Here is a 57,671-nt window from a genome sequence, read left to right on the forward strand (position 1 = left end):
TAAACTGATCAAATCCCTTGGGACTATTCCCAAAATGCAGTTTCCCAAACATGGCCGTTTGATAGCCATTCGCCTTTAAAATCTGCGGAAAGGTGATGTTGGTCGTATCAAATGGAAAATGATTATCCACCTTCCCATTTAGATGTGAATGTTTGCCTGTTAGGATTGTCGCCCGGCTCGGTGCACAGATGGAATTTGTTACTGAAGCATTGGTAAACAAAATCCCATTTTTGGCAATCCGATCGATATTCGGGGTGGAAATAAGCCTTTTGTCATATGCCGAAATCGCCTGGTAGGCATGGTCGTCCGACATGATGAAAATGATGTTCGGGCGCTTATTCGTTTGTGAAAACACAGGTGAAAGGCTTGCGCAAACAAGCAGAATAGGCAAAAGGAATTTCATGGCAATAGGTTTAATTAAATCCAAATTACATAAAATATTTTATTCTGAAGCGTGCTTACAATTAGCAAAAACAAATTAGGAATTTTGCTAATTGAAAAATTTTTCTGACATTTGCGTCAAACGCTATCGTCAGCATGGAAAGCCCAGAAGAAGAAATCTTAGTATCAGCCTTTCAGGTCTTTGTTGAAAAAGGCTTTGAAAACGCAACGATGCAAGAAATTGCTGAGCGAGCTGGCATTAAGCGTACGGTCTTAAACTACTATTTCAGATCTAAAAAACTGCTTTACCATCAAATAGCTAAAACATTAATGCGGCAGGCACTACCGCAGATGTTAAAAATTTTAAATAGCGACCTCCCTTTTGAGGAAAAAATAGCCTTTTTCGTTAATAACTACATTGAATTAGGATTGAAAAACCCATTTATGCCTCTATTCATAATCAACGAATTGAATAGCCTGGGGATAAAATTTGTTGAAAATTTATTGGATGGTGATAAACCTACCATTGAACCATTTCTCTTACAAGTGGAAACGGAAATTAAAGCGGGAAGAATAACTCCTATTGAACCCATTCAATTATTTATGCATATCATTTCTCTTTGTGCATTCCCTGTATTAGCCAAACCAATGATCATGCTTGTGGCACAGAAAAATGAAAAAGAATTTAAACAATTATTAGAAATGCGGAAAACAGAAGTTACCCGCCTAATCATACGAAGCTTAAAACCCTAAAAAAATTTACCTTAATTCTGACATAAGTGTCAGACGCAAAAGTCAAAAAAAATGAAAATAATAATTTGCACACTTTGGGCTATTCTACTATTTGGAAAACCCCTATTAGGTCAAAATATGACGCTTGCTATTTGTTTAGAAGCAGCCCAAAAATCAGCCACAAGCACTAAACAGAAAGAAATTGAACAAGAGCTTGCTCGTCTAAACGCACAGATCATTCAAACGGGATGGTTGCCTCAAATAGCATTCAACGGACAAACAACTTACCAATCAGATGTTACTGGATTAGGAATTGAGATTCCAAATCTTCGAATGACGCCTATTAATAAAGATCAATACAAAACTTTTGTGGATGTAAATCAACTAATCTATGATGGAGGTGCAAGTAAAATCCGAAACATGCTCCAAGAAATTAGCTCCAATAATGCGCAAAACCGAATACAAATAGCGAATCGAAACCTCTTACTTGAAACGCAAAAAATGTTTTTCAGCGCATTATTAGCACAAGAAAATCACCTCATTTGGGAAACTGCAAAAGAAGAAATCATCGCTAGAAAAACAACCTTGGAGTCGGGGCTTCGATTTGGTGCACGTACAAAAAATCAACTCGATATTCTAGATGTAGAATTACTAAAAATCGAACAACAAATCACAGATATAAGTGCTGCTAAAAATATTGCTGTTGACATGCTAAACTTATTGACTGGGCTGAATCTGAACAAGCAAACGACATTTCAAATCCCCCAGGATATCCAATCAATTTCACCACTTTCGTTTGACACATTTGAAATGAAAGTTCTTCAAAATCAACAAAACATAGTCTCCGCCAACCAAGAACTAAATCAATCAAAACTTCGTCCTAAAGCCATTGTTTTTGGGCAAGGAGGATATGGTAACCCGGCATTAAATATGTTGAGAAACGAATTCCAATCGTATTATTTACTAGGTATACGCTTGAATTGGGATATTTCATCCTTTTACACGAAAAACATAAACCAAAAAAGTGAACAACTACAAAAGGAATTAATTAATCAACAGAAGATTGATTTGGAGCGCCAAATATCCATGCAACACACTAAAATGTCAGAGGAAGTCAAACGCTTTGAAACACTAATTCAACAGGATCGCGGGATGATTACGCTTCGAGAACGAATTAGTAAAACCGCAGCATCCGAATTAGACATGGGGACAATAACTGCGACTCAATTCGTATCAGAAAAAAATGCTGAAAAATTAGTTAAACAAGCTTACCTATTACACACCATTCAAAAACTAGCCTTCCTTCAAGATGCTATTTTATTATTTGGCCCAAATTCAAATTTATAATACATAACCATGAAATCGACTACCTACTTATCCTTTTTACTATGTGCAATTGTTTTTGCCTGTACCCAACAAAAAGAAGCAGATGCTTATGGCAATTTTGAAGCGACAGAAACGATCGTTTCCGCAGAAGCGAATGGAAAAATTAAATCATTCCTAATTTCTGAAGGAGATATCATTCAAGCGGGCACACGCGTAGCAGAGATTGACCCAGCCATATTAGCCCAACAAAAAACCATTATTGAAGCGAATATTCGCACCGTCAAAAGTAAAGCCCCGGCTATAAGGGCTCAATTAACCGTTTTAGAAAATCAAATAGCTAGTACCGAGAGTCAGCGAAAAACCTATTTATACGAATTAAATCGAATAACAAATTTACAAGCAAATGGTGCAGCAACGGTCAAGCAAGTGGATGACATTCAAGCCCAAATCACGCAAATTGATAAGCAAATCTTGACACAAAACAGCCAGCTCAAAGCGCAAGAAATTGCGTTAAAAAGTCAAACTCAAACAATCAATAATGAAGCAAATGGGTTGAAAGAACAAGTCAACCAAATTCAAATTCAATTGAATCAAGCCAAAGTCTTAAATCCTATCCAAGGAACAGTAACAGCCAAATTTGTGGAAGTAAATGAAATAGTCTCCTATGGAAAACCGCTTTATAAAATCGCAGATTTATCAAATTTGATTTTACGTGCTTATTTTTCTGGCGACCAACTAAGTAAAATTAAATTGAATCAACTTGTCAAGGTTCGGATAGATGCAGCGGATGGTCAATATAAAAATTATTCAGGAAAGATTATTTGGATTAGCCCAAAGTCAGAATTCACCCCAAAAATTATTCAAACGAAACAAGATCGAGTGAATTTTGTCTACGCCGTTAAAATTAAGGTTTTAAACGATGGAGGAATAAAAATGGGGATGCCTGCAGAAGTCGTTTTAAACTAAAACCTATTGGAAAAGTACGCTATACATATTGAATCGCTCACGAAGCGATATGATGAGGTTCTTGCTTTGGATCAAGTCAGTCTTCATGTGGAAGAGGGTGAATTATTTGGTTTAATTGGACCTGACGGAGCCGGGAAAACGACCTTAATTAAGATTTTAGTCACACTTATCGGCGCAGACGATGGTAAGGCTAGCATCTTGGGAATGGATACCCGCCAAGCAAAAAAATCAATTCGGGAAATTGTCGGATATATGCCTGGGCGATTTTCATTATATCCAGATCTAAGCGTGGAAGAGAATCTATCATTTTTTGCCCGAGCATTTGATACGACAATCACAGAAAATTATAGCTTAATCGAATCTATATATGACCAACTTAAGCCGTTTAAAGATCGAAAAGCAGGAGCACTTTCAGGGGGGATGAAACAAAAACTAGCCTTATGCTGTGCACTTATTCATCGGCCTAAAATTCTTTTGCTTGATGAGCCCACAACGGGTGTAGATGCTGTTTCCAGAAAAGAATTTTGGCAAATGCTGCGCGAAATTAAATCACAGGGAATCACCATTTTAGTATCAACACCCTATATGGACGAGGCAAATCTTTGTGACCGCATCGCGTTTCTACAAGGAGGAAAAATCCTGTCTATTGATTCGCCCAAAAACATAACTGATCAATTTCCTTGGCAACTCTTTGCGATTAAAAGTCAGCAGAAATATGCATTAATAGAATGGCTAAGAGCATGGGAAAAGGTAAGCTATTGCTATGCTTTTGGCGAATACTTACATGTGGCCTTTGAAGACAACACAATTCAAGCAAAAGCTTTGAATAACTATTTGGGAACTGGGTCAATTTCAGCCAGCGAAATTACGGTTATTTCTCCTACGATCGAAGACACCTTTATATACTTGATGGAACATGGAACCCGTTGTTAAAGTAGAAAATTTATCGAAAAAATTTGGGGAGTTTATTGCTACGAATGCCATCAGCTTCGAAGTAAATAAAGGCGAAATATTTGGGTTCCTTGGAGCCAATGGCGCTGGAAAAACCACAGCCATGCGTATGCTAAGTGGCCTTTTAACTCCTTCATCTGGACAGGCATTTGTCGCTGGCTTTGATGTAGCCACACAAGCAGAACTTGTCAAAAAAAATATTGGGTACATGAGTCAAAAATTCTCCCTTTACGAGGATTTGACCATCCAAGAAAATATTGAATTCTATGGTGGGATATATGGATTAAGCCGACAAGAAATTAAGGATCGATCTAAGGGCATCGTTGACAAGTTTCAGTTAGCATCTGTCAAGAACAAATTAGTCAAAACCATTCCATTGGGATGGAAACAGAAATTAGCTTTCGCTTTAGCACTTATCCACAAGCCCAAAGTGGTTTTCTTGGATGAACCCACAGGAGGTGTCGACCCCATCACGCGTCGCCAATTTTGGGACTTAATTTATGAAGCGGCAAATGATGGTGTGACTATTTTTATAACAACACACTACATGGATGAAGCCGAATATTGTGACCGCGTTTCCATTATGGTCGATGGACTTATTAAAGCATTAGGAACACCAAGCGAACTGAAAAAATCATTTGATGTGGATAGTATGGATGCCGTTTTTCAACTTCTTGCCCGCGGAACGGCAAACAAATAATACAATCGATGAAGAAATTTTATGCCTTCGTACAAAAAGAGTTTTATCATATCTTTCGCGATACGCGTACGATGATGATCCTGTTTGCTTTACCTGTCGCTTTAGTCATCATTTTCGGCTATGCGCTGAATAACGATTATAAAAACATTCCCATTGGCGTTCTCAATCAATCAAAAGATCAAACTTCTGAAAAACTTATAAATCGTATCATTGGTTCGGGGTATTTTGTCGTAGAAAAATCCTTGGAAAAACCACAAGACATCCCCAGCGCATTTAAATTAGGCAAAATCAAACTCGTTCTTTACTTCCCCGCTCATTTTCAAAAAGAATTATACCATTCAAAAAAAGCGCAGGTCCAATTAATCGCTGATGCAAGTGACATCAATACAGCCATTAACACAACAAGTTATTTGTCGGGGATAATAAATGAATTTAATGCCGAGAACGCCCGCGAAATAAATGGTGGAATCCAAATAAGCACGCGAATGATTTTTAACCAACGACTTCTATCAGTCTATTTATTCATTCCCGGAGTTATCGCTTTAATTCTGCTAATTATTTCAGCTCTCCTTACCTCAGTTACCCTTGCGCGAGAAAAAGAAATGGGGACGTTAGAATTATTATCTATTTCGCCTATTAGTCCCTACATGATTATTATAGGAAAGGTAATCCCCTATTTGATTCTCTCCTTATTGAATAGTTTTGTCATCATTCTACTGGGAATTTTCATTTTCGGTTTACCCATGACGGGGTCTATTTCATTACTTATAATGGCTTGCTTCGTTTATACTGTCGCTTCATTATCGCTAGGCATATTAATTTCTACACGTGTAGAAACCCAGCAAGCTGCAATGTTTGCAAGTTTAGTTACCCTAATGATGCCTACGATGCTACTATCGGGATTTATTTTTCCCATTGAAAGCCTACCCTTGCCATTGCAAGTTATTTCCAACATCATACCCGCTACACACTTTATTGTACTCATAAAAAGTATCATGATCAAAGGGGCTGGCATTACAGTTATTTGGAAACCTTTTATTATTTTAATTGGGATGACTAGTCTCTTCCTTTTTGTTAGTATTCAGAGTTTGAAACGTAATAACTAATATGCGCAATATCTTCATTTTAGTCAGAAAGGAATTTTTACAAATCTTTAGGAATCGGCAACTATTGCCCTTCATGACTGTATTGCCTGTAATCCAAGTCATTTTGCTCACCTTTGCTGCGAACTATGAAATTAAAAATTTGCGACTTGGTATTTGGGATTTAGACCAAAGCACAAGTGCCCAACAGTTAATTCATAAATTTACAGGAGCAAAATTCTTCCAAGAAAAAGCATTGATTTCGAATCAAAAAAAAGCGGATGAATTATTGATGAAGGATGAGGTAGATCTTGTACTTGTCATCCCGAAAGACTTTGAAAAAGCGATTCATTCCTCCAATAATCCGGCTATTCAATTTCAAATAAATGCCTTAAATAATGCCAAAGCTGGTATCGTTCAAAATTACGCAAGCGCAATAACGCAGGACTTTTTGAATGAAAAGAGGGGTAACTCAACTTTACTGGCAAGCCCCAAAATTATCCCTATCACTAATTACTGGTATAACCCTACGTTGAACTATAAAACGATCATGCTTCCAGGCATCGTCGCAGAAGTAATGACCTTAATTATCATTCTCATCTGTGCACTAAATGTTGTCCGGGAAAGAGAGATTGGCACAATAGAACAACTTAACGTAACACCTTTAAAGAAACATGAATTTATTCTTGGGAAGTTAATCCCATTTTGGGTCATTGGTCATTTTATCTTCTGGGCCGGCATAGCTTTGGGAAAAATCTTCTTTAACATTCCCATGGTAGGAAGCTTAGGATTACTCGAGTTATTCTTAGCTATATTCCTTTTTGTCCCTTTAGGAATTGGCTTGTTTATCTCAACGGCAGTTGAAACTCAGCAACAGGCCTTATTTACCTCTTTCTTTTTTATCATACTCTTTATCCTCATGTGTGGATTATTTACACCCGTAGAAACCATGCCGGATTGGGCTCAATATATCAATCAACTAAATCCATTAAAGTATTTCGTAGAGGTAAATCGCCTGATTTTGCTCAAGGGGAGTGGTCTAAAAGAAATTTATCCCTTTATCGCAAAAATGATAATTTATGGAATAGGAATAAATCTATTGGCGATTTGGCGATTTAAAAAAACGAACTAAGTTTTATTGCTTCGCCTTCAACTTATCATATTCCCGCTGCTCCAGCGACCCCACTTCGATCACATAGGCATTTACATACTGTATGCCTAATCCCAGGCCCCAGCCTAACATCGGCCAAATAGGCCATGGAATGTGATCAAAACGGATATCTTCCGGCATTGTCAAATACCATACCATCCACAAAAATGGGATGACAAGAGAATATGCGCCGAGGCTTCGTTGGAATTTGGCGCGTTTTTTAGCAATCGCCCACAATTGTTGGTCTGTACTTTCCATGATATTTCGTTTTTCAGTTTCATCATCCGGAGCATACAACAAAGTCAAATTTACCCCCAGTACTTCCCCGATCGCATTCATCGAATACAAGCTGGGCTTCCCTTCATTGCGTTCCATGCGTTGCACGGTTCGCAGGGCAATCCCGCTTTTTTCAGATAGCTCGTTTTGCGTTAAGCCCTTCGAGGTACGAATTTCCTTTAATTGTTCTCCAAAATTCATGGGCCAAAATTGGGGTTTAAAATGATCGAATCAAACGCCTTTTCTATGACTTCTTTGCGTCATCGCTTGAAATTTTCAATGGCACGATGCGAACCATCGCAGCCCGGTTTTTTCTTCGTCAAACCGCAAACACAATCTGTCAAGCCCTTTCCTCTGAGGATGTATTTCTCGTTTTTCTCGATGCGCGCGATGCGGGTCGCCGACTGCTTTCCATCGGAAAAGTGCATGACATAGGCACGCTGGCGGCCAGGGCTAAGTTTTTCAAAAGCTGATTTAAGTGCCGGTTTTTCAGCGAAGATTGCTATTAATTCTTCTGGTAGCGGTAGCTCTTCCGCCTTCTCTACTTTTAATCCCAATTTCTCCACTTCGATTGCCTCCAACACATAGGCACGGATGCTGGCTTCTTTAGCCTGAATTTCTTCCACCGAACTGAACTTCATCCAGCGGCCGGATTGCGTGTTTTCACCCGGTTTAATGAGTAAGCCCTCGGCGTCTTGCAAGAGCCCGCCTTTGAAAAAATTCAAGGCACAATGATCCTTGAGCGAGGCGATGCCGATGATGTTTTTGGAACCCCACATATAGACAGGAGTGGCCCATTTATAGGTTTCGATTAGCAAACAGTCCAATAAAATGCGCCGCAAATAAGCCATTTCTTGTGGCCATTTTTTCGTTTGCAAAATAAGTTCGTCTACCTGTGGATCTTTCATATTCATTAGAAATAGCAAGAAATTTGCTTTAGTCTACAAAGAAAGAAAAAAGCCATGAAATCTCGTATCCTTTTTACCGCGCTTCTCATTTCGGGAAGTATGTATGCGCAAAACCAACCGATCGTAAAATCACAGAGTGCCGCTTTGTTGAAAGTGGGAAAGTTAACATTCAAGGATTTGAATAAAAACCAAAAACTAGACAAATACGAAGATTGGCGATTGCCGGTTGCGGAGCGTGTCAAAGATTTGGTTTCCCAAATGACCCTCGAGGAAAAATTGGGATTCATGTTAATCAGCACGACACGGATGGGCGGAGATCAAGTATTCTCAAACGGTGTGCAAGGCGGTGGTCCGCGAACAACAATTACCGAAGGATTTAATGAAGAAGATCTAGTCCAAAATACGAATATGTTTACCCGCAAACCATTAGGAGCACCTAATATGTCGGCAGCGGGAACTACCAAAGGCGTTACCCAATTCCACCTACGTCACTTCATTTTACGTGCGAGTGCCTCACCCGAAATTATGGCGAAATGGTCGAACAACTTGCAGGCTTTATGTGAGTCGACACGCTTGGGTATTCCAGCCATCGTCGCATCCAATCCGCGTAACCACGTAACGACGGATGCATCCGTAGGTTTGAGTGTGGGACTTACCGCATTTTCAAAATGGCCCGGCGAATTGGGATTAGCGGCTATGCGTGATTTTCCATTAACGCGAAAATTTGCGGAAACCGCTGCTGCCGAATGGCGCGCAGTAGGTTTGCGCAAAGGCTATATGTACATGGCGGATTTGGCAACCGAACCTCGTTGGGGTCGTGTAGAAGGAACCTTCGGAGAAGATGCGGATTTGACCTCGAACATGATTACCCAAATTGTATTAGGTTTTCAAGGCAATAAATTGTCGAACTCGTCGGTGGCGATGACCACCAAACATTTCCCGGGAGGTGGTCCTCAATTAGATGGACAAGACTCACACTTTGATTGGGGAAAATTTGCGCACTATCCGGGTGGGATGTTTGACTACCATGTAAAACCATTCAAGGCTGCCATCGCGGCGGGGACTTCGGCAATCATGCCTTATTATTCTGCGCCTAAAGGCAAGGAATTTGAAGAGGTCGGATTCTCCTTCAACAAGGCGATGATTGGCGATTTATTGCAAGACAAATTAGGCTTCCACGGAATCATCAATTCCGATACGGGCCCGATAGAGATGATGCCTTGGGGCGTGGAAAACTTGAGTATTCCTGAGCGCTACCAAAAGGCATTGAATGCAGGCGTGGATATTTTCTCGGGTTCGGCGGATCCAACAACCTTAATTGACGTAGTCAAAAAAGGTCTGGTTAAAGAGGAGCGCATCAACCAATCTGTAGCGAAATTATTGACCGAAAAATTCGAATTAGGGCTATTTGAAAACCCCTATGTAGATGTGGAAGCGGCGACGAAAATCGTAGGGAATAAAGAGGCAGTGGCCGCAGCGGAATTAGCTTTGCGGAAATCGATCGTGCTATTGCGCAACGATGACAAACGATTGCCATTGGCGAAAAAAACCAAGGTGTATTTCGAGACCTATTTCCAGCAGGGACGCAATGCGGGAGAAGCGATTAAAGTTTCCAAACCTTCCTATCCCGGCTTAGAGTTCGTTTCTACCAAAGAAGAAGCTGATGTGGTATTGTTATGGTTGGTTCCTACAGCGGGAGGATTATTCAGCTCTCAAGGCGCTAAAATCGATTTGAATTTGTCGGCCAATCGCATTGATGTGAATCACGTGAATGAGATTTTAAACGCCAAACCGACGATCGTAGCGATCAATTATACCAACCCGTGGGTGATCGAAGAAATCGATAAAGGAGCAGCGAAATCGATTATCGCAACCTTTGGTACGACACAAGATGCCTTGTTGGATATTGTGACGGGGGCCTATAAACCGACGGGCAAAATGCCGTTTACGACGCCAGTGAGTCAAGCAGCTGTGGAAGCGAACAAATCCGATGTGCCAGGGTATATGGAGGGGCCGAATTATGGGTTATTTGCCTTTGGGCATGGATTGACGTATTAATGAAAAGGGGCTTAGGCCCCTTTTTTATTGGACAAAATAATCGATCGCGCTGACGCCTATGGTGATGTCGGCGCCAACTTTGATATGCGCCAAATGTTCTTTCGATTGGCCATAAATGGGCAAGTCGGATTCACGATCAAATGTAAAAATGTACACGTGTTGTTTCTTCGAGGGATCTTTCGGGTCGATCACTTTTCCCCATTCGTAACCTTTCACAACAGCCAATTTTGTCAAAGACTGAAATGAATTATCTACTTCTTGGATTTGGGCATCCGTGGCATGGGACGCGAATGTAATGGTAACAGCGTGTTTAAAAGGTTTCGCTGTTTGGCCATAAGAGGTAAGGCTCAATAAAATCAGGCTCGCAAATAAAATGGCTTTCATAATAAAGATAAGATTTAATTATAAGTTATACTTCAAACCCACCGTTGCAATCACTTGCCCATCTGTGAGCGTATAATTGCCAAAGGCTTTGGCCTGAAAATGTTTATTGATATCATACGAAATTGTCTCGGCAACACCTGTCAAATCTCCCACAGTCAAGTAGTATCCTTGCGTGAGCAAGTTCCATTTCTTGTAATGGTAATTGGTATTTCCTGACACAAGCGTCACTTTAAAATCCGTATTACGTGCATTCCCGTTCAAAATAAAAGAGCCTACATTCCATTTCTCACTAAGCGGATAGGACAAGGTTAATTCCCGCCCAAAAAAGCTCGTCACTTTGTAATCTTCCGTCATTTGGAAAGCAGGAATGTGAATGCCTGCTGTAGCTTTAAACTTTTTATCAATAAAACGGTAACGCGTAAACAAAGCCACCGTCGTAGGGGTCATACTTTTCATACGCATCATGTACATCAAAGCACCCGTCAATCTTTTCTTCGGATTCGTGCTTGCATTGATGATCATATTCGGTTCTTTCGAAGTAAATGCAGGGATAAAAGAGAATCCTCCGGTACTCATTTCAATACTACCCGTTTGGGCATTGAGCGAAAAAGCGGCGAGGATAAGGCAGATTGCCAACAATTGTTTCATTTTGATACATTAGGGGATTTGAAGGTGCAAAAATAGGTATTTCCCTTTCCGAAAACAACCAAGGGCTTTTTCAGTTACTTATACATGTCCAAATCTCCCATCCATATCGTCTGGTTTAAACGTGATCTCCGCTTTACGGATCATGAACCTTTGTACCGGGCATTGGAGTCGGAGATTCCTGTTTTACTGGTCTATTTTTTTGAACCTTCGATGCTGGCATTCCCCGACAGCGATCTACGTCACTGGCGATTTGTGCATGAATCTTTGATGGAAATGCAAGGGCGTTTGGAAGATCGGAACGGGATCCTGCATATTTTCCACAACGAAGTGCTGCCTGTGTTTCAGGCTTTGGCGGAACAATTTGATATACGCCAAATTTCCTCTCATGAAGAAATTGGGAATGATTTGAGTTTTCAACGGGACAAGTCAGTGGCGGCATTTTGTAAGCAGGCCAACATAACCTGGAAAGAAACGCCAACGGGCGGGGTCATTCGCCGACTGAAATCCCGCAAAACTTGGCAAGAGCGCTGGGAAAAAACGATGCAACAAGATCCCTTTTTAGTAAGAGAGGACAATTGGAATTTAGCACGTTTAGACTCGGCTTTTTATGAGACCTTAAAAGGTCCCGAACTTCCCATATCTTTTAAAACGCGCAATCCCATTTTCCAAGAAGGTGGAGAATACTGGGGTTGGAAATACATGAAAAGTTTCATCGAAACAAGGCATAAAGATTATAGCTTTTCCATCAGCAAACCGGAAGCCAGTCGGCGAGGATGCAGCCGCATCTCCCCCTATTTAGCCTACGGAAATATCAGTATGCGAATGGCCTATACCTACACGATGCAGCAGTACAAAACCGCTGCGAATAAACGCGCGCTGCAAAATTTCATTTCCCGCTTGCACTGGCAGGGGCATTTCATGCAGAAGTTTGAGGATGAATCGCGAATGGAATTTGAACCGGTCAACAAGGCTTATCAAGCACTGGAAAAAGACCGCGATGAGCGTTTAATTCAGGCTTGGCAGGAAGGCCAAACGGGCGTTCCACTGATCGATGCTTGCATGCGCTGCGTGGTCGCAACGGGTTATTTGAATTTTCGGATGCGAGCGATGGTTGTATCCTTTTTCGTCTTTAATCTCTGGCAGGATTGGCGGGATTTGGCACATTTTTTGGCACGCCAATTTCTCGACTACGAACCCGGGATTCACTACCCACAAATCCAAATGCAAGCCGGCGTCACCGGCATCAATACGATCCGCATTTACAACCCAATAAAGAATTCCTACGCGCATGATCCCGATGGCGTTTTCATCAAAAAATGGGTGCCGGAATTAGCTGCGGTTCCTGCAACGCTGATTCATGAACCCTGGAAATTAAGCGACATGGAGCAGACTTTGTATGGGGTGAAAATCGGGGTAGATTATCCCGCTCCCGTCGTGGATTTAAGTGCGACGAGAAAGACGGCATCGGATCAAGTTTGGGCGATGCGGAAAACGAAAAAGGCCCGACAAGAGGGGGCGCGAATCCTCGAAAAACACGTGAACAAATGAGCGCATTCCTGATTTTTCCGCACCAATTATTTGAAGAAACACTCGCTCAAGAAGCGGCTGTTTTCTATGTCGTGGAATCGGATTTATTCTTCAAACAATACGCCTTCCACAAGCAAAAACTAATCTTCCATCGGGCCAGCATGCGGGCCTTTGCAGATCGCCTCCGCGCTGCGGGGAAAACGGTGGAATATATTGATGCGCAGGATTCTCGTTCTGCGGAAGTAGCACTAGCCGCGTCGATAACAGGCCCCATTACGCTTTTCGATCCCAATGATTATCTGCTCGAACGCCGACTGTGTCGCGCCGGAGACATTCACTTGTTGGCGAGTCCGAATTTCCTAAATACGGACATTTCACTGCTCGGCACACGCAAGCCTTATTTCCAAACAGCCTTCTATACACAGCAGCGCAAAGATCGCCGGATTCTGCTCGAGGCCGACGGAAAACCGATGGGCGGTCAATGGACTTTCGATGCAGATAACCGGAAGAAAATTCCGAAGAATACGTTCATTCCATCGCCATTTCCGGAGGCTGTTCCGAATGATTATATCCTTGAGGCCATCGACTATGTCGCTGCCCTCTTCCCAAACAATCCCGGTTCTTCAGAACGCCCCTTTTCAGGTGCTTATTATCCCGTGACACATGTAGAAGCGCAGGCTGCTTTGGACCAATTCATCAAGGAACGCATGCCACTTTTCGGTGATTACGAGGATGCCATCAAGGCGAATGAAAAGACCTTGTTTCACAGCATTTTGAGCCCGCTGATTAATGTGGGTTTATTAAATCCAGCGCAAGTCGTCGAACGTGTCGCTGCCTCCGCCGCTCCCCTGAATAGTGTGGAGGGATTCATTCGACAGGTAGTTGGTTGGCGTGAATTTGTCCAATTATTGTATCGGAAAATCGGGGTCCAACAGCGTACCACAAATTATTGGGGATTTACGAATGAGATGCCCGCGGCATTTTACACCGGGACCACAGATGTGGAACCCATCGACCAAACGATTCGCAAGCTCTTAAAAACGGGCTATAACCACCACATTGAGCGCCTCATGGTGCTGGGTAATTTTATGTTATTGTGCGAAATTAAACCAGATGCGGTCTATCGATGGTTCATGGAAATGTACATCGATGCGTACGATTGGGTGATGGTGCCCAACATCTACGGCATGTCGCAATTCAGCGATGGCGGATTAATGACCACCAAACCCTACATCTGCGGTTCGAATTACATCCTGAAAATGAGTGATTATCCCAAGGGCGAATGGCAAGAAATTTGGGATGGATTGTTTTGGCGATTCTTGGATAAACAACGCGAAACCTTCCGCAAAAATCCTCGTTGGGCCATGCTCATCAGCACCTGGGACAAAATGCCTGTGGAAAAAAGAGACGCCCACCTCAAGCGAGCGGAAACCTTTTTAGCGCAATTGTTTGCTTAGTTTATTCCAAAACGAAAAGAAGCTATTGAACTCCCCTTGTAGGCCAGGAGCTAAATTCGGATGCACCTCACGGATACCTTGAAAATGGGCATTGATCGGGTGATCTCGGAAAATGCCTTTCAAATTAAGGTCTGCATATTCTCCATAAAAGACTTGAATTCCTGCTATGTTCTCAGCCAATGATAGGATGAAATCGATCGTCTTGGGAGACATCGGATATTTCGCAAAATGACTCGGTTCTAAGACCAAAATCCGGTTTCCTGCTTCCCCCTCATGGAAAGTCGGATCTAAGGTATAATGGGTATAAATGAAGCTGGGAATTCCATCGATTAATTCCAGTGGCTTCGTCGTAGGCGGAGTAAATGGAAGCGCCGCTTCAACTGAGCTCCGTAAATGTTCGGGAGGAGATTGCAAAGGCAATTCCTCGTATTCGAAATCCAGAAATGTTCCTTGCTGCTTGCTACCCGTATAGCGATTGATATTTTCCTGATTCGCGTAATACAGTTTATTGCTGAAGGTACCGGCGCACCATTGCCAACTCAGCGCATTACTCGCCAAATCACCGTCCAATAAATGGTAATACATCCACTGGGCAGGTTCTAGCCAATGGTATTTGGCCACATTGCAAATCGTGGCTGCCAAATACATGCGGAGATGATTGTGTAGGTAGCCTGTTTCCGGAAATGTGGCTAGCTGTGTATCTAAGGCCTGGATTCCCGTCTCAGATGCTAAAACCGCTCGAGGTATTCCAAATCTTTCAATGCCCTCCTGCGGATGGCGGATATCTTCAAAAATTGTATCGCCTTTTTGGAACCAAGTCCGTGTATAAAACTCCCGCCACGCTAATTCTTGAATGAATTTTTCCGATTGTTCCAAACCGATTCCACGATCTTTCAGTCGCTTGACAACTTGTGGAACGGTGATAAATCCACGGGATAAATAAGGAGATAAATAAGACACGCCACCCGTGATAAAATTACGCGAACGAGCATAATACTCGGGGTCGATTTGGTCGATGCGCTGATATACCTCGGCAAGTTTCGTTGGGAATTCCACTAGCGTTTGCTGATTTTATTCATGCTAATGCTGCGTTGCAGTGTGCATTTGAAACGTGGATCTACGGCTACGCGTTTTTGCAGATGTTTTGTGCCGCGGCCAGTCATTCGCTTGCGCCACATGCGAAAACTGGAATCTTTGCTATTCAGGCGCATGAATTCGATGACCTCTTTTTCCTTCAGGCCAAACTGAAATTCGATCGCCTCAAAAGGTGTGCGATCTTCCCAGGCCATTTGGATGATGCGGTCAATGTCCTCGTTGGTAAATTTATTTGCTACGTCTGCACTTTTCACCACAGTAGATGATTTGATCCCAATTCTTTTCCCACTTCTTGCGCCAGGCGAAAGGGCGGTTACAAACGGGGCAGATTTTGGAGGGTAAATGTTGTTTTTTAACGCCTTGCATAAAAAAAGGGCTTGCCTATAAAAGACAAACCCTTTTCTATGGAAAATGTTTAGACTAGAACAATTTCTCTTGTGGTGGCGTAGCGCCAGCCAAACGGATATACACCGTTGCTTGTCCGCGGTGGTGTGTTTGGTGTTCAAAAGCTTTGTCAATTGCTTGGCCTATTGTCATGTCGAAACGACCAAACAATTTTACCGACTCCGCTAATTTCGCATCCGGCACATTTTTGATCGCGTTGATCGCAAAATCATAGGCTGCTAACACTTTCTCGGTTACACTTGCTTTCGCCACATCATTCGATTTTTCTAAATCCTTTGCTGTAGGAGCTACATCCGTTGCCGTTCCCACAAACATGTAAATCGCATCTGAAAGGTGAAGCATTTGGCCAGCAAAAGAACGCATTTCTTTCGTTGGCTTTAAGGCATAACCCGTTTCCGGCATTGCGTCTAAGTATTCTTTCGTATAAGCACGTGCACGCTCCCAGTCTTTCAATAGGTTAGCTTTCGGAGTTTGAGCAGTCAGGTTGCTGGCCATGGCAAGGATTGCCAAAAAGGTGAATAGTTTTTTCATGGTTATAATTTATAAGGGTTGTTAATTCGTTTATTTGCTGTTTTTGCCAAATTACTTTTAAAGGGACTTTTGGGGATTATATTCGCCTTGTTGGACAAATCTGACACACGTTTTGTTTTTGTTCCCAGCATTCCGCCCGACTTAGCTTGTTTACTATTTTTCATCTTTACGTGTTATTTCCTCCTAGCAAAAAAGCCAATTAAATGAGCTACTTAGCGGGAGATTAACTCAGGAATTAGGTTTTTTAGATATAGATAACGATCCAAAGTAGAAAAGACCACTTTGCCATTTTCAACTGTTGCCATGTGCTCAGGGATTCTTGCATGAGCAGAACCTTCAAATATATCGATAAAATCAAACTGAGCATAATACTTATTCAAGTTTTCAAATCCTGCATAATATCTCCGCTCAACTTCATGAGTAGACACAAAATGTCCTCCATTTTCCACCCTGATTAAAACACGTTTATTCGCCAACTCAATCGAATCCAAGCAAAGAAATATCAAAAAAAGGTCATATCCTTTAGCTTTAAATTGATTAGGCCAATACATGGGTTCGGTATCAAAATTCGTTTCAAAAGCGAAATCTTTCCTGCTTTTCCACGCTTCTTCAATCTCATCGTTTAAATCCGTTGACGCCAAATTATGTGCCATTTGTTCCTTAATATCAATATCTATTAAGGCCCTATAATGGCTTAAGAAGTGGGAATCATAATCGAAGGGGATTGTATTTGAAGATGGTACTAAGAACTTTGAAAACGAAGATTTACCAGAGCCATTACATCCCGCAATTACCAGCAAACGTGGATTATGCATTATTGAATTGAGGTGCTACTTTAGGGGATTTATTTGTACTACCCGATTTAACATGTGACTCGTAGACCTTAATTTGTTGTCTAACCGCAGGCATGGCTTTCTCCAATTGCTTTTGAAAAAAAACAACTCGTTTTCCAGTATTTGAAAAGTTTTCCATAATTGAAGAATTATTGAAAGACAAAATTACAATTTAATTTCTGTATTAAAATCCAATATGCTTATAATTAACATATTACACTTCAATCTCCCCTCGCAAATACAACACAGCCTCCCCCGCAATCTCCACACGATCTCCTATTAGTTTACAAGTTAAATCTCCCGTTCTTTGAGAGAGTTGTCGGGCCGTTAATTCATTCTTCCCCAGGACAGAAGCCCAATAAGGTGTCAAGCTCGTATGCGCGGAACCTGTCACGGGATCTTCATTTACGCCACAAGCGGGGCCAAAAAAGCGAGACACAAAATCCGTTGTTTCGCCGGGTGCCGTCACAATGATGCCGCGAACGGGATGGTTTTTCAAGGCTTCGAAATCGGGCTGCAAAGCTAGAATTTCCGCTTCCGAATCGTAGACAAAAAGATAGTCCGTTTTGCCTTTGAATACCTGGCGAGGCCCACGGGATAATCCGATGCCATGCACAGCTTGAACAGGCAATTCTGTTAAGGAGTCTACGGGAAAATTCAAGGCTAAAACAGAACCGTTTTTCGATACGGTTAAGGGGCCACTACGCGGAGAATGGAAATTGATTTGGTCCCCCGCAAATCCCAATTCATGAAACAATACATAGGCGCTTGCTAAGGTTGCGTGTCCACACAAATCCACTTCGACCGTGGGGGTGAACCAACGAATTTCATAGCGATCACCCGCAGGGACAATAAAAGCCGTTTCAGCTAAATTATTCTCCGCGGCAATGTTTTGCATCACGGCATCAGAAAGCCAAATATCTAAAGGACAAACCGCAGCGGGATTGCCTTTGAAACGTTCGTTCGTGAAGGCGTCAACTTGGAATATGGGAATTTTCATATCATTAAAGCCATTTTTTGCGTCTAAACCAGGAATAAATCAAGACACTGATCAGTAACATTGAGGCGAGTACCCCTGGATAGCCCCACGAAGATTTTAACTCAGGCATGTGTTCAAAGTTCATGCCATAAATGCCCACGACAAAAGTAAGCGGCATAAAAAACACAGAAAAAATGGTCAATACCTTGATGACATCGTTGGTTTTCTGTGCGGAAATGGACAAATAAAAATTCACTAAGTTGGAAACGTCCTCATGAATTTGATCATAGATGTTTAACAATTTGATATGAAGATCGCGCGCATCTTGTAAAACGGCGCCATCTTGCTCATGTAATTTAATCGAACTAACCGCCTCTTGACTGAACAATAATAATTTCTTGCTGATCAACGACATGCGCTTGATTTGATACAATTCAGACAACATTTCGGGGGTTAAATTTTGGGAGAATACTTTACTCTCAAATTCATCCAACTCATTCGATAAATGTACCGCAGGAGACTCATAAGAATGCAAAATATGCCAAAGCATTTTAGCTACCAGCGACTCAACCAAGGTAAAAACGCCCGTATCAAAAAACTTGGTTTTCACTTCTTCAATAAAGTGATGTGGCAAACGATGTACCGTTATCAGCAAGCCCGGTCGGTAAAAAAAGGCAACCTTCGTCGAAATAGATTGAATCGAAATGGCTTGCTTTTGCGGACGAGGAATCAACAAACGGGTAATGATAAAATGCGTTCCCTCTGAATCCTCATGCTTAGGCAAATGGTCTGCCTGCAAACAAGCCGTAATAGCCGAACGCTTCAAGGCGTACGTTTCGCTTATTTCATCCAATTCTTCCTGGCTGGGCGCTGTCAAGTCAACCCATTCTAGGCGGTGATTAGGACATTTTGATTTAATGATGGCCATGTGAATTCATATAAACTCAAAAATAGAAATTTAAGTCCCGCATTCGACATAAAAACCAATATTATTCGTTTTCGCGTGGCAGAAAGCCTTTCCCAACCAAATACAGCCCAAGAGAAAACTCCCAAAGTGCAATAGGTAAAACGGTTAATGCGATTTCTGGCGCGCGCTGATCGAACACACCATATAAAACAGCTACATCGCCAGCTGCCAACGTAAAGGCCCCGATAATTCCGATGATGGGTAAAATTCGTGGAACAAGACGTGTTTGATAAAGCAGGGTTCCCAAAAGCAAGGCATTGACGGCGGGAATGAAACTTTGGCTAATTAAAAACAAGCGGTCGTAGAGCATCACGAGTCCACGAGCCAACACCTGCGACTCGCTGCCTAAACTACGAAGACTTAACACCGTTAGTAAACTCGCAACACCTGCAAAGATCAATGTTGCTTCCAAAATTCGAGCGGCTACAAAACCCAAAGCCAAGCTTTCATTTTGCTTCTTCAAAACGGGATAAAAAGCGAGTGCCGTCCCGATGCAGGCCAGTGCCATCAACAATTCCAAAATTCCCCCGAGCACCACATCGCTCGACGGCGCCGAGCTAGTGATAAAATTCGGCTGGTGAATTTCATGGTAAAGCGATAAGGTCGGTATCGAAATGAAGGTCAATAGGTAGAGGATACCTGCGGTCAAAGATGTTTTGCGTGTTGCTGTCATGTATGCAATTTGGAAAATTATTTGAAATCAAAAACGGATTATTATTTAAACGGCAAGCTCGCTATATTTGAAATCAATGAATGTAATAATCCGACAAGCCTCCCCATTCGACCTCGTTGCCTTACAAGCCATCGGCCAAAAAACCTTTGCGGAAACTTTTGCCGCTAACAATTCAGAGGAAAATTTAGCGTCGTATCTGGAAGAGGGGTTTTCTGAGGATAAACTCGGGGAAGAACTGCGAAACGAAAATTCCCAGTTTTACTTTGCCCTTCAAAAAGAGGAAGTGATAGGCTATTTAAAAGTGAATTGGGCCGATGCACAAAGTGAAAATCAGGACCCCAATGCCCTGGAAATCGAACGCATTTATGTACTTCAGCAATACCACGGAACGCAAGTAGGCGCGCTTCTTTATGAACAAGCGTTAGCCATCGCACAAGCACGCAAGGCACCGTATATCTGGCTAGGTGTTTGGGAAGAAAATCCGCGGGCGATTCGATTTTATCAAAAGCAGGGATTTGTGGAATTTGGGGAACATATCTTTCAATTGGGTGATGATGCGCAGCGGGATGTGTTGATGAAATTCGATATTTTATCAACTTCCTGATAATCTACAAAATCGAATAACAACGAAGCTCATTCAGGCGTAGATTTATGCCATGAGCTAGCGATTGTATATTTTGGCGGGGTGTAATGGTGCTGGAAAGTCTACAGCATCTGTAACAGTGCTACCCGAATTAATTACATGCAAAGAATTCGTCAATGCAGATGATATCGCTAAACTAATCTCCCCTTTCAATCCTGATTCTGTAGCTATTTTAGCTGGAAGAATAATGCTTTCTGAAATTCAGAACTTAATTGATGCTGGTAAAACCTTCTGCTTCGAAACCACACTTGCTGCAAAGTCCTACCAACACATCATAAAACAAGCTCAAAAAAAGCATTACGAGGTGACTTTGTTATACTTTTGGCTGAATTCCATTGAATTAGCTCAAGAACGTGTAATATATCGTGTAAAAAGTGGCGGACACCATATCACTGCTGATATTATTGAAAGACGATATTCTGCTGGAATTAAGAATTTATTCCAAATCTACTTGCCCATCGTAGACAATTTCATGATATTTGATTCGTCAAATGCCGTACTTAGTCTTATTGCCAGTAAACGATTGAATCATCCAATCAACATAAACGACAACTCAACATGGCTGCTCCTAAAAAGAAACTTGTAAGCTCATCAAATGATGATTTTGACCGTATCATGAAAGGAATATCTAAAATTCCCGCCTATTTAGTTGCTTTGAAAAAGAAAACAGGCACCCCACTCGTCGTTTTCCGTGACGGCAAAATCCAACACATCAAGCCGGAAGATATACAGATTTAATAATTAGCAAGATTGCCCGGCTAACATCAGTAATTTTGGTAGAAATACCCGTAAAATATATTTCTTTTTCTCGCTTAGGTTCCTTTACTTTATCCTCTTGATAAACCTCTTGCCATGAAAAAGCCATCGAACCTAAACCGGAGAGACTTCCTCAAAGCTTCAGCCCTCAGTGGCGGAGGATTTTTACTTAGCTTCTCCTTTTTATCGCAAGCCCGTGCGCAATCGACTCCGGGTACTCAGCCCATCGAGCTCAATGGTTTTGTCAAGATTTTAGTCGATAATCGCATCCAAATCATGTCCCCTAACCCCGAAAGTGGACAAGGCGTGAAGACCTCCATGCCCATGATCGTGGCGGAGGAATTGGATGTAGATTGGAAACAAGTAGAGGTTATTCAGGCCGATTTAGATACCAAACATTTTACCCGCCAGTTCATCGGCGGAAGTCAAGCGATTCATCAAGGTTGGAAACCCTTACGGATGGCGGGGGCTACGGCCCGACAAATGCTCAAGGAGGCTGCGGCCCAACAATGGCAAGTTCCCGTGGCAGAAATTAGCACGAAAGCCGGTGTATTAAATCATACCGCTTCAGGAAAAACCGCTACTTATGGGCAAATGGCTGCTTTTGCTGCGACGATTCCCGTACCTACAAATATTGCATTGAAGTCGGTGAAGGACTTCCAGATCATCGGCCATTCCAAACAACAAGTCGATATACGAAAGATTGTGACGGGCCAACCGCTTTACGGCATCGATACTCGCGTGCCTGGCATGCTGTTCGCGATGGTGGCGCATCCACCCGCTTTTGGGATGAAATTAGCCTCTTTTGATGCGTCAAAAGCCTTAAAAATGCCTGGCATCAAAGCGGTTTTCCCGATCAAACTATACAACGAAGGCTACGAAAAAACTTTCTTCGATACGACTACTTTCCCGGAAGTAGTCGCAATTGTAGGACGCAGCACTTGGGAAGTCATGCAAGCCAAAAAAGTCTTAAAAGTTGAATGGATACCTTTTGCGTCTTATACCCAGAAACGCGACATGCTCGGTCGGAAAATCACCGAAAATGTTCCCGCAGGCCTCGAAAGCACCTCCGTACATGAGGCGCAAATGGCGGCGAAAAAAGACGTTCCAGGTACGGTTAGACGCAAGGATGGTGACATCGAAACGGCTTTTAAAAATGCAGCGAAGGTCATAGAAAAAACCTATTATGGCCCTTATTTGGCACATAATTGCATGGAGCCGATGAACTTTTTCGCCCATGTGACGAAGGATAAAGCAAGTTTAGCTGGGCCACTTCAAAAACCAGAATTCAGCGAACAAACGCTCTCGGCGCGTATCGGAATTCCACTCGAAAATATCGACATTAAAATGACGCGTTTAGGCGGCGGATTCGGTCGGCGATCGTATTCCCACTGGTTGGTCGAGGCAGCCTTGATTTCCCAACAAGTTCAAGCGCCCATCAAACTTATCTACTCCCGCGAGGACGACATGACCGCGGGCATTTACCGCTCTACCTATACGGCAACCTACCGCGCGGCGTTGGATGCCAATAATCAAGTGATTGGTTTTCACGTCAAAGCGGGAGGAATCCCTGAATCGCCTTTATATCCCAACCGCTTCCCAGCAGGGGCGGTCGACAATTATTTGGCCGAAGACTGGACGATTGACAGCAACATTACCGTAGGCTCATTCCGCGCACCACGTTCCAATTTCATGGCTGCGGCAGAACAATCCTTTATGGATGAATTAGCTGAATTTGCGGGCAAAGATCCCATTGCTTTCCGCTTGGAATTATTGCAGCGAGCAAAGGATAAACCCGTGGGCAAAAACAATGAATACGAACCGGAACGCTATGCGGAAGTATTGCGATTAGTGCGTGATAAATCCGGCTGGGGCAAACCCGAAAACGCAGGCAAAAAACGTGGGGTTTCGGCCTATTTCTGCCACGATTCCTATGCGGCCCACGTGCTCGATTTGGAGATGAAAGAGGGTGCGCCCGTCGTTCAAAATGTGGTTTGTGCGGTCGATTGTGGCATTGTCATCAACCCCGATGGGGCTAAAAACCTATCGGAAGGAGGCATTGTGGATGGAATCGGAGCTGCGATGTTTGGCAAAATGACGATTGAGAAAGGGGTGCCACAGAGCTCCAACTTTGACACGTATCGGATGATTCGTCATCATGAGGCTCCCAAGAAAATTGAGGTACATTTTGTGAAGAACGAAATCGACCCCACAGGTATGGGCGAACCTGCCTATCCACCGGTATTTGGCGCATTAGCGAATGCCCTGTATCAGGCCACCGGCAAAAGACATTACCGGCAGCCCTTTTCAGATAATTTATAATTTACGCTCCCCTAGCCATTTCACCATCACCGGATCTCGGTGATCGAAAAAGCTAGATGTCTGCGTATCGAGGGTTTGGATTTGCGTCATTTCGGCCTCGCTTAATTGAAAGTCGAAGATGTTAAAATTCTCCACCATTCGTTCCCGACTCACCGTTTTAGGTATCGTCACGACGTCCCGTTGAACCAACCAACGCAAGATGACTTGTGCAATGGATTTGTTATGTTTTGCCGCGATGGTCCCTAGTAGTTCATTGGTAAACATCCCATTCTTCCCTTCCGCAAAAGGTGCCCAACATTCGATCTGAATGTTGTTCTCTTGCATAAAGGCTTGATTCGCGATTTGCTGTTGGAAAGGATGTGTCTCCACCTGATTCACCGCCGGCACAATCTCCGTATGAATCATCAAATCCACGACGCGATCCGCTTGGAAATTGCTAATCCCGATTGCCCTAATGCGACCTTCCTTGTACAATTTTTCCATCGCGCGCCACTCCCCAAACACATCGCCATAGGGCTGATGAATCAAATAAAGGTCCAAGTAATCAAGTCCTAATTTCTGCATCGATTGCTCAAATGCCTGCAAAGTTCCCTCATAGCCTTGGCTCTGAATCCACAATTTGGTGGTGATAAACAGCTCCTTGCGATCCACGCCCGATGCTGCAATCGCCCGACCCACCGACTCCTCATTTCCATAAGAAGCAGCAGTATCTATGGACCGATATCCCACCGAAATCGCATCTAAAACCGCCTGCTCACAAGCGGCAGCATCCGGAATTTGAAACACCCCAAAGCCCAAAATGGGCATCTTCACTCCATTGTTTAACGTAACAAATTCCATTTATGCTTTTAACTGGGGTTGAAAGGGTTGTTGGTAAAAACGTTTTCCCGTCGCCTTGTATAACGCATTCGCCACCGCAGCAAAAACCGGTGGGAATGGTGGCTCGCCAAGACCCGTTGGATCAATCTCATTCTTCACAAAATGCACATCGATTTTCTTCGGTGCCTCATTGTGGCGAATCATGCGGTAGGTATCAAAATTCTTTTGGTCCGTTTTACCATCCGTTAATGTCAACTGACCAAACAAGGCATTGCCAATTCCGTCGATCGCTGCACCTTCGGCCATGTTTTTCGCTCCCTCAGGGTTCACGACCACGCCGCAATCCAAAGCTGTGGTTACTTGGTCGACCGTCACTTGATCGCCTTTCACCTGCAAATCAATAACCTGTGCCGCATAGGAATTGTGGCAGAAATACGCCGAAACGCCGCGCTTTTTACCCGCATTTTCCGGTTTGCCCCAGCCCGATTTATCGCGAACTAATTCCAATACGCCCATGTAACGGCTCGCATCGTAATCGTTGGTTTTTCCAACCGGATTATCTTTCGCGCGCTGCAATAATTCCAAACGAAATGCGATCGGATCTTTGCCCATGTATTCCGAAATCTCATCTAAAAAGGACTGCTCTGCCGCCGCATTAAAGTTGGAGCGCGGTGCACGGAACGCACCAATCGTAATGTTCGATGGAATTGCCCAACTCTCAGCCAGGTAATTATCCAACGCTCCTGCAGGGAAACGGTTTGCGTGCAAAGGAGATTCTGGAACGCCTCCGCCTTTGATGTGCATCGCCGTTAACCGCTTGTTTTCGTCGAAGGCAGCACGGTAGGTCAACTGATAGGATGGTCGGTAAATACCCCCACTTACATCATCTTCGCGTGTGTAAATTAATTTAACAGGCGCGTTTGCTTGCTTTGAAATCAGGGCTGCTTCGATCATGTAGTGACCGTAAGCGCGCCGACCGAAACCGCCACCCATTCGTGCTAATTCAATCGATATATTTTCTCTCGGAATCCCTAAGCGTGCCACGATGGATGGAACCATCATGTCGGGAATCTGAATCGGTGCCACGAAACGGACTTTGTCGCCAACAAAATGCGCAAAGGTATTCGTAGGCTCCATGATATTATGCGCTAAAAACGGCGCTGTAAAAGTCCGTTCGATCACGTGTTTCGCCTCCGCAAAAGCCTTTTCAGGATCCCCATCTTTCCGCTCGATGCGGCCGGGTTTTTTATCCATTTCCAGCATTTGCGCATAGTGCTTTTTGGTGCTTTCTAATCCTGATGGAATCAAGGTTTCGCGGTTATTTTGGCCCGCCTCTTTTCGCTCAGGACCTACTTCCCAAACCGCCTTGATTTTCTTGCGCGCATTCATGACGTCCCAGGTGGATTTACCCACGACGGCAATGACTTCATTGAAGGAACGCGTATCAAAACCCGCAAATTTATGGTCGTCATTGTAGACTTTGATTGGGAAAATATCTACGATGCCCGGCATCTTTTTCGCCGCGGTCGCATCGAAGGATTTCAATTGCATCCCGAAAGCCGGTGGACGTTCCGTCATGGCATATAACATGCTAGCCTCGCGGTAATCCAAACCAAACAAAGGTTTTCCTTGCACGATTTTAGGTCCTACCACGTTCTTTTGTGGTGTACCCAACAAGCGGAAAGACTGATTGCCTTTTAATACAATATCCTTAGGAACCGGTAATTTCGAAGCTGCCGCCGCAAAGGTTCCGTAGCTTTCTGATTTACCACTGAACGCATGCGTCACTAGTCCATTTGAAGTCGTTAATTCCGACACGGGTAAGTTCCAAGCCTGGCTTGCTGCCGTCAAAATCATTTGTCGGGCCGCAGCACCCACCGTCCGCAATTGCTTCCAAGCCATGCGAACGCCTTGGCTACCGCCGGTAAATTGGCGTGGAAACGCTTTATTATCATAATTGCCTTGCTCTACCTCGACCTGCTTCCAATCCACATCCAATTCCTCGGCGATCAACATCGGTAAAGAAGTCATCACGTTTTGGCCAAATTCAGGATTAGGAGAAAATATTTTAATCGAATTATCCGACGCAATTTTGATGAAACTGGTCACCTCTTGCCATACGGGTTCGATGTTCAATTCGCCTAAGGATTCCACGGGTTTTGCACTCGCGAACCAAGAAATACCGAGCATCATGCCTCCGCCGGAGAGCGATGATACTTTTAAGAACGAACGTCTGCTGTAATTAGTTTCTGTCTTTTTCATGATTTCGCTGCGGCTTGTTGGATAGCTTTTTTGATACGGGTATAGGTTCCGCACCGACAAATATTACCGGTCATGAAGTTCTCGATATCTTCTTCCGTAGGGTTGGGAGTGCTTTTCAATAGTGCCGCGGCGCTCATGATTTGGCCTGATTGACAATAGCCACATTGAGCGACGTCAACGTCCAACCACGCTTTTTGAACAGGGTGATCTCCCTTTAAAGATAAACCTTCGATAGTGGTGATTTCCATCCCCGCCAAAGCTGAAATCGGCAGTTGGCAAGAGCGAACCGCATCACCATTTAAATGCACCGTGCAAGCCCCGCAGGAGCCCACGCCACAACCGTATTTAGTACCTTCCATACCGAGAATATCTCGGAGAACCCACAAAAGGGGCATGTTTTCGTCCGCCTCTACCTGGTGGACTTTCTTGTTAATGCGAACGGAATATTTCTTGATCATAGTCTAGGTGATTTAAAAGAATCGAAGCAAATATAGAGAATCAAAGCAATCAATAGTTATACTTTTCAAACAAGATTAGTGCTTGATTTGGTGCGTATCACGCACACTGCTAAAGGTCAATGCGAGCATTTTCCAATCCTTTCCTTGTTTTTGGTAAACCTCGGTAACCGTAAATTCATTAATGGCCACATTATCACGAACGATGGAATCTAGGTTGATTCGATTCCAAACAATCGCGGTATTACCCGAAATCTCCACGGCTGTATCCTTCACTGTCGCTTTCTTGTACCAAATACGACCCGTTTTGATGATGTCTAATTCCTCATCCTTCTTCCAGGTTCCGCTCATGTGTACGAATTTGGCTTTGGCATCGAATAATTTGTCAAGCTTGTCCACGTCTTTGTCGGACATCCATTGCCATTTGTCCATCGACAATTGGATTAAAGATTGTTCTTCAGCGCTTTGAGCGAATGTAGTAGAAAGCGTTAGGAGCGAAAGGCTCACGAATAAAAGAATTGATTTCATAGGTCTTATTTGTTTAGCTACAAATTTGCATCGAATGTAGCAAAAGCATCGTAGATAAATTCCGGGTTTTCCTACCATTTTTACGGATTGGAAATCATTGCGACGTATGGATATCAGATAATTGGTAAATTCGTTCATTCAAGCTAATCCCATGGAAAAAACGATTCAGGTTAATAACATCGACGAATACAATCAAAATAACAATCACAAGACGCTACATCCGCTCGTGTCTGTGTTGGATTATTCTAAAGCCAACGTACGTGATTGGGGCGATGCAGATACCCTTCGATTTCAATATGGGCTCTATAGCGTCGTATTAAAAGAGGTGGTTTGCGGAGATATCCGTTATGGAAAACACACTTACGATTACCAGGCGGGCACATTAGTTTTCTTTGCTCCTGGGCAAGTGGCCGAAATGCAGAACCCCAAAATCCGGTATCAGCCGCAAGGACATGGACTTGTTTTCCATCCGGATTTACTCATCGGGACAAACCTAGGTAGAAGCATTTCGCACTATAAATTCTTTCATTACGAATCGCACGAGGCGCTGCACCTATCGGAGGATGAGCAAAAAATGATCTTGGACTGTTTTGCCAAAATAGAATTCGAACTCAAACAACCCATCGATAAGCATTCCAAGAAGTTGATCGTCTCGAACATCGAATTGTTTTTAGATTATTGCCAACGGTTCTACGACCGTCAATTCATCACGCGGGAGCATGTCAACAAGGGCATTTTGGAGCGTTTTGAAACTCTCATGCATCAGTATTTTGAAACCGATCAAGCACAAGTGAACGGCATTCCATCCGTCAGTTATTTTGCGAATGAGCTACATTTATCCGCGAATTATTTTGGCGATTTAATCAAAAAAGAAACGGGATTAACGGCCAAAGATTACATCCAAAACAAGACGATCGACGTGGCGAAAAACCGCGTATTTGATACGGATAAAACCATTAATGAAATTGCCTTTGAGATGGGCTTTAAATACCCGCAACATTTCACACGCTTGTTCAAGCAACGCGTGGGACAAACGCCGAATGAGTATCGGTCGTTAAATTGATTTAATAAACTTTGCCGGAACGCCTCCCACAATTGTATTCGCGGGAACGTCATTCGTCACCACCGCACCAGCTGCTACTATCGAATTTTCGCCCACCGTAACACCCGGCAAAATAATAGCTCCAGCACCTAGCCATACATTTTTTCCAATGTGAACAGACTTCAAATCCAGGCTCTTGCGGTTGCTAGGATCCACGGGATGATTTTCGGTCACTAATTTCACTTGTGGCCCGATCAACACATCGTCTTCAATCGTAATTCCGCCTAAGTCTAAAAACGAGCAGCCATGGTTAATAAATACGTTTTTCCCAATTGTTGTGTGTTTACCAAAATTGGTTGAAAAAGGTGCTAAAACCGTTGTCGAGGGATCAATGCTTTGGCCTAAAATTTCAGATAAAATAGCTCGAATATCGTCGACATTGCCCGAGGAATTCAGCTTGGCCGAAAGCGCAATCGTTTGATTCACAATCTCCCAAACTTCCGCCCAGGCTGGATCCGTGTTAGGAATAATTCCGCCAGCGCGCATGCGTTCAAATATGCTCATGGATTAGGGATTAAGTTCGAATTTCACTTGACAATTTCCGATACCTAGTGCTTTCGAAAGGCCCGAAGTATCAGTTACTTTCCCAATGCGGGTATAGCGATAAGGTGTCGAAAAAGATTCATAAAAAAGGACCAAGACATTATTCCCATATAACAGTAAATCTCCGGTTTGAATGTTGCCTATGGATTCTGCCTGAGTAGGTAAGGGATACTTTAATTCTGCGTATTTTTCATTTCCATTCAACTCCTCCATGGATAAGGTCAAAGGCAACTGCTTGATAAAAGCGTTAACACTTTCACTTTCTTTCAATGTGGCATAGAAAGCTTTTGCTCCAATAGAAATTTTGATGGTTGAAGGCTTAGACATCACGCTAAAACACAAGAGAAATAAAATGATTGAGAGATAAAATCGCTGATTCATTTGTTGGAATATGAAATAAAAGCCAACCGTCTATTGACGATTGGCTTTCCTATTTATTTTTCTACGGTAATCAACCCCGGAATCTCCACCATTTCGTTGGCCTCCGCGGCGTAATCCACGCCATCAAATCCAAATCCGAACAAGTTTAAGAAATCCGACTTATATCCATTCAAGTCACCAATCGAAGGTAAGTTTTCCGTCGTAGCTCCTTTCCACAATTCAGCCACTTCTTTTTGAACCGCTTCGTCCATTTCCCAATCGTCGATGCGAATACGACCTTTCTCATCCACAGGAATCGAACCGTTCGTATATAGACGCGCGCTGAAAAGGCGTTGGATTTGCTCGATGCAACCTTCGTGCGTTCCTTTGGCTTTCATAATTTTATAAAGCAAAGAGATGTACAATGGAATCACCGGAATCGCTGAACTCGCTTGGGTAACTAGCGCTTTATTTACAGAAACAAAAGCTTTGCCGCCAATTTTGGCTAGGTCTTCTGTAATCTTGAACGCTGTTGATTCTAAATGGTCTTTCGCCATTCCGATTGTTCCTTTACGGTAAACTGGCTCCGTTACTTTTGGCCCAATGTACGAATAGGCAACCGTCATCGCACCTTCCGCTAAAACACCTGCGCTTAATAATGCGTCCATCCACATCTGCCAATCTTCCCCACCCATCACGGCAACTGTATTCGCAATATCTTCGTCATTACAAGGCGTAATTGTCACCTCGGAAACATTCCCTGTGTGGAAATCAACCGTCTTATCGGAAAATGTATCGCCAATAGGCTTCAATACCGAACGATGCAACACGCCCGTTACCGGGTGTTGGCGCACGGGAGACGCTAAACTGTAGATCACTAAATCTACCTGGCCTAGATCCGCCTTGATTAAGTCGATCGTTTGTGCTTTTACTTCGTTTGAGAATGCATCGCCATTGATGCTTTTGGCATAAAGCCCCGCATCTTTTGCCGCTGCTTCGAAAGCAAGGCTGTTATAATATCCAGGAGAAGCCGTTTTGCCTTCAGCAGGAGCTTTTTCAAAAAATACGCCAATCGTTGCAGCATCCGATCCGAATGCACTTGTAATCCGAGAGGCTAAACCAAAACCTGTAGAGGCTCCAATCACGAGCACTTTTTTCGCCCCGGCAATTTTGCCTTTGGACTTCACGTAGTCAATTTGATTTAAGACGTTTTTCTCGCAGCCTTTCGGATGTGAAGTCAAACAGATAAACCCTCTCATTCTAGGTTCAATAATCATAGTGCTCGAATTTTGTTTGTGCAAATATAGTTAAAGCACCTAATTATCCATAGTGTTGAGGCGTTCTCTATTCAGCAACTCAATTAATAGAATTAGCAGCAAGCTAGATGGAACAGGTTTTTCGTACATTTGCGTCTGAAAAATTGAAATCAAATGCGTTTATTCTACTTTTTGATCTTAGGAATATTATTCGCCAGCTGTGGAATTGTCAAACAAGCGGCCAAAAATGAACTTCATGATGGCGTGTATACTCAGCTAGAAAATGGCCAAAAACATGCCATCTATCTTGAAAATCAAGGAGATACACTACAATTTTTTGTTCATAATAAATTAGGTCCCGCCATTCCCGCCATCGTAAATTCACCTAAAAATTATTTGCTCCATCATGCAAGTTTTGACATTGATGTTATCACAATACCTGTTAAATATAGAACTTCTGTTCAATCTATTCCTGGCCAATTAACAAGCGACATCAACGCTTCGCTATACTTAGGCTGGCGAAATGATTTGTTTAAAATCAGGTATCCATTAACACCGACGGGCAAGTATAAGCGCCGTGTGGAGCATATCGGATTTTCGTTCGGTGGCTTACTTGGCATTGGGAATTCTGTAATCAATTCCGATGTTAGCTCCTTACCGATCTCGAATGAATATCAAGGAATTGTATTCTCCAAAGGAATTGCTGGAATCATGGCAATCAACAACTTTACGGTTGGCCTGGCGTATGGAACAGATCAATTATTGGACTCAAATAAATCAACCTGGTTGTTTGAACAAAAACCTTGGTTTGGGTTAGCTATTGGCCTAAATTTAAATTAAGCAACACCCCTAACAACACTTCATTCCCCCATTTCTCCGAATGTTTCCATTCTGTTCGCAGCATTCCCCAGGAGGTTAGTTGGTAATCCGCCGACAACGATTGCGACAGGTCTGAAAATGATTCTGCCAAAATAATCGCCTTGGGGTCAGTATAATATTCCAAACGACCTGTCAACTTCAACGCGGGTCTGATTTGCCAAGTAAGAAATGTCGAGCCACCATGCCAAAAATTTCCTGACTCAAAGCCCACATCTTCGCACAATGTCCAACTTACTGAATTAGAAAGCGGTATTTGGACATAATTATCGTAAAAAACACGTAGGCCCTTGCCTTCATCTCCGATAAAGCCACTGGAATTAAATCGAATGCCCTTGGCATTTTCAATTGTTAACTGTGTCCCTAAGGCCGGTCGGAATTTGTGCATCGTTTGCCAACCGGTTAAGGCAAATAGCTTCAGGTTCACACGTTGGCTCGGACTGTAAACCCACGCTAATCCCGATTCATAATACGGCGAATTTTCGGCGATATAGCTTCGCGTAAAACTTGGGTTTTCCCAGTTTTTGGCTGATTCCAAGCCAATGTGGGATGGCATAATGCCTAGCATCAGTTGATGTTTAGGCGCTATTTGTAATGATGCATTGAATTGGTATATATGTTTCAACATACCCGGTTCCGAGGCCAAGTTTTTCTGCGAATAAGTGCCAAGCATGAAATCGCCTTGAAAAGTCCACTTCGAATTAGACGCTGAAAAAGTGATTAATCCCAAATTGACAGCCGGTTGATTTAGCGTTGTATGGTTATAAAACAAGGCCGACTTTTCATCAGCCTGAGGATTCGTAAATGAACGTCCATAATAGGTTTCAGCATAGGCGCCAAACGAATAGTGTAAGGTATCCGATTGTCCCCAAGCGGACAGACTAAACAAACAAAAAACCAACAATTTCTTCATTCAAAACGAGTTCGCTACTAGCCTAATAAGTTTGGATGGGTAAATTTAAAGACTCTTTCTCTTTTATTCATATGAAAAAGATTTTCCTACTTATCCTCCTCAGTTTCACGGCCTTTGCCCAACAAACGACAAATAAACCGGAACGTGTGAATTGGTTCCAAGACTTAGGTTTTGGGATGTTTATTCATTGGAATGTGGATGTCAGTTTAGGTTCTGTAATCAGCCATTCACTCGCGGGGGCTTCCGACGAATACGTCAATAAATACATCCAAGAGCTTCCGAGCTATTTTAATCCGGAACAGTTTAATCCTAAAAACTGGGCGAAACTGGCCAAACTCGCCGGCATGAAATACGTCGTTTTTACGGCCAAACACCACGCCGGTTTCGCGATGTTTCAGACAAAAACGACCCCATTTAATGTGATGAACACGCCATTCAAACGAGACATAACGAAAGAAATCGTAGAGGCTTTCCGCGCCGAAGGTATCGCCGTGGGAATCTATTTCTCCCCCGATGATTTTTACTATTTACATACCCACAAACAGCCCATCGGCAGAGCGCAAGATCCAGCTCATTATCCGAAAACCAATCCAGGTTTGATGGAATATGACAAAGCCCAACTAAAAGAATTATTAACTCAATACGGGAAAATCGACATCCTATTCATCGACGGACCCGGCGATGGCTTACGTGAATATGCCTGGTCGATCAATCCGGATTTAGTCATCACCCGTGATGCGATGAAAACGCCGGAACAAACGACTCCAAACGCATCTCTACCCAGACCTTGGGAGGCCTGTTATACGATGGGAACGGATTGGCAATACAAACCCACGAATGATCCGCAGAAATCAGGAACAACGGTTATCAATATGTTGGCCGAAATTCGTGCGAAAGGGGGTAATTTCTTGTTAAATGTAGGCCCCAAACCCAACGGCGAAATTCAGATCGAGCAGGAAGCCCTACTTCGCGAAATCGCGCTGTGGAACTTCGCCAATTCAGAGTCAATCTATGCCGTGAAACCTATGCCGATGATTAAGGAAGAGGGCGTTTGGTATACACAATCCAACGATGAGAAATACATGTATGCCTTCATCTTACGCGCTTCGCCGGAGGACTGGAAATACGGGGAGCGCAAGAATTTCGTGCTTTCTAATGTGCTTGGAAACGAGAAAACGGAGGTGGAGATTTTGGGTTACAAAAGCGAACTGGTGGAATACAAACAAGATTTTGATGCCAAAACTTATGTCAGTGCCAGCCCGCTCGGATTGACCATCAGCGCAGTGAATGGCCAGCGCTTCTACACAAATAACAAATGGCCGAATGCCGTAGTTTTAAAAATTTCAAATGCAAAAGGGCGTTTGCCTCATGCAGATAAAACCAAACAAAGCTCCATGGATGGGGCAAAATAACGATGAAGAAACTAACCCTATTTTTACTGATTTCGTGCCCGATTTTCGCACAAAAAGAACTGACGAATTGGCCCGCAAAAGCGAACCCTTTGAACGTAGGAAAACGCACCGCCGAACGCTTCATGGCCGTTCCTCATTCTCGGTATGGAGTTACATTCCCGAATCCTCCAGCGACTCAAATCACCTATCCCGACGTGTGCACTTGGTTAGGTGCCTTGGGCTTCGCGCAGAAAACGAATGATGCGGATTTGCTGAAACGATTAAATGAAAAAACTGATTTATTGCTCACGACAGAGGCACATTTACAGCCCAAGAAAAACCACGTGGACAACTTCGTTTTTGGCGCCATTCCTTTAGCTTTTCACCTGCAAAACGGAAATCAGGACTTGAAAAAACTTGGCCTTGCCTATGCGGACGAAGAATTCAAAACGCTTAGTCCAGAAGAATATACGAGTTTAAAACCCGAAGTTCGAAATTGGTATGCCGCTGGACTAAGTTGGGTTACGCGATTCTGGATGGATGACATGTACATGATTACGGCGGTTCAGGCAAAGGCCTATGAGGCAACGAAAAACCGCAAATACATCGACCGCGCAGGCTATGAAATGGTGGCCTATTTGGATACACTTCAAAATCCAGATGGTTTATTTTACCACGCGCCGGATGTGCCTTATTATTGGGGACGAGGTGATGGCTGGTTGGCGGCCGGCATGGCCGATTTATTGAAAATCTTACCTAAGGACAACCCACACCGACCACGAATCATGAAAGGGTATCAGGACATGATGCGCGTTTTGTTAAAACACCAAGACGCCAATGGCATGTGGCATCAATTAATCAATGACCCAAATTCCTGGCCGGAAACATCTTGCACGGGTATGTTTACCTATGCGTTCATTGTGGGCGTGAAAAATGGTTGGCTTCCATCCGCAACCTACGGCAAAGCAGCCCGAAAAGCCTGGATTAAACTGCAAGATTACGTGAACGAGAACGGCGATTTAACCGAAATCTGCGAAGGGACAAACAAGAAAAATGATCACCAATACTATTTGGAACGTAAAAGAATTGTTGGAGATTTGCATGGCCAAGGCCCCTTGCTTTGGTGTGTTAACGCTTTATTAGAAAAATAGGCATGGCTTACATTACAATTGAAACTACAATAAACGCGCCCATCGCGCAAGTTTGGGAGAAATGGACTTCTCCGGAACACGTTCAACACTGGAACTTCGCATCACCAGATTGGCATTGCCCGAAAGCAACATCTGATCTGCACGTTGGCGGCGAATTTCATTACGAAATGGCCTCTAAAGACGGTTCCATGAGCTTTGATTTTTGGGGTACTTTCCAAGAAATCGATGACCAAAAATCACTCGCAATCTTAATCGGCGATGGCCGTAAAATGTTCGTTACTTTCGAAACCACTGAAGCAGGAACGAAAGTAACTGAACAATTTGAGCCGGAGAATCAAAACCCGCCGGAGATGCAACAAGCCGGTTGGCAAATGATTTTAGACAACTTCAAAACATACGCGGAAAGCGCTATTTCCTAGGATTTAAAATCAAATTCACGCGTTCCATGCAATCATCCAAGTGGTAGCGAACTTCCTTATCTGCATACTTGCTTTTCGCTAAAGCCAAGCTTGCTTGAAGGGCTTTAAGCTCACCGCGAACGATGGAACGGACGTCCGACTGCGCCACCGGATAGCTCTCACGTGCTGGGCCATTAGGTACGCCAGCAGTAGATGCAGGGGCTTGATCCGTCATCAATGCTTTCAAGCGTTCGATGTAGGCTTTTTGCAAATTCCGACGGTACTGATCGATATTTTTACCGGAAGCTAACTCACTCCAGATGCCCCCACGCAGGTCTTGAAAAAGATCTATCGTCTTGTAGTTATTGAGTGTCGTTAATCCACTATTATCCAAACGTGCAAAGGTCTCTAAACTTAACATGCGGTTCAACGGACTTACTTGCAAGCTTCGAATTCGATCCGTGTAACCCGCCATGTGATGTGTCACCACTTCTTTGTTGATCAACCAATCCACGTTCGAAAATGCGTTGGCCAATAACCAATTCACCGCAGCTTGTTGGCTTGCCTTCGGCACCGGATTATAAGATGAAATACCCTGATTCGGTTTGGCATATTGCTCATATACACCACCCACCATCGTTGTCACGTGGCCCACATAACGCGACCAAGTGCTCAATAATTCATCATTTAATTCGATCAAATCCTCGTAATCATTCGTCTTTTTGCTTGTCCAATCGGCTAAATTTTTAGCCACATATTTTAAGTTCTTCACCGCATAGGTACTCGCCCGAACGGGATCACTACCTACATCTTCCGTTTGAGAACTTGGGTCAAATGTCGTTCCTTGATTACCAAAACGGAATCTTGGATCTCCCGCTTTGGCCTCAATCCACTTGTCTAATGTTGGAACTTCATCCTCCGGACGCGCAGCATCAGGTAATACTCGATAGCCCCAATTCACCGCATAATCGTCATAGGGGCCCATTTTACGAATGTAACGAACCCCTTGATCCCCCGGCTGTGCGATGTAATTGAAACGGGCATAATCCATGATACTGGCAGAAATTCCTTCCTTATTGGTGAAGTCGGCCTTCCGGTAATTCTCCACCTCATACGAACTACTCGCCCCCATGTTGTGAGGAAAACCGAGTGCGTGACCTACCTCATGCGAAATCACCATTTCCATCATTTCGCCTATGTCCTCTTCACGCGTATCCAAGGTTCGGGCATTCGGATTAGATGCTCCGGTTTCCAATAAAAATCGATTTCGATACGAGCGCAAATGGTTGTGGTACCAAATGATATCACTCTCAATAATCTCTCCAGAACGCGGATCGCTCACGCTTGGTCCTATCGCATTTCGCGTGGTACTCGCCACATAACGAATCACTGAATAGCGAATGTCTTCCGGTGAAAAATCCGGATCCTCTGCGGCGGTAGGTGCATCCTTGCAAATGATGGCATTTTTAAATCCGGCAACCTCAAAGGCTTTTTGCCAATTCTCCACGCCCTTCTTCATGTGTTTACGCAATTTGACAGGCGTTGCAGGATCCAAGTAATAAACAATGGGTTTGATGGGTTCCACCAATTCCCCGCGCTTGTACGCTGCCATGTCTTTGGGCTCCAAACGCCAGCGTTGGATGTAGGTTTTTTGGTCTGATTTCAATTCCTCACTTGAATAATCGTATTGCTTCTGCGTAAAATAACCCACACGCTGATCGAATAAACGAGGCTTCATCGGCTTCTCAGGCAATAATATCATCGACTGATTCATTTGCATACTTAGCGTTTCCGTATAGGGTGTTGCCGATGGCTTCGAGGCGTTGTACGTAAAATCTTGTAATACTTCAATATTCAACGGGAACGTTTTGATGGAACGTATAAAACTCCGACTCGCATCTAAATTCTTCACTTTGTGCGTCTCGCGTAAGGTCGCATCCAAACCACTCATTGCCGGGATATCACTGTTGTAAAATTTGGTGATATCGATGACCACCTGACTTGAGTCCTTGCTGTAGGTTTCAATATCAAACATGTATAGCGTAGGCTCATAATTGTTCGCCTTTACCGATAGGCTAATCGGCAAGGAATCTGCCGCCACCGCCGCATAGGATTTTATTTTAATCAGAATCTTTTCTTGAAACTTCTCCCACACGATCAATTGCTCATGGGATGAAGTACCGGCATTAACATAGCCTCCGCCTAAACCATTGGGTATTTTGGCGATTTGGCTGACCAACAGCATGTCTTTACCTAAGTGCTTTTTCGGAATTTCGAAATAGAATTTATCCCCAATTTGGTGCGTGGTGAATAAGCCTTTTTTTGATTTGGCATCCTTCGTAATAACCTGATCGTAGGATTTTGCTTTCGATGCGGGCTTTTTCGTTGCAGAAGAATCTGCTGGCTTTACGGGCGTGTTTGCGGGGGCTTTTGCCGACTGCGCTACACTGAGAAAGGAGGCTGCGCTCAGGCAAGCGATAAGTAAAAGTATTTTTTTCATGCGTTAAATTTTCAAGTCAACAAGGTAAACCAAATGTAAGGCTTCTTGTTTAATTTTTTAACTGCCTTGTCGAGAGCAGAGTTGGATTATTGATTAGCATTTTCCAAATTCGTCTTATCAGTATTCAAAACTCCATGAGCATTTGGTTCCTCATCAGCGCGGCTATACTCGTCTTAGTGACCCTCATCTCGATCATGAAATTACAGCCATTTATGGCCTTTCTGGTTGTTTCGCTTGGATTAGGTCTTGCAGCTTCGCTCACGACCGAGCAAACCATTGCCGCTATGCAGAAAGGAATCGGCGGAACGCTTGGTTCCATTATCCCCATCATTATTTTAGGATCGATGTTGGGTAAAATGGTCGCAAAAAGTCGGGCGACCTATGTGCTTTCCGAATATTTTGTCCAACTTTTCGGTCCGAAAAACCTGCCGATTGCCTTCATGCTCATTGGCTTTATTGTGGGACTTCCACTATTCTTTTCCGTGGCATTTTTGCTACTAGCACCCCTGGTATTATCCACCGCAGAACGCTACCATTTACCTCCGGTTTATTTGGGCATTCCGATGTTGGCTTCACTTTCCATTACACAAGGTTTCTTACCGCCACATCCGGCTCCTTATTATCTTGTGACGCATTTGCCCGGGGCAGAAATGGGCACAACATTGGGCTATGGGATTTTGATTTCGATACCGGCGATGTTGGCGTCAGGCTGGTTATTTGGCAAGACTTTGAAAAACATTCCCGCTACTCCGATGTCCTTTGTGGAAGCAGATGAACATGGAAATAACCCAACGATGGGAATTAGTTTATCCATTTTGTTATTGCCTGTGGCGCTCATTGCCATCAAGTCATTCGTGCATTTACCAGGCATCGATTTAATTGGCGAACCGATGGTTGCCCTCCTGATTTCGGTGTTTGCCTCCATCTATTTTCTGGGATTTCAGCGCGGAATTAGCTGGCCTGAAATCAGCGGCTGGCTCGTAGATTCCATCAAAGATGTTTCTCCTTTAATGTTGACCTTCGGAGGCGCCGGTGCCTTCAAAGAAATCTTACAAGAGATGCATGTAGGCGACGCGATGCATGCATTGACGCAAGGTTCCGCCATAAATCCATTGATCATCGCCTGGGGAATCGCCGCCATATTGCGCATTGTGACCGGTTCATCTACCGTTTCAGGCATCACGACGGCGGGCTTGATTTTGCCTTTATTAGCCTCCTCGGGAGTCAATCCGAATCTCCTTGCATTGAGCATCGGTGCTGGTTCGATGGTCCTCTCCCATGTGAATGATGCGGGCTTTTGGCTCTACAAAGAGTACTTCGGCGTCACTATTAAAAACAGCTTGCGCTCTTGGACCATCATGGAAACCATCCTCGCGGTCGTGGGATTATTAGGGGTACTCGGACTCGAATTAGTGCTGTAATAGTACTTTTTTGCCCGTTTTGGCCGATTCTCGTGCGGCTTCTAAAATCTCCACAACCACCTGGTTAATAGCAAATGAGGACAAATCTTTTTGCGATTTAACCCGACCCTGAACCACCGCCGCTAAATAGGGAAATACATTCGATACATCATGTGGAAGAGGGTCCAACGTCAACATGCCTTCCTTTCCAAAGCGATCTCCTGTCACATAGCGCATCTGGTTCGTTTTATCGGCAACCAAAATTCCTTTCGTCCCATAAACCTCGGTATCCTTCCGGTCGAAGGGCCAATTCCACGATGCCTGAATAATCGCCTGGCAATCCGGATAAGTCAAGATAATACTCGCCTCATCGTCTACTTTCGGATAGACATCCGGTTTTAGTTGTTGGGTCACAGCCGTCACCGAAATCGGCTTTTTGCCATCCATCAACCAGGTCATAATATCCGCCCCATAACAGCCAAAATCAATGATAGCTCCACCACCATTCATTACGGGATCTGTTAACCAATTTAAAAACTCAGGCGCACAACCAATTTCCTTAGGTCCGCGGTGACCATCCATAATCACGACTTTTCGTATGGTACCCAAGGCTTTTTCTTCCTTCACCATTTGCCACATTTTCGCGTGGGAGGAATACCAGGTCGTTTCAAAATTGGTCAACAAGTGAATGGGGTGTTTGGCAACAAGCGCCTTCATTTGATTCAGGTGATCCATATTCACGGCCAACGGCTTTTCCACGATCACATGTATTCCTTTGGGCGCACAAACTTTGACTACTTCAAGGTGCTCATAAATGCTATTGAATGCGGCAATTGCCTCCGGTTTCGTCTTTGCGATGAGTGCCTCCAAGGACGGAAACCAAAGCGAATCCGGTAAGTTCTGTTTCTTCAAAAGTGATAAGGCTAATTCCTTATTTGGCTCAGCAAACCCTACAATGATGACATCTTGTTGGGGCTTCTTTATTGCCGTATACACCTGACCCACGTGTCCATGCGTCATGCCCGCGATACCCACGCGCAAGGGTTTGGCTTGAAAGACAAATGGCAACAAAATCAATAGGAGTAGCTTTTTCATCATTATGGTATTTTGGCAGGAAATTATAAAATTTTACACATATATTTGAAACTAATCTAAACCTATAAAAAAGACCGCTCGACTATGACCCTTCCTATCCTGCGTCGTGATTTTATCAAGTCGAGCGCTGCCCTCCTTTTATTTCCATCCTCTCCCATGAAAAAAATGGCCCCCAAATCAGGTGATATCATCTTGGGACATGGTTCCTTTCGCTATAAAGTCGTTCCCAATTGGGGGCTACTAGATGCGGGGAAAAATCCCGTAAACGACTGCCACGAAATGGTGGAAGATGCAAAAGGCCGACTCATCCTACTGACCAATGAGACGAAAAACAACGTGCTCATTTACGACAAATCAGGGAAGTTGCTTGACAGCTGGGGACACTCCTATCCGGGTGGACATGGCCTGACAATTTTAAATGAAGGAGGTGAACAGTATTTGCTTATTTGCGATACGGCACGACATCAAGTCATCAAAACTGACCTTAAGGGCCGCGAAATTTTTAAAATCGAATACCCCAAAGAAACGGGCATGTACGATGCCCCGAATCAATTTTTACCTACTGAAACTGCTGTAAATCCGCGAAATGGCGACATCTATGTGGCCGATGGCTATGGTGCAAATTTCATTACACAATACGATGCGAAGGGGCGTTATATCCGACATTTTGGAGGAAAAACGAGCGGCTATGCCGATGAGAAATTCAATTGTTGCCACGGCGTTTTAGTAGATACGCGCGATGCAGCAAACCCAACTTTATTAATCACAGACCGAGTAAATAATTCCTTAAAGCGCTTCACGCTCGACGGACAATTCATCACGCGCTACCATTACCCAGGGTCTTATATTTGTCGGCCTGTCCTCCACGGAAAATACATCCTCGCCGCCTGCTTCCGAAGTACGAGTGAATCGAATGTGGGCTCAGGATACATTCAAATCCTAGACCAAGACATGCGAGTCGTTTCCACGCCCGGAGGATCCGCGCCGGAGTATCAAAACGGGGTCCTGCAAGCCCAGCACAAAGACGATGCCCAGCAGGTATTCATTCATCCGCACGATGTATATGCAGATTCAGATGAGAATATTTACGTGCCTCAATGGGCGTCAAATAAAACCTATCCCATTAAACTAGAACGTATTTAAGTATGAGTCGGATGATGCGCCTGCTTCTCGGTTTTGCCTTCGCGACATGTGCTTGCTTTGTCTATGTGCGTTGCACAGATTCGAATGCGCAAGACGGAGGTATACCGGACGTCATCGACTACAATTACCACATCCGACCGATTCTTTCTGATCGCTGTTTTAAGTGCCATGGGCCGGATGCCAACAAGCGTAAGGCAAATCTTAGATTAGACACACCAGAAGGTGCTTATGCCGCTTTTAAAGATAGCCCGTCCATGCATGCCATTGTTCCCGGAAATCCGGAGGCATCGGATGCATTCCAACGCTTAATTACGAAAGACACATCACTCCTGATGCCTACGCCGAGTTCGCATTTGACGGTTTCTGCGCATGAAATTAAATTAATCGAAAAATGGATTCAGCAGGGTGCCGTTTACAAGCCCCATTGGGCATTTATTAAACCCACGAAATCGGCTTTGCCAGCTGCCGACGAAGATTGGGTTCGCAATCCGATCGACTATTTTGTCTATGCGAAAATGACTGAAAAGTCCTTGAAGCCTAGTCCAGAGGCATCGAAAGAACAATTGCTGAAACGGGTTTGTCTCGACTTAACTGGCTTGCCGCCGAGCTTGGACATGCAAGATCGCTTTTTGAAAGACGATAGTCCACAAGCGTATGAAAAGATTGTCAATGAGCTACTCGGCAGTAAACATTACGGCGAAAAAATGTCGATTCAATGGTTGGATTTGGCGCGATATGCGGATTCGCATGGCTACCAAGACGATGGTTTGCGCACCATGTGGCCGTGGCGGGATTGGGTGATTCACGCATTTAATTCGAATTATTCCTATGCCAAATTTGTCACGTGGCAATTAGCCGGCGATCTATTGCCCCGACCTTCGAAAGAGATGTTACTCGCCACAGGCTTTAATCGTAATCATAAGATTACGCAAGAAGGTGGGGTTATCGACGAAGAGTATCGCGTGGAATATGTAAATGACCGGACGAATACATTCTCCAAATCTTTCCTTGCGCTTACCTTTGAATGCGCGCGTTGCCACGATCATAAATACGATCCGATATCACAAAAGGATTATTACAGCACCTACGCATTCTTCAATCAGGTGCCCGAAAAAGGCTTGTTTGGAACCATCGACGCATCCTTCGCAGATCCACCGAATATGTCCATCACAACCAAAGACGTGAAGTCCATCTTGAAATTTATACACAAAAAAGATACGGCTTCGGTGGATGTGATGGTCATGGCCGATTCGAGTAAGCGTAGGCCGACCTATGTCTTGTCGCGCGGAAATTACGACATGCCTGGGCCCGAAGTGGGCGTAGGAATTCCCAAAAGCATTTTACCCTACTCGCACACGAAATATGGCCAAAATAGGCTCGGTTTAGCCCGCTGGGTCCTAGATCCTCAAAACCCATTGACCTCCCGGGTCTTCGTCAATCGAATGTGGGCGCAGTTTTTCGGTCGGGGCATTGTGAAAACCGTCGGCGATTTTGGTATGCAAGGCGAACTGCCTACCCATCCCGAACTATTAGACTGGTTGGCCGTCGATTTCCAAAGTCACGGCTGGAATATCAAACGATTGGTGAAACAAATCGTCATGTCGGCGACGTACCAACAGGCCTCCACGGTTACTTCTGAATCCCAACAAGTTGACCCGGAAAACATTTACCTATCGCGCATGTCGCGGATTCGAATTCCAGCAGAGCAGATTCGAGATCAGGTATTGGCTTCCGCCGGCATCCTAAATCCGGAAATTGGCGGGCCGAGTGTCAAGACCTATCAGCCTAAAGGTTTGTGGGAAGTCGCAACCTCGGGTCGTGGATCCTTGATGAATTATATCCAAGATCATAACCAGGATTTGTATCGCCGCGGGATGTATGTGTTCATCAAGCGCACGGTACCACCGCCAACCATGTTGATTTTCGATGCGAGTAATCGGGATCAATGCGAAGTGCAGCGCGGACGGACAAATACGCCTTTACAGGCATTAGTCATGATGAACGATCCACATGTGTTGGAAAGCTCGCGGGTCTTAGCCAGTCAATTCTCACACGAAAAAGGAAGCATAGAGGAAAAATTAACACGCGCGTTCAGGCGGATTGTTTGTCGGGCCCCCAAAGAAAAAGAGCTCGCCATGCTAAAAAAATACTACGAAACGGAACAAGCCTCTTGTGTGCAAAACCCGAAAAAAGTTCAGCATTTGATGAAGATTGGGGAGTACAAACAAGACAAGGCGGCGGTGACGGGATCCACAGCGGCTATGATGCTGACGATTCAATTAATCTATAACATGGAGGAGACCATCATGCGGGTTTAATATGGAAAACGAATTCTTTAAAAATCGACTGAATATTACGCGCCGACATTTCTTTGGTCAAGCGGCTGCGGGCATTGGTGGATTGGCTTTGGGATCATTGCTTGTTCCTGAACTTTTCAAAGGGGATGCTGCCAGTCAATCTTTACCCTTGGGCGTGGCCCATTTTGCCCCCAAAGCCAAACGCGTCATTTACCTTTGCCAAAATGGGGCTCCCTCACAGTATGAGAGTTTCGATTACAAGCCAACTTTGAATAAAATGGCAGGCCAGGAATTACCGGATTCGATTCGAGGGGGACAGCGATTAACAGGAATGACGGCTTCGCAGGATAAATTCCCCCTTGTAGGTTCCTACTACAATTTCAAGCAATACGGAAAATCAGGCACCTACATCAGCGATTTATTCCCGCACATCGGCTCGATTGCGGATGACATTTGTGTCATTCGAACGATGAATACGGATGCGATTAATCATGATCCGGCATTGACCTTTTTGCAGACCGGAGCGCAAGTTGGGAACCGCCCAAGCATGGGTGCTTGGATGTCTTATGGTTTGGGAAGTGAGAATAAAAATCTTCCGGCTTTTTGTGTGCTGCTTTCACGAGGTCGAGGCAATGGGCAGGGGGTTTATTCCAAACTTTGGACCAATGGCTTTTTAGACTCGACGCACCAAGGTGTTGTTTTCAGTAGCTCAGAAGATCCGATTTTATACTTAAATGATTCCGATGGAATCGATAAGGCCGGTCGGCGCAGAATGCTCGACCAACTCGCGGAATTGAATCATGAGGGATTTGCGGAAAACAAGGATCCAGAGGTGGAGGCCAAAGTACAGCAATACGAAATGGCTTATCGCATGCAAACCGCCGTTCCGGAACTGACGGATTTATCCAAAGAGCCGGATCACATTGTGAAAATGTATGGGCCGGAATGTTTGGTACCGGGCACCTATGCGGCGAATGTTTTATTAGCTCGTAAACTTTCCGAATCGGGTGTTCGCTTCGTGCAAATTTATCACCAAGGTTGGGACTCACATGGCAACTTGCCACAGGAAATGGCGATGCAGGCGCAGGATGTGGATCGCTCATCGGCAGCGCTGATTACTGATTTGAAACAACGTGGTTTGTTGGACGAAACACTCGTCATTTGGGGCGGGGAATTTGGTCGGACCAATTATTGCCAGGGGAAATATACGGCCGACAACTATGGTCGGGATCATCACCCTCGAGCCTATAGCATTTTCATGGCTGGTGGAGGCGTGAAGGCGGGAACGGTTTACGGCGAGACGGATGAATTTGGATACAATGTCGTGAAAGATCCGGTACATATCCATGACTTCCATGCGACCGTACAGCATCTGATGGGGATCAATCATGAGCAATTGACCTACAAACATTTAGGTCGGCGATACCGATTAACCGATATTGCGGGGAACGTTTTACCAGGATTAATCGCGTAATGGGGAAGATCGAAAAGATAGGGAATTTGATTTTGTGGGGGCTGCAAGGCTTCTTGGTTTTTCTCTTGGTTTTCCAGTCGAGTTTCGCCTTGCCACTTGCCGGAATTGGGCATGTACACCCACTGATTTTACATTTGCCCATTGGGTTTGGAGTGCTTTTGCTCGGACTATTTGCCATCAAAAAACAGTTCGCTTCCTTCGAGGTTCTTGCTGAATTTTTGCTTTTAATTACTGCCGCCTTTTCAACCTTGACCGCCATTTTTGGATTGTTTTTGGCCAAAGAAGGGGGCTATGAAACGAGTGCCTTGGACTGGCATCAATGGTCGGGCGTTGCAGTTTCTTTTGTGTATTTTGTTTGGGTACTGTTGCGTAAAAATTTACTCGTAGGGGCGTCGCTTGGATTCATTGCCTTGGTGATTGCTGGCCACACGGGAGCAAGCATCACGCATGGGGAAGACTACTTGCGCTTTGGTGAAAAGTCAACAGAAATAAGCTCCGAAAGCTTTGTGTTTGCCGATATTGTCCAACCGATTTTAAAGGCCAAATGCGAGTCATGTCACAATGAACAAAAGTCGAAAGGCGCGCTCAAAATGAATAGCATTGCGAACCTGCTGAAAGGCGGCAAACATGGGGCGATCTGGAAAGCAGGCGATGCGTTGAATAGTCATTTGGTCCAACGAATCAAATTGCCAATAAACGCGAAGGAGCACATGCCTCCGCTAGGGAAAGCGCAATTGACGCCCGATGAAATCACGATCTTGACTTTGTGGGTAAAAGAAGGTGCGTCCTTCGAAAAGAAACTAGGGCAATTCAGCCCAGATTTTAAAAAACTTGTGCAGCCCACCGAGCTGACAGCTAACACAAAATCTTATGACTTTTCTGCAGCATCAGCGTCAACGATTAAATCCGTCAATTCACCGTATTGCACGGTATATCCGATTGCTTATGAGTCTCCGGCATTGCAGGCAGATTTTTATGTGGCGGCTAAATTTGACCCGAAAACACTTTCGGATTTATCGCAGGTGAGTGAGCAGTTGGTGGGTCTTCAACTCTCCAAAATGCCCATCACCAATGAGTCCCTTGGTCTTGTTTCCAAGTTTTCAAATCTAGAGAAATTAAACTTGAATTTCACGGCTGTTGACGATGCTGGCCAAGGTTCTTTGGCCGGCCTAAATCACTTGGAGCAATTGTCCATTTCGGGCACGAAGGTGGGGAAATCAGGAGTCTCTAAATTGCTCGCCAAGCTTCCTGCACTAAAGGAAATACATGTGTGGAGCACGAGCCTTTCGCCTGAAGATTTGAGCGCCTTACGCAAGCAATTTCCCAAAGTTACATTCGATGCTGGCTACATTCCTAAAGCGGAAACCTTGCAAATCAATCCCCCGATCTTGGTGAATGAGAATCTAATTTTAAGGCCGGGAGAAAAGCTGACCTTTAAGCATACTTTGCGCGATGTTATTTTCCGCTACACCGTAAACGACTCCATTCCCGATTCACTTAGCGCGCTGCAAACACGGTCGGAAATCAACATTTCCAATTACACGAAAGTCCGCATTTTGGCCACAAAGGCCGGTTGGCGTGCCAGCAATCCCATCGATGTCCGCGTGTACAAATCGCAATTCATCCCAGCCCGCATGGATTTACTCTCCAAGCCCGATCCCAAATATCCAGCGGCAGGCGGGGCGAGTTTGATGGACTTCGTGATCGGAGCGCGGGAAGTGAAGGGGGTGCCTAATTTTACGTGGCTGGGATTTAAGGAAACAGACTTGGATGTGATGGCGACATTTGAAAAATCAACATCGGTTCATGGCGTGACTTTATCGTATCTAGAAAAGACGGATGCCGATGTTTTTCCGCCGGTGAAGGTGGAAGTTTGGGGAGGGGACACGCCTAGTCAAATGCGATTAATCACGAGCATAAAACCCGAACAACCCAAAGAGAAAAGTGGCTATTCGCCGCGTGGGATAAACATTCCTGTTTCTAGCAAAGCTGTAAAATATTATCGAATTAAGGCAGAGCGCTTGAAAAGACTACCTACTTTTGTGGATAACAAAGGAAAAGGCGCTTGGCTACGGGTGGATGAGCTTTTGTTTTATTAATGCATTTTCCCCTTTTCTTTCAGTAGGGAATACGCCTCCTCCCAACTAGGAATCGTGTCCGATTCATAGCCATAAGTTGGACCTGTCGCAATTTGCTTAAACGCTTTCATGGCCTTCAGATGAGCGCCACTTCGTAAATAGGCCAACATGAGCTCTCGACTTTCCCATGCCGTAATCGTGCATTGATATTCGTGCATTTTTTTAACATCGCAATGTAGATTTCCAGTAGCCGTTTGGGCCTGTCGGAAAGCAGGAATGGCTAAAACCCAAAATCGAATATAGGCGAAGAAGCCTTTGGGCTTTAGACCCGTGAGCGAGATGTACATATTTTTCTATTTACCGTTCCAGCCGTCTTTAAAACCTTGCACTAAATCAGACGATCCTACCTCATAACCAAATAAGCCCACAACGAAAGCAAGATGTATAACCAATACCGCCTTTTGCCAGGTAGGGCGTTCTTTCCATGGCTGGGATTGATCAAAAGGATCAAATGCTAATGCGATTCCAAATTGTGTTGCAGCCTCGGTCAAAGCGTGATTCGTTAGCAACTGAACAAAACCCATGACGACAAAACCGATGTAAAGAAATTTATTGAAAGATGTTTTCATAAGAGAATCTATCGTATTTAATGCATCAAAATTAGATTTTCAACCCTGTATTCAAAACCATTCGTCACAATTGGCTCTTATTTAAAATAATTCTAAATAGTGTTGCACATGTCAATTCGCCAACCTACATTTGTGCTCTATTTAAAATTAGTCTAAATAAGATTTACATGAAAAACACGCTAATCACATTCATATTCCTGCTTTCCATTCCATCTTTTGCCCAATTAGGTGTTATTTCTGGTCAAATCAAATCCGAAACAAACGAAGTCCTTCCGGGCGCATCCGTAGTACTTATAGGAACAGTCAGAGGCGTTGAAAGTAACACAAACGGCCAATACATACTTAAAGCCTTAAAGCCGGGTAAATACAGCATCAAAGTAAGTTTTGTAGGTTATCAGCCGAGCATCCAAGAATTAACCTTGGGCGAAGGGGAACAACGCAATGCCAACTTCATCCTACGCGACGTCACGGAACTTCAAGGTGTTTCGGTCTATGCGCAGTCGGGCGTGAAAGGAAATACTTTTTTACCACAGGTCAATGAATACACGATCACGGCCGGCAAAAAAAATGAGGTCATCGTACTCGATCATTTACAGGCGAATTTAGCCATGAATAATTCCCGCCAAATATTCTCCCGAACACCAGGCATTTCCGTTTGGGAAAGTGATGGCTCCGGCATACAATTAGGCGTCGCTTCCCGTGGACTTTCGCCCAACCGTTCCTGGGAATTTAATGTGCGCATGGATGGCTATGACATCACACCCGACCCGATGGGCTACCCCGAGGCCTATTACACCCCTCCCATGGAAGTCGTGGATCGTATCGAAATCATTCGCGGCGCGAGTTCCTTGCAATATGGTCCGCAATTTGGTGGGCTAATGAACTTCATCCTGCGTAAACCGGACATATCCACCAAACTGGTCGTAGAAAGCCAAAACACAACCGGAAATAACGGTTTAATCAGCTCATTTAATTACGTGGGTGGGACGTCAGGCCGACTAAGCTACACGACCTATTATCAAAAAAGAATGGGAAATGGTTGGCGCCAAAACTCCTATTTCAACACGGATCACTCCCATGGAGAGTTATCCTATGCCGTTTCGAACAAATTAAAAATTGGCGCCCAAATGACGTATATGTACACGCAAAGCCAACAAGCTGGTGGACTGACGGATGCGGCATTTGCTCAAAATGCCCAACAAAGTTTACGTTCCCGAAATTGGTTTAGCAATCCTTGGTTAATTTATGCGCTGACCGCCGACTACATCATCAGTCCGGAATCAAAGCTTAGCTTGAAATATTTTGGGACCACGGCTGAACGGAGTTCGATTGGATTTACAAAGGCAATTACGGAGTCAGATTTGAACGGAACGAGACAGGTTGACCAGGATTATTATCAAACAAACGGAGCTGAATTGCGCTATTTGACTAACTACAAAATCGGGCGATGGAAGAATACCCTCGCAGCGGGTTTACGCTACTTTAATGGCGAAATAAAGCGGAAACAATTAGGAGTAGGCAGCAAGGGAACGGATATGAATTTTGCCATTCAAGGTTTATTCACGCGGGATTTAGTATTTCACAACAGCAATTATGCCGCATTCGCAGAAACCATTTTGAGACCCTCCGAACCCTTACTCATCACCTTGGGAGCCCGCTTAGAGCAAATCGAAACGCACATGATGGGACAATCCGGATTAAGTGCCGCCGGTTTACCAATCGCAGCAACTCCAAGCAGCCGTGGCCGTTCATTCGTGTTATTGGGCGCTGGCGCTGAATACAAAATGAGCCCAAACACAAAATTTTATAGCAATATCGCGCAGGCTTATCGACCTGTTTTGGCTTCCGACTTATTGCCTCCCGCTACGACGGATGTTATCGACCCCAATTTGAAAGATGCCAAAGGTTTCAATTTCGACTTAGGCTATCGAGGTGAAATCGCGAATTACCTGACTTTTGATGTCGACTATTTTTACCTGGATTATGACAATCGCGTAGGTACGATTTCGCGGACAAATACCGATGGGAAAATCTATCAATTCCGCACAAACCTAGGGCATTCAGTATCCAAAGGGATGGAAGCTTACGTGGAATTTAGCCCAACGACCGCATGGTTAAAACACCAACGATTAGGCAATATCTCCGTTTTTGCATCCATCGCAGCCATTCAAGCGCGCTACATGGATTTTAAAACAACATCGCTTGTCAATGGCCAAATTGTCGAAGGAAACCTAGCTGGCAAACAAGTTGAAAATGCCCCCGAAAAAATTAATCGCTATGGCATTACATATTCCAAAAAAGGGCTTTCGCTCAGTTGGCAAATCAGTGACATCGGTTCCGCTTTCGCAGATGCTAGCAACACGATCACACCCAATGCCGCTGCAACCACGGGTCTGATTCCCGCCTACCAAGTGCAAGACATTTCGGGGTCGTATAAATTTAAAAAATATGCCCAATTGAAATTTGGGGTAAACAACCTGACAGACGAACGCTATTTCACTAGACGTTCCGGCGGATATCCGGGTCCTGGAATTTTACCAGCAGATGGCCGCACTTGGTATGTGGGCTTGAATTTGAAATTCATCAACTAAAAAAAGAATGGCATTTCTTCAATCTTAATAGCGAAGAAATGCCATTTCATTTTAATTAATAATCGTACTACCAGTTGATCGGTCCCTTGCCTAAATACTTCTCGGCAATCGGCATGTAGTAGGATTTTAGTTCTTCGTAAACGGGCACGACAGGTGATTTGGTATATAGATCGTACTTGTTGAAATCGTGAATCCAGTCCAAATATTGCTCATCTTTAGCAGTCATGAATTGGCGATAACTTCCGCCGGAATGCCATGGGTAGAACGAGTGGTAGCGAATCATCGCCATACCCGCTTCTGGGATTTTATTATCTGCGTGATTTTTTAATACTTGGTATAAATACTCATCATGTCCCCAGGCCAAATGCAAATTATCTAAACCACAACCTGCCTCGTAAACCCCTAATTCGGTATTGTAACGACTATCCTGCATGTCAGGATTTAATGCATTGAACTCCGGATAGACACATGAATCTGGAAGTTTACAACCCACCACAAACACGTCGCCCACCAAGCCCCATTGCTCCGCTTGAGAAGTTCCATCTTCATCCGATCCGAACAAGTACATCGCTTTTCCTAAATCATGAATTAAACCCACTAATTGCATCCAATCCGGTCGGCCATCTGCGCGTAAACCTTCTGCCGATTGCAATAAGTGAATGATGTTTGGGAGATTCAAGTCTGGATCAGACACATCCACGAGTACATTTAAACGCTCCATCATTTCCCACAAATCCATGGGATGATCGAAGGTCAAATACTTTTTCTTCATGCGCAACACATAGTCATAAGTCTGGCGCGAACGCATCTTGCGGTAATGCTCTTTGACAGCCGCCGTGATATCCCCTTGATCGTAGTTACGAAATTCCGATTTGTCTTTAGAAATTGTTTCCATGATTTAATAAAATACAGTATAAAGCGCCGATACGATGCCCATAATTAAAATTGAAATAATCGCAAATTGGCCGCTGACGGTGAAGTCGGCACGTTCCACTGCTAAGCCTTTCGGATTATCGATGCTAGAACGATCTGCCAAAGAAATCAAGACCATGATGGCAACCAGAATCAAATAGACCCACATGGTTACATTCAAAAATGGAATTGGATTTCCGCCGATAAAAGTATGCAAATTCTTGAATAAAACCACGAGTGGGATCGAAGCAACCGCAGCAACAATCGCGGCGGCAGATGTTGTTCTTTTCCAAAACAATCCCAAAGAGAATAGCGCAAAGGCACCTGGCGTCAGGTAGTTGGAATATTCTTGAATGAATTGATACGCTTGCTCCAGTTGGCGTAATTGCGGCGCAATCAACAATGCGATGGCAAAAGATACCCAAATCGCGATGCGACCCACCCAAACGGTTTGGGCTTCTGAGGCATTGGGGTTCAAGGATTTTTTGTAAATATCCAAGCTGAAAATCGTGGAAATACTATTGCTTTTCCCTGCCAAAGAGGCCACGATCGCAGCGGTTAATGCGGCAAAAGATAAGCCTTTAAGGCCAGCAGGCAATAGATTCATTAAGGTCGGATACGAGTGATCGGGTTTAATAATCCCATTAATGGCCATCTCGCTTTGGAAGGCCCCATTTTGGTAAAGGACATACATCGCAATCCCCGGAATCACACAGATTAATGGCATCAGTAATTTCAAAAAGGCCGCAAACAAAATCCCAGAACGAGCTGTGGGCAAGTCGGCACCCAGCGTCCTTTGAACGATATATTGATTACAACCCCAATAATTCAGGTTATTAATCCACATCCCACCAAACAAAATTGCGAAGCCCGGAAGCGCATCATAATACTTATCTCCCTCGGAAAAAATCATGTGAAAATGGTCGTCGGCCTGCGAACGCAATTCCAACAAGCCCCCAAAAACGCCTCCGCTGTTAAAGCGATCGGAAACCATATCCAAGGCCAAATAAGTCACCACCAATCCCCCGATAATCAACACAATTACTTGAATGAAATCGGTATAACCGATCACCTTCATCCCACCCAAGGTAATGAAGATCGCGAAGATTGCGAGTCCAATCATCGCATATAAAAAAGGAATTGAAGTGATGCTTTCAATCGCCAACGCACCTAAATACAGGATGGACGTCAGGTTCACAAACACATAGAGCAAGAGCCAGAAAACCGCCATAATCGTCGCCACCGTATTATTATAGCGTTGCGACAAGAACTGTGGCATCGTGTAAATCTTATTTTTTAAGAAAATGGGGACGAAGAAAACAGCGACGATGACGAGGGCGGCTGCCGACATCCATTCGTAGGATGAGATGGCTAAACCGATAGCGAAGCCAGAGCCGGACATCCCGATGAAGTGTTCGGCAGAAATATTGGAAGCCAGTAAAGATGCACCAATCGCCCACCAGGTTAAGGAACCTTCCGCAAGGAAAAAGTCTTTGGTACTAATTTCTGCCTTCTTTTTTCGCTGATATACCCAGTAACCATAGCAGGTCACAGAAACAAAATAGAGAAGAAATACGACGTAGTCGAGGCTTTGTAATTGTTTCATGAAAGTTTAATAGGTTCGAAGCAATTGCTTTGGTTTATCAAACTTAAGAAATTCAATTTAATATTGCTTTAATACTAATTTTAAAAACGTTTATTTTATGCAATGAAGATTTTTACGCGCACGCTAATTGCGTTCTATTTACTGCTTTTAATCAAATTTGTGGTCTTCAAGGATTTGGACATGATCCTTGTCGGCCACATGCGATTCTATTTTGGAGGGACCCAAACAGGAGATCCGAATTGGATTCCATTCAAAACAATTGCTTCATATTTCATGGGTAATAAAGGTTTGCTGATTGTCGGCTTAAATCTTGCAGGAAATTTGCTGTTACTCGCACCCATCGGATTTTTAATACCTGCAGGATTCCCTGATATTCGTCGGAACACGATTTTCATGCTCGCTTTGTGTACGAGTTTAAGTATCGAGATTATTCAGCATATATTCCAAATTGGATTTTTTGATATAGACGATGTCTTATTGAATAGCCTTGGATTCATTTTAGGATATTATTTTTGCGCGCTATTACCCGGGAACTGGCAAAAGGCATTCACGCTCATGTTTTCCATCATTTTACTCGGGCTTTTGCTTTATTACCTTAGTCATTCAGTTCCCATGAACCCAATGCCTCTCCGATGAAACAACATCACGTATTTATTGCGACAAGCCTTGATGGCTACATTGCTGATGCCCAAGGTGGCGTGGGGTTCTTGGACACCTTTCCGATGCCGGAAGGAGATGACATGGGGTATTATGCTTTCATGGACCAAGTGGATGTGATCTTGATGGGTCGCAAAAGTTTTGAAACTGTTTTGAGTTTTGGAGTGGAATGGCCTTATACCAAACCCGTTTTTGTTTGGAGCCAAACGCTCAACCAGATACCCGCGGAATTGGCCGGCAAAGCAGAACTCGTGCGAGGAACTTTAGCAGAAGTAGAGACCCTCATCCAGGCCAAAGGCTTTCAGCATTTTTACCTCGACGGCGGCCAAGTCATTCAGTCTTTTTTACGAGCGGATAAAGTTGGAACCCTAACCATCACCACCATTCCGGTTCTGATCGGTGATGGGGTCCGACTCTTTGGCGCTTTAACGAACCCCATATACTTTCGATGTGTCCGTTCCAAAACCTATGCGAATGGATTGGTCCAACAGGTGTTTGAGCGAACAACGGCTGAACATTAAAAAAAGCATTTCAATGATTGAGTAAACCGCTGAATTTCTTCTTTAGAAATTTCAGCGAACTGCCCCACTCGAAACAGTATAGGCAAAGCACTCATGGATTCAATGAATGATTCCGTCGCGGGATTGGGCTCTCCATTAATCACAATTCCGGCTATAGGAATTTCCCGACGCTGCAAAGCCTCGATGGATAAAACCGTGTGATTGATGCTTCCTAGGTAATTGCGCGAAACGAGTATGACAGGAATTCCCAACTGCTGTATAAGGTCAATCATCAGATCTTGATCATTCAATGGAACCATGAGTCCGCCAGCACCCTCAACAATTAGATGATTAGACGTCTGAGGTAAAGTAAAATCAGAAAGCTGGATTTGCACCCCATCCAATGCCGCAGAGGCATGTGGGGAAAGCGGCGCGTTTAGTCGGTACCTCTCCGGATGGAAGTATGATTTCGTATTTGAAACAAGCGCTTGTACTTTCATGGTATCGGTTAGGTGCAAATCTCCCGATTGGACCGGCTTCCAATAATCAGCTTGTAAATATTCGGTAAGTATAGAAGACACAACAGTCTTCCCGATTTCAGTTCCTATTCCTGTGACAAAAAATTGCATCGTTGTTTATCTAATTTTGTGAAATTGTAATCTTTTCCCTGTCTGCCCATTCGTGAATTTCCCATCTTGAAAACACAGGTTCCCACTGACAAAAGTGCGTTTAATTTGATGTGAGAATCTTCGTCCCACCGCTGGTGACCACCCACATTTATAAAGGAGCGATTGAGTTTTTACTTCCCAAGGGGCTGATGGAGCGACTTCAACAAGATCTGCAAAATACCCTTCTCGGATATAGCCTCGATCGACCATTTTATAGCAGTCGGCAACGCGGTGACTCGTTTTATCGACCAATGTCGTTAGTGCTAATTCCCCCCGACCCACGAGTTCCAAAAGCATCAATATAGCATGTTGGACCATGAGTGCACCGGATTTGATTTGCAGGTAATTTCCTGTCTTTTCTTCGAGACTATGTGGCGCATGATCTGTGGCAATAATATCCAATCGCCCATCCTGCAAAGCTTTCAATAATTCGACGCGGTCCTCCTCCGACTTAACGGATGGATTCCACATGATTTTACTTCCTACGTTTTCGTAATCCGCATCGGTAAAACACAGATGATGAATGCAAGCCTCTGCTGTGACGCGCTTTTTTTCAATGGGTTCAGGACTAAATAATTTCGCTTCCGCGGCTGTCGATATATGAAAAAAATGCAGGCGGTTGTTGTATTTTTTTTGAATGTCCAAAACCCTTCGGGTAGCTGTTTCACAAGCCTCGGAACTACGAATAGCCGGATGAAGTGCAATAGGAATTTGATCGCCGTAGGCTTGTTGGTATTGCTGTAAATTTCTCCGTATCACGGAATCATCTTCGCTATGCAAGGCCACCAAGGTTTCCGCTCGGGAAAATAATTTTTCAAGGTATTCAGGGTTATTGGCCAAAATCTCTTGCTTTTCTAGGTAGAGACCATCGTCGGTAATCCCACAAACCGATTCATTATCTACGCGCAGTGCTTCCTCCAGATTCGAGGCGGTAACCCCCATGAAAAAAGAATAATTAGCCAAAGATTTTTGAGCGGCTAGTTGGTATTTTTCTTCCAACAAGGCGCGCGTCAAGGTATTCGGAATCGTGTTCGGCATATCCATAAAAGAGGTAATTCCTCCGGCCACGGCGGCTTTGGATTCCGTATGGATATCCGCTTTGTACGTTAATCCTGGATCTCGAAAATGGACTTGATCGTCGATCATTCCGGGAATCAAGTAATTCCCTTGAAAATCAATTACCTGCGCGTTCGCATCAGAGATCTCGTTTCCGATGCGTTCGATTCGCTCGCCAGCGATGAGCACATCGCTGGGTTTGGTTTGCCCTTCGTTAATTAACAGAGCATTTGTGATTAGGTATTTTTTCATTGGGTCGCGGCGCGGTCTAAGCGATCGTTGATGGTGTTTCCAAGTCCATGCGCGGGGAGTCTCTCTACAATAATTAAATCGAGACCCATCTTATCTAAGGTATGAAGCGCGGAAAATAAGTTTTGGGCAGCTTCTGCTAGGTCGCCTGAGGGGGCTAATACGAGATTAACCTCCACATGAATGCTTTCAATTTGAACGGATTTAAACCAAAGAATTCCCACCTTTTTTTGCTTGACTGTGCTGAGCATAAACAGGGGTTCATACGTTACAATCAAGGAACAGGTCGGGGCATAATGTTTCTTATGTTGGCCAGGAAGTGATGCATGTTCAGATGCCGCCGTCCGGTTTAATATACGCCCAACCTGGGCTTCAATGGACTCAATGGAAATCGCTCCGTGCCGGAGTAATACCACTTCATCTCCTTCAAATCCTACGATAGTGGATTCGACACCCGAAGTACAAGGCCCGCCGTCTAGCGTATAAATCGCCGGGAAATAAGACTCAACATGTTCCGCTGTGGTTGGACTAATCCGATTAAAGGGATTAGCACTCGGGGCAACCAATGGAAAGTCCAATTGATTCAGAAGACTAAGTGCTGTTTGGTGATTCGGAATTCGAATGGCCACATTTTCCTGCTCGGCGGTAACGAGCCCACTGACCGTTTGATTTTTGGGAAGAATCATCGTTAAGGGTCCGGGCCAAAAATGCTTCGCTAGCAGGGTGGCTTTCTCGGGAAAGCGCTTCACTAAAGCGCGCGCTTGGCTAATAGAGGCGACGTGCACAATAATCGGATTCGTCGTGGGTCTATTTTTGGTTCTAAAGATGGAAGAAACGGCTTCGGAATTGAATAGATTTGCCGCCAAACCATAAACAGTTTCCGTAGGCAGTCCTATTAAATCACCTTGTTTCAAGCGTTCACAAATAATCGACAGGTCTTTGGTAATCATATTATTAAGGGTTACAAAAATCGCAAAACATGGGGTCTTCATTTTTTAGGCCATGGCTGGGA

Annotated in this window: 59 protein-coding genes (2 of these 59 cut by a window edge); 27 read left to right on the top strand and 32 right to left on the bottom strand. The window is 44.1% G+C overall.

All coding sequences use genetic code 11. From position 1 onward, the window contains the following. Positions 1-403, bottom strand: partial view of a sulfatase family protein gene (locus SKC38_RS00510; RefSeq protein ID WP_377974162.1) — the 5' end (the start) only. 1,247 nt of this gene lie to the left of the window's left edge; only the first 403 of its 1,650 coding nucleotides appear in the window; it begins with the start codon at positions 401-403; its stop codon lies beyond the left edge, outside the window. Positions 404-537: 134 nt separating this feature from the next. Here SKC38_RS00510 and SKC38_RS00515 point away from each other — a divergent pair, with 134 nt between their 5' ends. The 7 genes from SKC38_RS00515 to SKC38_RS00545 are packed head-to-tail and all read left to right on the top strand — an operon-like array spanning position 538 to position 7,270. Next, on the top strand, positions 538-1,134 hold the full coding sequence (locus tag SKC38_RS00515; RefSeq protein WP_377974164.1) for a TetR/AcrR family transcriptional regulator: 597 nt from the start codon (positions 538-540) through the stop codon (positions 1,132-1,134). A 51-nt stretch (positions 1,135-1,185) separates the two neighbouring features. Then, the gene (locus tag SKC38_RS00520) at positions 1,186-2,460 is read left to right on the top strand and encodes a TolC family protein (protein WP_377974166.1); all 1,275 of its coding nucleotides are present in this window, start codon (positions 1,186-1,188) and stop codon (positions 2,458-2,460) included. Positions 2,461-2,469: 9 nt separating this feature from the next. Continuing rightward, positions 2,470-3,405 (top strand): HlyD family secretion protein, encoded by a 936-nt coding sequence (locus SKC38_RS00525; RefSeq protein WP_377974168.1) that lies wholly within the window; start codon positions 2,470-2,472, stop codon positions 3,403-3,405. Between the two features lie 6 nt (positions 3,406-3,411). Further along, positions 3,412-4,338 carry an ABC transporter ATP-binding protein gene (locus SKC38_RS00530; protein ID WP_377974170.1) on the top strand — a complete coding sequence of 309 codons (927 nt, stop codon included), beginning with the start codon at positions 3,412-3,414 and terminating at the stop codon, positions 4,336-4,338. Further along, entirely contained in the window at positions 4,322-5,056 is a 735-nt protein-coding gene (locus SKC38_RS00535) for an ABC transporter ATP-binding protein (protein ID WP_377974171.1), read from the top strand. Before SKC38_RS00530 ends, SKC38_RS00535 begins: the two co-directional genes overlap by 17 nt. 8 nt (positions 5,057-5,064) lie before the next feature. Continuing rightward, positions 5,065-6,162 (top strand): ABC transporter permease, encoded by a 1,098-nt coding sequence (locus tag SKC38_RS00540; RefSeq protein WP_377974173.1) that lies wholly within the window; start codon positions 5,065-5,067, stop codon positions 6,160-6,162. Position 6,163: 1 nt separating this feature from the next. Continuing rightward, positions 6,164-7,270: an ABC transporter permease gene (locus SKC38_RS00545; protein WP_377974175.1), complete on the top strand. Its 1,107-nt coding sequence runs from the start codon at positions 6,164-6,166 to the stop codon at positions 7,268-7,270. Positions 7,271-7,273: 3 nt separating this feature from the next. Here SKC38_RS00545 and SKC38_RS00550 read toward each other — a convergent pair whose 3' ends face one another. Both SKC38_RS00550 and SKC38_RS00555 read right to left on the bottom strand, forming a co-directional pair. Next, positions 7,274-7,765, bottom strand: a complete 492-nt coding sequence (locus tag SKC38_RS00550; protein ID WP_377974177.1) for a 2TM domain-containing protein — start codon at positions 7,763-7,765, stop codon at positions 7,274-7,276. Positions 7,766-7,824: 59 nt separating this feature from the next. Beyond that, entirely contained in the window at positions 7,825-8,472 is a 648-nt protein-coding gene (locus tag SKC38_RS00555) for a DUF1801 domain-containing protein (protein WP_377974178.1), read from the bottom strand. 54 nt (positions 8,473-8,526) lie between these two features. Between SKC38_RS00555 and SKC38_RS00560 the strand changes: the two genes are divergently transcribed. Beyond that, complete coding sequence (locus SKC38_RS00560) at positions 8,527-10,530, top strand: glycoside hydrolase family 3 protein (RefSeq protein WP_377974180.1); 2,004 nt, start codon at positions 8,527-8,529, stop codon at positions 10,528-10,530. Between the two features lie 24 nt (positions 10,531-10,554). On the opposite strand, the gene SKC38_RS00565 is transcribed toward SKC38_RS00560, so the two are convergent. Next, complete coding sequence (locus tag SKC38_RS00565) at positions 10,555-10,914, bottom strand: Dabb family protein (RefSeq protein WP_377974182.1); 360 nt, start codon at positions 10,912-10,914, stop codon at positions 10,555-10,557. 18 nt (positions 10,915-10,932) lie between these two features. Then, positions 10,933-11,562, bottom strand: coding sequence for a hypothetical protein (locus SKC38_RS00570; RefSeq protein WP_377974183.1), 630 nt, complete (start codon positions 11,560-11,562; stop codon positions 10,933-10,935). An 84-nt stretch (positions 11,563-11,646) separates the two neighbouring features. Here SKC38_RS00570 and SKC38_RS00575 point away from each other — a divergent pair, with 84 nt between their 5' ends. Both SKC38_RS00575 and SKC38_RS00580 read left to right on the top strand, forming a co-directional pair. Further along, positions 11,647-13,110: a cryptochrome/deoxyribodipyrimidine photo-lyase family protein gene (locus SKC38_RS00575; protein ID WP_377974185.1), complete on the top strand. Its 1,464-nt coding sequence runs from the start codon at positions 11,647-11,649 to the stop codon at positions 13,108-13,110. Further along, positions 13,107-14,546, top strand: a complete 1,440-nt coding sequence (locus tag SKC38_RS00580; RefSeq protein ID WP_377974187.1) for a cryptochrome/photolyase family protein — start codon at positions 13,107-13,109, stop codon at positions 14,544-14,546. Before SKC38_RS00575 ends, SKC38_RS00580 begins: the two co-directional genes overlap by 4 nt. On the opposite strand, the gene SKC38_RS00585 is transcribed toward SKC38_RS00580, so the two are convergent. The 9 genes from SKC38_RS00585 to SKC38_RS00625 form a co-directional block, all read right to left on the bottom strand. Continuing rightward, a complete protein-coding gene (locus SKC38_RS00585; RefSeq protein ID WP_377974189.1) occupies positions 14,526-15,602 on the bottom strand; it encodes an FAD-binding domain-containing protein in 1,077 nt (358 codons plus the stop codon). The two genes, SKC38_RS00580 and SKC38_RS00585, sit on opposite strands and share 21 nt — an antisense overlap. Further along, positions 15,602-15,895 (bottom strand): TIGR03643 family protein, encoded by a 294-nt coding sequence (locus SKC38_RS00590; RefSeq protein WP_377974190.1) that lies wholly within the window; start codon positions 15,893-15,895, stop codon positions 15,602-15,604. Before SKC38_RS00590 ends, SKC38_RS00585 begins: the two co-directional genes overlap by 1 nt. Further along, positions 15,870-16,007, bottom strand: a complete 138-nt coding sequence (locus SKC38_RS00595) for a DUF2256 domain-containing protein (protein WP_377974192.1) — start codon at positions 16,005-16,007, stop codon at positions 15,870-15,872. Before SKC38_RS00595 ends, SKC38_RS00590 begins: the two co-directional genes overlap by 26 nt. Positions 16,008-16,061: 54 nt before the next feature. Next, positions 16,062-16,577: a DinB family protein gene (locus SKC38_RS00600; protein WP_377974193.1), complete on the bottom strand. Its 516-nt coding sequence runs from the start codon at positions 16,575-16,577 to the stop codon at positions 16,062-16,064. A 212-nt stretch (positions 16,578-16,789) separates the two neighbouring features. Then, positions 16,790-17,392 (bottom strand): zeta toxin family protein, encoded by a 603-nt coding sequence (locus tag SKC38_RS00605; RefSeq protein ID WP_377974195.1) that lies wholly within the window; start codon positions 17,390-17,392, stop codon positions 16,790-16,792. Then, entirely contained in the window at positions 17,385-17,549 is a 165-nt protein-coding gene (locus tag SKC38_RS00610; RefSeq protein WP_377974196.1) for a hypothetical protein, read from the bottom strand. Before SKC38_RS00610 ends, SKC38_RS00605 begins: the two co-directional genes overlap by 8 nt. Positions 17,550-17,624: 75 nt before the next feature. Beyond that, positions 17,625-18,410: a PhzF family phenazine biosynthesis protein gene (locus tag SKC38_RS00615; protein WP_377974198.1), complete on the bottom strand. Its 786-nt coding sequence runs from the start codon at positions 18,408-18,410 to the stop codon at positions 17,625-17,627. Between the two features lie 4 nt (positions 18,411-18,414). Then, positions 18,415-19,317 carry a CorA family divalent cation transporter gene (locus tag SKC38_RS00620; RefSeq protein WP_377974200.1) on the bottom strand — a complete coding sequence of 301 codons (903 nt, stop codon included), beginning with the start codon at positions 19,315-19,317 and terminating at the stop codon, positions 18,415-18,417. A gap of 61 nt (positions 19,318-19,378) precedes the next feature. Continuing rightward, a complete protein-coding gene (locus SKC38_RS00625; RefSeq protein WP_377974201.1) occupies positions 19,379-20,029 on the bottom strand; it encodes a DUF4386 domain-containing protein in 651 nt (216 codons plus the stop codon). A gap of 76 nt (positions 20,030-20,105) precedes the next feature. On the opposite strand from SKC38_RS00625, the gene SKC38_RS00630 reads away from it, so the two are divergent. The 4 genes from SKC38_RS00630 to SKC38_RS00645 all read left to right on the top strand — a co-directional run bounded on the left by SKC38_RS00630 (position 20,106) and on the right by SKC38_RS00645 (position 23,750). Then, a complete protein-coding gene (locus SKC38_RS00630) occupies positions 20,106-20,633 on the top strand; it encodes a GNAT family N-acetyltransferase (RefSeq protein WP_377974203.1) in 528 nt (175 codons plus the stop codon). A gap of 73 nt (positions 20,634-20,706) precedes the next feature. Continuing rightward, positions 20,707-21,258, top strand: coding sequence for a zeta toxin family protein (locus SKC38_RS00635; RefSeq protein ID WP_377974205.1), 552 nt, complete (start codon positions 20,707-20,709; stop codon positions 21,256-21,258). Positions 21,259-21,287: 29 nt separating this feature from the next. After that, positions 21,288-21,410, top strand: a complete 123-nt coding sequence (locus tag SKC38_RS00640) for a hypothetical protein (protein ID WP_377974207.1) — start codon at positions 21,288-21,290, stop codon at positions 21,408-21,410. A gap of 114 nt (positions 21,411-21,524) precedes the next feature. Next, on the top strand, positions 21,525-23,750 hold the full coding sequence (locus SKC38_RS00645; RefSeq protein ID WP_377974208.1) for a molybdopterin cofactor-binding domain-containing protein: 2,226 nt from the start codon (positions 21,525-21,527) through the stop codon (positions 23,748-23,750). Here the strand turns inward: SKC38_RS00645 and SKC38_RS00650 are convergent. The 4 genes from SKC38_RS00650 to SKC38_RS00665 form a co-directional block, all read right to left on the bottom strand. Continuing rightward, positions 23,745-24,590 carry an aldo/keto reductase gene (locus SKC38_RS00650; protein WP_377974210.1) on the bottom strand — a complete coding sequence of 282 codons (846 nt, stop codon included), beginning with the start codon at positions 24,588-24,590 and terminating at the stop codon, positions 23,745-23,747. The two genes, SKC38_RS00645 and SKC38_RS00650, sit on opposite strands and share 6 nt — an antisense overlap. After that, complete coding sequence (locus SKC38_RS00655) at positions 24,591-26,831, bottom strand: xanthine dehydrogenase family protein molybdopterin-binding subunit (protein ID WP_377974212.1); 2,241 nt, start codon at positions 26,829-26,831, stop codon at positions 24,591-24,593. After that, positions 26,828-27,286 carry a (2Fe-2S)-binding protein gene (locus SKC38_RS00660; protein ID WP_377974858.1) on the bottom strand — a complete coding sequence of 153 codons (459 nt, stop codon included), beginning with the start codon at positions 27,284-27,286 and terminating at the stop codon, positions 26,828-26,830. The genes SKC38_RS00655 and SKC38_RS00660 overlap by 4 nt, the downstream gene beginning before the upstream one ends. Before the next feature lie 78 nt (positions 27,287-27,364). Then, positions 27,365-27,814 carry a nuclear transport factor 2 family protein gene (locus SKC38_RS00665; RefSeq protein WP_377974214.1) on the bottom strand — a complete coding sequence of 150 codons (450 nt, stop codon included), beginning with the start codon at positions 27,812-27,814 and terminating at the stop codon, positions 27,365-27,367. Positions 27,815-27,965: 151 nt separating this feature from the next. Here SKC38_RS00665 and SKC38_RS00670 point away from each other — a divergent pair, with 151 nt between their 5' ends. Beyond that, entirely contained in the window at positions 27,966-28,877 is a 912-nt protein-coding gene (locus SKC38_RS00670) for a helix-turn-helix domain-containing protein (protein WP_377974215.1), read from the top strand. Here the strand turns inward: SKC38_RS00670 and SKC38_RS00675 are convergent. The 3 genes from SKC38_RS00675 to fabV are packed head-to-tail and all read right to left on the bottom strand — an operon-like array spanning position 28,869 to position 31,096. Then, positions 28,869-29,420: a sugar O-acetyltransferase gene (locus SKC38_RS00675; protein WP_377974217.1), complete on the bottom strand. Its 552-nt coding sequence runs from the start codon at positions 29,418-29,420 to the stop codon at positions 28,869-28,871. The two genes, SKC38_RS00670 and SKC38_RS00675, sit on opposite strands and share 9 nt — an antisense overlap. A 3-nt stretch (positions 29,421-29,423) precedes the next feature. Further along, positions 29,424-29,840 carry a cyclophilin-like fold protein gene (locus tag SKC38_RS00680; RefSeq protein ID WP_377974219.1) on the bottom strand — a complete coding sequence of 139 codons (417 nt, stop codon included), beginning with the start codon at positions 29,838-29,840 and terminating at the stop codon, positions 29,424-29,426. A gap of 53 nt (positions 29,841-29,893) precedes the next feature. Continuing rightward, positions 29,894-31,096, bottom strand: coding sequence for an enoyl-ACP reductase FabV (fabV, locus tag SKC38_RS00685; RefSeq protein WP_377974220.1), 1,203 nt, complete (start codon positions 31,094-31,096; stop codon positions 29,894-29,896). 153 nt (positions 31,097-31,249) lie between these two features. On the opposite strand from fabV, the gene SKC38_RS00690 reads away from it, so the two are divergent. Next, positions 31,250-31,915, top strand: a complete 666-nt coding sequence (locus tag SKC38_RS00690) for a hypothetical protein (RefSeq protein ID WP_377974221.1) — start codon at positions 31,250-31,252, stop codon at positions 31,913-31,915. Here SKC38_RS00690 and SKC38_RS00695 read toward each other — a convergent pair. After that, complete coding sequence (locus SKC38_RS00695) at positions 31,893-32,864, bottom strand: outer membrane beta-barrel protein (protein ID WP_377974223.1); 972 nt, start codon at positions 32,862-32,864, stop codon at positions 31,893-31,895. The genes SKC38_RS00690 and SKC38_RS00695 overlap by 23 nt on opposite strands. A gap of 71 nt (positions 32,865-32,935) precedes the next feature. Between SKC38_RS00695 and SKC38_RS00700 the strand changes: the two genes are divergently transcribed. Genes SKC38_RS00700 through SKC38_RS00710 form a run of 3 tightly spaced genes read left to right on the top strand, consistent with a single transcriptional unit; the run spans position 32,936 to position 35,825 of the window. Next, a complete protein-coding gene (locus tag SKC38_RS00700) occupies positions 32,936-34,276 on the top strand; it encodes an alpha-L-fucosidase (RefSeq protein WP_377974224.1) in 1,341 nt (446 codons plus the stop codon). 2 nt (positions 34,277-34,278) lie between these two features. Further along, complete coding sequence (locus SKC38_RS00705; protein ID WP_377974226.1) at positions 34,279-35,406, top strand: glycoside hydrolase family 88/105 protein; 1,128 nt, start codon at positions 34,279-34,281, stop codon at positions 35,404-35,406. A gap of 2 nt (positions 35,407-35,408) precedes the next feature. After that, complete coding sequence (locus SKC38_RS00710) at positions 35,409-35,825, top strand: SRPBCC domain-containing protein (protein WP_377974227.1); 417 nt, start codon at positions 35,409-35,411, stop codon at positions 35,823-35,825. Here SKC38_RS00710 and SKC38_RS00715 read toward each other — a convergent pair. Next, positions 35,815-38,304 carry a zinc-dependent metalloprotease gene (locus tag SKC38_RS00715; protein ID WP_377974229.1) on the bottom strand — a complete coding sequence of 830 codons (2,490 nt, stop codon included), beginning with the start codon at positions 38,302-38,304 and terminating at the stop codon, positions 35,815-35,817. The genes SKC38_RS00710 and SKC38_RS00715 overlap by 11 nt on opposite strands. Before the next feature lie 134 nt (positions 38,305-38,438). Here SKC38_RS00715 and SKC38_RS00720 point away from each other — a divergent pair, with 134 nt between their 5' ends. Next, on the top strand, positions 38,439-39,725 hold the full coding sequence (locus SKC38_RS00720; protein WP_377974230.1) for a GntP family permease: 1,287 nt from the start codon (positions 38,439-38,441) through the stop codon (positions 39,723-39,725). On the opposite strand, the gene SKC38_RS00725 is transcribed toward SKC38_RS00720, so the two are convergent. Then, on the bottom strand, positions 39,714-40,799 hold the full coding sequence (locus SKC38_RS00725) for a Gfo/Idh/MocA family protein (protein ID WP_377974232.1): 1,086 nt from the start codon (positions 40,797-40,799) through the stop codon (positions 39,714-39,716). The two genes, SKC38_RS00720 and SKC38_RS00725, sit on opposite strands and share 12 nt — an antisense overlap. Positions 40,800-40,955: 156 nt before the next feature. Between SKC38_RS00725 and SKC38_RS00730 the strand changes: the two genes are divergently transcribed. The 4 genes from SKC38_RS00730 to SKC38_RS00745 are packed head-to-tail and all read left to right on the top strand — an operon-like array spanning position 40,956 to position 47,812. Next, positions 40,956-41,942, top strand: a complete 987-nt coding sequence (locus SKC38_RS00730; protein WP_377974234.1) for an NHL repeat-containing protein — start codon at positions 40,956-40,958, stop codon at positions 41,940-41,942. A 14-nt stretch (positions 41,943-41,956) separates the two neighbouring features. Continuing rightward, positions 41,957-44,260: a PSD1 and planctomycete cytochrome C domain-containing protein gene (locus SKC38_RS00735; protein WP_377974859.1), complete on the top strand. Its 2,304-nt coding sequence runs from the start codon at positions 41,957-41,959 to the stop codon at positions 44,258-44,260. A gap of 1 nt (position 44,261) precedes the next feature. After that, on the top strand, positions 44,262-45,713 hold the full coding sequence (locus SKC38_RS00740; protein ID WP_377974236.1) for a DUF1501 domain-containing protein: 1,452 nt from the start codon (positions 44,262-44,264) through the stop codon (positions 45,711-45,713). Next, entirely contained in the window at positions 45,713-47,812 is a 2,100-nt protein-coding gene (locus SKC38_RS00745) for a c-type cytochrome domain-containing protein (RefSeq protein ID WP_377974238.1), read from the top strand. The genes SKC38_RS00740 and SKC38_RS00745 overlap by 1 nt, the downstream gene beginning before the upstream one ends. Here SKC38_RS00745 and SKC38_RS00750 read toward each other — a convergent pair. Beyond that, positions 47,809-48,138: a hypothetical protein gene (locus tag SKC38_RS00750; protein ID WP_377974240.1), complete on the bottom strand. Its 330-nt coding sequence runs from the start codon at positions 48,136-48,138 to the stop codon at positions 47,809-47,811. The two genes, SKC38_RS00745 and SKC38_RS00750, sit on opposite strands and share 4 nt — an antisense overlap. Before the next feature lie 6 nt (positions 48,139-48,144). After that, positions 48,145-48,420 carry a hypothetical protein gene (locus SKC38_RS00755; protein ID WP_377974242.1) on the bottom strand — a complete coding sequence of 92 codons (276 nt, stop codon included), beginning with the start codon at positions 48,418-48,420 and terminating at the stop codon, positions 48,145-48,147. A 167-nt stretch (positions 48,421-48,587) separates the two neighbouring features. On the opposite strand from SKC38_RS00755, the gene SKC38_RS00760 reads away from it, so the two are divergent. Further along, the gene (locus SKC38_RS00760) at positions 48,588-51,011 is read left to right on the top strand and encodes a TonB-dependent receptor domain-containing protein (protein WP_377974243.1); all 2,424 of its coding nucleotides are present in this window, start codon (positions 48,588-48,590) and stop codon (positions 51,009-51,011) included. Between the two features lie 67 nt (positions 51,012-51,078). On the opposite strand, the gene SKC38_RS00765 is transcribed toward SKC38_RS00760, so the two are convergent. Continuing rightward, positions 51,079-51,906 (bottom strand): inositol oxygenase family protein, encoded by an 828-nt coding sequence (locus tag SKC38_RS00765; RefSeq protein WP_377974245.1) that lies wholly within the window; start codon positions 51,904-51,906, stop codon positions 51,079-51,081. A gap of 3 nt (positions 51,907-51,909) precedes the next feature. Further along, positions 51,910-53,529 carry a sodium:solute symporter family transporter gene (locus SKC38_RS00770; protein WP_377974247.1) on the bottom strand — a complete coding sequence of 540 codons (1,620 nt, stop codon included), beginning with the start codon at positions 53,527-53,529 and terminating at the stop codon, positions 51,910-51,912. Between the two features lie 102 nt (positions 53,530-53,631). Here SKC38_RS00770 and SKC38_RS00775 point away from each other — a divergent pair, with 102 nt between their 5' ends. Both SKC38_RS00775 and SKC38_RS00780 read left to right on the top strand, forming a co-directional pair. Further along, positions 53,632-54,165, top strand: coding sequence for a VanZ family protein (locus SKC38_RS00775; RefSeq protein WP_377974249.1), 534 nt, complete (start codon positions 53,632-53,634; stop codon positions 54,163-54,165). After that, complete coding sequence (locus tag SKC38_RS00780) at positions 54,162-54,707, top strand: dihydrofolate reductase family protein (RefSeq protein ID WP_377974251.1); 546 nt, start codon at positions 54,162-54,164, stop codon at positions 54,705-54,707. The genes SKC38_RS00775 and SKC38_RS00780 overlap by 4 nt, the downstream gene beginning before the upstream one ends. Here SKC38_RS00780 and bioD read toward each other — a convergent pair. The 4 genes in view from bioD to SKC38_RS00800 are tightly spaced (at most 6 nt apart) and all read right to left on the bottom strand, a layout consistent with a single transcriptional unit that may run on beyond the window. Then, positions 54,704-55,315, bottom strand: a complete 612-nt coding sequence (bioD, locus tag SKC38_RS00785) for a dethiobiotin synthase (protein WP_377974252.1) — start codon at positions 55,313-55,315, stop codon at positions 54,704-54,706. The two genes, SKC38_RS00780 and bioD, sit on opposite strands and share 4 nt — an antisense overlap. Positions 55,316-55,321: 6 nt before the next feature. Beyond that, positions 55,322-56,662 carry a dihydroorotase gene (locus tag SKC38_RS00790; RefSeq protein WP_377974254.1) on the bottom strand — a complete coding sequence of 447 codons (1,341 nt, stop codon included), beginning with the start codon at positions 56,660-56,662 and terminating at the stop codon, positions 55,322-55,324. Then, entirely contained in the window at positions 56,659-57,609 is a 951-nt protein-coding gene (locus SKC38_RS00795) for an L-threonylcarbamoyladenylate synthase (RefSeq protein WP_377974255.1), read from the bottom strand. The genes SKC38_RS00790 and SKC38_RS00795 overlap by 4 nt, the downstream gene beginning before the upstream one ends. Before the next feature lie 4 nt (positions 57,610-57,613). Further along, a protein-coding gene (locus tag SKC38_RS00800) for a DUF6671 family protein (RefSeq protein WP_377974257.1) crosses the window boundary here: on the bottom strand, positions 57,614-57,671 show its end. The gene runs 794 nt beyond the window's last position; the window shows 58 of its 852 coding nt (coding positions 795-852); the start codon falls outside the window, past its right edge; the stop codon is at positions 57,614-57,616.

The sequence above is a fragment of the Aquirufa echingensis genome (assembly GCF_042714525.1).
GTDB lineage: Bacteria > Bacteroidota > Bacteroidia > Cytophagales > Spirosomataceae > Aquirufa > Aquirufa echingensis.

Bases quoted from the DNA above. Each gene is read 5' to 3' on its own strand.
- SKC38_RS00545 (WP_377974175.1), top strand. From the start codon at position 6,164: ATGCGCAATATCTTCATTTTAGTCAGAAAGGAATTTTTACAAATCTTT.
- SKC38_RS00730 (WP_377974234.1), top strand. From the start codon at position 40,956: ATGAAAAAAATGGCCCCCAAATCAGGTGATATCATCTTGGGACATGGT.
- SKC38_RS00520 (WP_377974166.1), top strand. From the start codon at position 1,186: ATGAAAATAATAATTTGCACACTTTGGGCTATTCTACTATTTGGAAAA.
- SKC38_RS00790 (WP_377974254.1), bottom strand. From the start codon at position 56,662: ATGAAAAAATACCTAATCACAAATGCTCTGTTAATTAACGAAGGGCAA.
- SKC38_RS00795 (WP_377974255.1), bottom strand. From the start codon at position 57,609: ATGATTACCAAAGACCTGTCGATTATTTGTGAACGCTTGAAACAAGGT.
- SKC38_RS00655 (WP_377974212.1), bottom strand. From the start codon at position 26,831: ATGAAAAAGACAGAAACTAATTACAGCAGACGTTCGTTCTTAAAAGTA.
- SKC38_RS00600 (WP_377974193.1), bottom strand. From the start codon at position 16,577: ATGAAAAAACTATTCACCTTTTTGGCAATCCTTGCCATGGCCAGCAAC.
- SKC38_RS00630 (WP_377974203.1), top strand. From the start codon at position 20,106: ATGAATGTAATAATCCGACAAGCCTCCCCATTCGACCTCGTTGCCTTA.
- SKC38_RS00700 (WP_377974224.1), top strand. From the start codon at position 32,936: ATGAAAAAGATTTTCCTACTTATCCTCCTCAGTTTCACGGCCTTTGCC.
- SKC38_RS00690 (WP_377974221.1), top strand. From the start codon at position 31,250: ATGCGTTTATTCTACTTTTTGATCTTAGGAATATTATTCGCCAGCTGT.
- SKC38_RS00770 (WP_377974247.1), bottom strand. From the start codon at position 53,529: ATGAAACAATTACAAAGCCTCGACTACGTCGTATTTCTTCTCTATTTT.
- SKC38_RS00625 (WP_377974201.1), bottom strand. From the start codon at position 20,029: ATGACAGCAACACGCAAAACATCTTTGACCGCAGGTATCCTCTACCTA.
- SKC38_RS00615 (WP_377974198.1), bottom strand. From the start codon at position 18,410: ATGAAAATTCCCATATTCCAAGTTGACGCCTTCACGAACGAACGTTTC.
- SKC38_RS00595 (WP_377974192.1), bottom strand. From the start codon at position 16,007: ATGCAAGGCGTTAAAAAACAACATTTACCCTCCAAAATCTGCCCCGTT.
- SKC38_RS00650 (WP_377974210.1), bottom strand. From the start codon at position 24,590: ATGGAATTTGTTACGTTAAACAATGGAGTGAAGATGCCCATTTTGGGC.
- SKC38_RS00675 (WP_377974217.1), bottom strand. From the start codon at position 29,420: ATGAGCATATTTGAACGCATGCGCGCTGGCGGAATTATTCCTAACACG.
- SKC38_RS00560 (WP_377974180.1), top strand. From the start codon at position 8,527: ATGAAATCTCGTATCCTTTTTACCGCGCTTCTCATTTCGGGAAGTATG.
- SKC38_RS00680 (WP_377974219.1), bottom strand. From the start codon at position 29,840: ATGAATCAGCGATTTTATCTCTCAATCATTTTATTTCTCTTGTGTTTT.
- SKC38_RS00605 (WP_377974195.1), bottom strand. From the start codon at position 17,392: ATGCATAATCCACGTTTGCTGGTAATTGCGGGATGTAATGGCTCTGGT.
- SKC38_RS00725 (WP_377974232.1), bottom strand. From the start codon at position 40,799: ATGAAAAAGCTACTCCTATTGATTTTGTTGCCATTTGTCTTTCAAGCC.
- SKC38_RS00515 (WP_377974164.1), top strand. From the start codon at position 538: ATGGAAAGCCCAGAAGAAGAAATCTTAGTATCAGCCTTTCAGGTCTTT.
- SKC38_RS00640 (WP_377974207.1), top strand. From the start codon at position 21,288: ATGAAAGGAATATCTAAAATTCCCGCCTATTTAGTTGCTTTGAAAAAG.
- SKC38_RS00780 (WP_377974251.1), top strand. From the start codon at position 54,162: ATGAAACAACATCACGTATTTATTGCGACAAGCCTTGATGGCTACATT.
- SKC38_RS00775 (WP_377974249.1), top strand. From the start codon at position 53,632: ATGAAGATTTTTACGCGCACGCTAATTGCGTTCTATTTACTGCTTTTA.
- SKC38_RS00565 (WP_377974182.1), bottom strand. From the start codon at position 10,914: ATGAAAGCCATTTTATTTGCGAGCCTGATTTTATTGAGCCTTACCTCT.
- SKC38_RS00705 (WP_377974226.1), top strand. From the start codon at position 34,279: ATGAAGAAACTAACCCTATTTTTACTGATTTCGTGCCCGATTTTCGCA.
- SKC38_RS00715 (WP_377974229.1), bottom strand. From the start codon at position 38,304: ATGAAAAAAATACTTTTACTTATCGCTTGCCTGAGCGCAGCCTCCTTT.
- SKC38_RS00535 (WP_377974171.1), top strand. From the start codon at position 4,322: ATGGAACCCGTTGTTAAAGTAGAAAATTTATCGAAAAAATTTGGGGAG.
- SKC38_RS00745 (WP_377974238.1), top strand. From the start codon at position 45,713: ATGGGGAAGATCGAAAAGATAGGGAATTTGATTTTGTGGGGGCTGCAA.
- SKC38_RS00525 (WP_377974168.1), top strand. From the start codon at position 2,470: ATGAAATCGACTACCTACTTATCCTTTTTACTATGTGCAATTGTTTTT.
- SKC38_RS00580 (WP_377974187.1), top strand. From the start codon at position 13,107: ATGAGCGCATTCCTGATTTTTCCGCACCAATTATTTGAAGAAACACTC.
- SKC38_RS00665 (WP_377974214.1), bottom strand. From the start codon at position 27,814: ATGAAATCAATTCTTTTATTCGTGAGCCTTTCGCTCCTAACGCTTTCT.
- SKC38_RS00575 (WP_377974185.1), top strand. From the start codon at position 11,647: ATGTCCAAATCTCCCATCCATATCGTCTGGTTTAAACGTGATCTCCGC.
- fabV (WP_377974220.1), bottom strand. From the start codon at position 31,096: ATGATTATTGAACCTAGAATGAGAGGGTTTATCTGTTTGACTTCACAT.
- SKC38_RS00550 (WP_377974177.1), bottom strand. From the start codon at position 7,765: ATGAATTTTGGAGAACAATTAAAGGAAATTCGTACCTCGAAGGGCTTA.
- SKC38_RS00760 (WP_377974243.1), top strand. From the start codon at position 48,588: ATGAAAAACACGCTAATCACATTCATATTCCTGCTTTCCATTCCATCT.
- SKC38_RS00670 (WP_377974215.1), top strand. From the start codon at position 27,966: ATGGAAAAAACGATTCAGGTTAATAACATCGACGAATACAATCAAAAT.
- SKC38_RS00710 (WP_377974227.1), top strand. From the start codon at position 35,409: ATGGCTTACATTACAATTGAAACTACAATAAACGCGCCCATCGCGCAA.
- SKC38_RS00610 (WP_377974196.1), bottom strand. From the start codon at position 17,549: ATGGAAAACTTTTCAAATACTGGAAAACGAGTTGTTTTTTTTCAAAAG.
- SKC38_RS00755 (WP_377974242.1), bottom strand. From the start codon at position 48,420: ATGAAAACATCTTTCAATAAATTTCTTTACATCGGTTTTGTCGTCATG.
- SKC38_RS00555 (WP_377974178.1), bottom strand. From the start codon at position 8,472: ATGAAAGATCCACAGGTAGACGAACTTATTTTGCAAACGAAAAAATGG.
- bioD (WP_377974252.1), bottom strand. From the start codon at position 55,315: ATGCAATTTTTTGTCACAGGAATAGGAACTGAAATCGGGAAGACTGTT.
- SKC38_RS00765 (WP_377974245.1), bottom strand. From the start codon at position 51,906: ATGGAAACAATTTCTAAAGACAAATCGGAATTTCGTAACTACGATCAA.
- SKC38_RS00620 (WP_377974200.1), bottom strand. From the start codon at position 19,317: ATGGCCATCATTAAATCAAAATGTCCTAATCACCGCCTAGAATGGGTT.
- SKC38_RS00750 (WP_377974240.1), bottom strand. From the start codon at position 48,138: ATGTACATCTCGCTCACGGGTCTAAAGCCCAAAGGCTTCTTCGCCTAT.
- SKC38_RS00720 (WP_377974230.1), top strand. From the start codon at position 38,439: ATGAGCATTTGGTTCCTCATCAGCGCGGCTATACTCGTCTTAGTGACC.
- SKC38_RS00645 (WP_377974208.1), top strand. From the start codon at position 21,525: ATGAAAAAGCCATCGAACCTAAACCGGAGAGACTTCCTCAAAGCTTCA.
- SKC38_RS00740 (WP_377974236.1), top strand. From the start codon at position 44,262: ATGGAAAACGAATTCTTTAAAAATCGACTGAATATTACGCGCCGACAT.
- SKC38_RS00540 (WP_377974173.1), top strand. From the start codon at position 5,065: ATGAAGAAATTTTATGCCTTCGTACAAAAAGAGTTTTATCATATCTTT.
- SKC38_RS00570 (WP_377974183.1), bottom strand. From the start codon at position 11,562: ATGAAACAATTGTTGGCAATCTGCCTTATCCTCGCCGCTTTTTCGCTC.
- SKC38_RS00735 (WP_377974859.1), top strand. From the start codon at position 41,957: ATGCGCCTGCTTCTCGGTTTTGCCTTCGCGACATGTGCTTGCTTTGTC.
- SKC38_RS00695 (WP_377974223.1), bottom strand. From the start codon at position 32,864: ATGAAGAAATTGTTGGTTTTTTGTTTGTTTAGTCTGTCCGCTTGGGGA.